The 49,274-nt window shown below is 66.7% G+C and carries 41 protein-coding genes and 3 tRNA genes (1 of these 44 running past the window's edge); 29 read left to right on the top strand and 15 right to left on the bottom strand.

Going from position 1 to position 49,274, the window contains the following annotated elements:
• The 3 genes from ACFTWF_RS32655 to ACFTWF_RS32665 all read left to right on the top strand — a co-directional run.
• A protein-coding gene (locus ACFTWF_RS32655) for a hypothetical protein (RefSeq protein ID WP_378465232.1) crosses the window boundary here: on the top strand, positions 1-1,623 show its 3' portion. 762 nt of this gene lie to the left of the window's left edge; the window shows 1,623 of its 2,385 coding nt (coding positions 763-2,385); its start codon lies beyond the left edge, outside the window; the stop codon is at positions 1,621-1,623.
• A 3-nt stretch (positions 1,624-1,626) separates the two neighbouring features.
• Positions 1,627-2,349, top strand: coding sequence for a hypothetical protein (locus ACFTWF_RS32660; RefSeq protein WP_378465233.1), 723 nt, complete (start codon positions 1,627-1,629; stop codon positions 2,347-2,349).
• A 148-nt stretch (positions 2,350-2,497) separates the two neighbouring features.
• The gene (locus ACFTWF_RS32665) at positions 2,498-2,815 is read left to right on the top strand and encodes a hypothetical protein (RefSeq protein ID WP_378465234.1); all 318 of its coding nucleotides are present in this window, start codon (positions 2,498-2,500) and stop codon (positions 2,813-2,815) included.
• Between the two features lie 603 nt (positions 2,816-3,418).
• Here the strand turns inward: ACFTWF_RS32665 and ACFTWF_RS32670 are convergent.
• Positions 3,419-4,384 carry a DUF2510 domain-containing protein gene (locus ACFTWF_RS32670; RefSeq protein WP_378465235.1) on the bottom strand — a complete coding sequence of 322 codons (966 nt, stop codon included), beginning with the start codon at positions 4,382-4,384 and terminating at the stop codon, positions 3,419-3,421.
• Positions 4,385-4,581: 197 nt separating this feature from the next.
• On the opposite strand from ACFTWF_RS32670, the gene ACFTWF_RS32675 reads away from it, so the two are divergent.
• Positions 4,582-5,841, top strand: coding sequence for a PIN domain-containing protein (locus ACFTWF_RS32675; RefSeq protein ID WP_378465236.1), 1,260 nt, complete (start codon positions 4,582-4,584; stop codon positions 5,839-5,841).
• Between the two features lie 207 nt (positions 5,842-6,048).
• Here ACFTWF_RS32675 and ACFTWF_RS32680 read toward each other — a convergent pair whose 3' ends face one another.
• From ACFTWF_RS32680 to ACFTWF_RS32690, 3 genes are all read right to left on the bottom strand, one after another.
• A complete protein-coding gene (locus ACFTWF_RS32680; RefSeq protein WP_378465237.1) occupies positions 6,049-6,693 on the bottom strand; it encodes a hypothetical protein in 645 nt (214 codons plus the stop codon).
• A 730-nt stretch (positions 6,694-7,423) separates the two neighbouring features.
• Positions 7,424-7,496 (bottom strand) — tRNA-Arg (locus ACFTWF_RS32685).
• Between the two features lie 59 nt (positions 7,497-7,555).
• The gene (locus tag ACFTWF_RS32690; RefSeq protein WP_378465238.1) at positions 7,556-7,933 is read right to left on the bottom strand and encodes a DUF4345 family protein; all 378 of its coding nucleotides are present in this window, start codon (positions 7,931-7,933) and stop codon (positions 7,556-7,558) included.
• 104 nt (positions 7,934-8,037) lie between these two features.
• On the opposite strand from ACFTWF_RS32690, the gene ACFTWF_RS32695 reads away from it, so the two are divergent.
• The 7 genes from ACFTWF_RS32695 (at position 8,038) to ACFTWF_RS32725 (ending at position 19,048) form a co-directional block, all read left to right on the top strand.
• Positions 8,038-10,068 (top strand): cytochrome c oxidase assembly protein, encoded by a 2,031-nt coding sequence (locus ACFTWF_RS32695; RefSeq protein ID WP_378465239.1) that lies wholly within the window; start codon positions 8,038-8,040, stop codon positions 10,066-10,068.
• Between the two features lie 169 nt (positions 10,069-10,237).
• A complete protein-coding gene (locus ACFTWF_RS32700) occupies positions 10,238-10,678 on the top strand; it encodes a single-stranded DNA-binding protein (RefSeq protein ID WP_378465240.1) in 441 nt (146 codons plus the stop codon).
• A gap of 132 nt (positions 10,679-10,810) precedes the next feature.
• A complete protein-coding gene (gene ettA / locus ACFTWF_RS32705; RefSeq protein ID WP_072947065.1) occupies positions 10,811-12,490 on the top strand; it encodes an energy-dependent translational throttle protein EttA in 1,680 nt (559 codons plus the stop codon).
• A gap of 3 nt (positions 12,491-12,493) precedes the next feature.
• Positions 12,494-12,916 (top strand): acyl-CoA thioesterase, encoded by a 423-nt coding sequence (locus ACFTWF_RS32710; RefSeq protein WP_378465241.1) that lies wholly within the window; start codon positions 12,494-12,496, stop codon positions 12,914-12,916.
• Between the two features lie 108 nt (positions 12,917-13,024).
• Positions 13,025-17,926 carry an NAD-glutamate dehydrogenase gene (locus ACFTWF_RS32715; RefSeq protein ID WP_378465242.1) on the top strand — a complete coding sequence of 1,634 codons (4,902 nt, stop codon included), beginning with the start codon at positions 13,025-13,027 and terminating at the stop codon, positions 17,924-17,926.
• Complete coding sequence (locus ACFTWF_RS32720; protein WP_378465243.1) at positions 17,923-18,348, top strand: acyl-CoA thioesterase; 426 nt, start codon at positions 17,923-17,925, stop codon at positions 18,346-18,348. Before ACFTWF_RS32715 ends, ACFTWF_RS32720 begins: the two co-directional genes overlap by 4 nt.
• Positions 18,341-19,048 carry a hypothetical protein gene (locus tag ACFTWF_RS32725; RefSeq protein WP_378465244.1) on the top strand — a complete coding sequence of 236 codons (708 nt, stop codon included), beginning with the start codon at positions 18,341-18,343 and terminating at the stop codon, positions 19,046-19,048. Before ACFTWF_RS32720 ends, ACFTWF_RS32725 begins: the two co-directional genes overlap by 8 nt.
• On the opposite strand, the gene ACFTWF_RS32730 is transcribed toward ACFTWF_RS32725, so the two are convergent.
• The 3 genes from ACFTWF_RS32730 to ACFTWF_RS32740 all read right to left on the bottom strand — a co-directional run bounded on the left by ACFTWF_RS32730 (position 19,034) and on the right by ACFTWF_RS32740 (position 21,990).
• Complete coding sequence (locus ACFTWF_RS32730) at positions 19,034-19,945, bottom strand: DMT family transporter (RefSeq protein ID WP_378465245.1); 912 nt, start codon at positions 19,943-19,945, stop codon at positions 19,034-19,036. The genes ACFTWF_RS32725 and ACFTWF_RS32730 overlap by 15 nt on opposite strands.
• Positions 19,933-21,528: a glycoside hydrolase family 13 protein gene (locus ACFTWF_RS32735; RefSeq protein WP_378465246.1), complete on the bottom strand. Its 1,596-nt coding sequence runs from the start codon at positions 21,526-21,528 to the stop codon at positions 19,933-19,935. The genes ACFTWF_RS32730 and ACFTWF_RS32735 overlap by 13 nt, the downstream gene beginning before the upstream one ends.
• Positions 21,529-21,594: 66 nt before the next feature.
• Positions 21,595-21,990, bottom strand: a complete 396-nt coding sequence (locus tag ACFTWF_RS32740) for a globin (RefSeq protein WP_378465247.1) — start codon at positions 21,988-21,990, stop codon at positions 21,595-21,597.
• A gap of 140 nt (positions 21,991-22,130) precedes the next feature.
• On the opposite strand from ACFTWF_RS32740, the gene ACFTWF_RS32745 reads away from it, so the two are divergent.
• The 4 genes from ACFTWF_RS32745 to dinB all read left to right on the top strand — a co-directional run bounded on the left by ACFTWF_RS32745 (position 22,131) and on the right by dinB (position 24,954).
• Positions 22,131-22,802, top strand: coding sequence for an HNH endonuclease (locus tag ACFTWF_RS32745; protein ID WP_378465248.1), 672 nt, complete (start codon positions 22,131-22,133; stop codon positions 22,800-22,802).
• 75 nt (positions 22,803-22,877) lie between these two features.
• The gene (locus tag ACFTWF_RS32750; protein ID WP_073360330.1) at positions 22,878-23,138 is read left to right on the top strand and encodes a hypothetical protein; all 261 of its coding nucleotides are present in this window, start codon (positions 22,878-22,880) and stop codon (positions 23,136-23,138) included.
• Positions 23,125-23,604, top strand: coding sequence for a DUF5130 domain-containing protein (locus ACFTWF_RS32755; RefSeq protein WP_378465249.1), 480 nt, complete (start codon positions 23,125-23,127; stop codon positions 23,602-23,604). The genes ACFTWF_RS32750 and ACFTWF_RS32755 overlap by 14 nt, the downstream gene beginning before the upstream one ends.
• A 123-nt stretch (positions 23,605-23,727) precedes the next feature.
• Positions 23,728-24,954, top strand: a complete 1,227-nt coding sequence (dinB, locus tag ACFTWF_RS32760; protein ID WP_378465250.1) for a DNA polymerase IV — start codon at positions 23,728-23,730, stop codon at positions 24,952-24,954.
• Positions 24,955-24,975: 21 nt separating this feature from the next.
• Here dinB and pepN read toward each other — a convergent pair whose 3' ends face one another.
• Entirely contained in the window at positions 24,976-27,555 is a 2,580-nt protein-coding gene (gene pepN / locus ACFTWF_RS32765; protein ID WP_378465251.1) for an aminopeptidase N, read from the bottom strand.
• Between the two features lie 72 nt (positions 27,556-27,627).
• Positions 27,628-28,863 (bottom strand): NAD(P)/FAD-dependent oxidoreductase, encoded by a 1,236-nt coding sequence (locus ACFTWF_RS32770; protein WP_378465252.1) that lies wholly within the window; start codon positions 28,861-28,863, stop codon positions 27,628-27,630.
• A gap of 126 nt (positions 28,864-28,989) precedes the next feature.
• Between ACFTWF_RS32770 and ACFTWF_RS32775 the strand changes: the two genes are divergently transcribed.
• The gene (locus tag ACFTWF_RS32775) at positions 28,990-29,619 is read left to right on the top strand and encodes a DsbA family protein (protein WP_378465253.1); all 630 of its coding nucleotides are present in this window, start codon (positions 28,990-28,992) and stop codon (positions 29,617-29,619) included.
• 18 nt (positions 29,620-29,637) lie between these two features.
• On the opposite strand, the gene ACFTWF_RS32780 is transcribed toward ACFTWF_RS32775, so the two are convergent.
• Positions 29,638-30,612, bottom strand: a complete 975-nt coding sequence (locus ACFTWF_RS32780) for a M48 family metallopeptidase (RefSeq protein WP_378465254.1) — start codon at positions 30,610-30,612, stop codon at positions 29,638-29,640.
• A 67-nt stretch (positions 30,613-30,679) separates the two neighbouring features.
• Between ACFTWF_RS32780 and ACFTWF_RS32785 the strand changes: the two genes are divergently transcribed.
• Together ACFTWF_RS32785 and ACFTWF_RS32790 are read left to right on the top strand one after the other, a co-directional pair.
• Positions 30,680-31,153 (top strand): ribose-5-phosphate isomerase, encoded by a 474-nt coding sequence (locus ACFTWF_RS32785; protein WP_378465255.1) that lies wholly within the window; start codon positions 30,680-30,682, stop codon positions 31,151-31,153.
• A gap of 6 nt (positions 31,154-31,159) precedes the next feature.
• Complete coding sequence (locus ACFTWF_RS32790) at positions 31,160-31,957, top strand: Fpg/Nei family DNA glycosylase (RefSeq protein WP_378465256.1); 798 nt, start codon at positions 31,160-31,162, stop codon at positions 31,955-31,957.
• Positions 31,958-31,964: 7 nt separating this feature from the next.
• On the opposite strand, the gene ACFTWF_RS32795 is transcribed toward ACFTWF_RS32790, so the two are convergent.
• Together ACFTWF_RS32795 and ACFTWF_RS32800 are read right to left on the bottom strand one after the other, a co-directional pair.
• Positions 31,965-32,789, bottom strand: coding sequence for a DUF1542 domain-containing protein (locus ACFTWF_RS32795; protein WP_378465257.1), 825 nt, complete (start codon positions 32,787-32,789; stop codon positions 31,965-31,967).
• A 230-nt stretch (positions 32,790-33,019) separates the two neighbouring features.
• Positions 33,020-33,093: transfer RNA gene (locus ACFTWF_RS32800), tRNA-Gly, on the bottom strand.
• Positions 33,094-33,232: 139 nt separating this feature from the next.
• Here ACFTWF_RS32800 and ACFTWF_RS32805 point away from each other — a divergent pair.
• From ACFTWF_RS32805 to ACFTWF_RS32840, 8 genes are all read left to right on the top strand, one after another.
• Positions 33,233-33,309 (top strand) — tRNA-Pro (locus ACFTWF_RS32805).
• Positions 33,310-33,371: 62 nt separating this feature from the next.
• Positions 33,372-34,766, top strand: coding sequence for a trigger factor (gene tig, locus ACFTWF_RS32810; protein WP_378465258.1), 1,395 nt, complete (start codon positions 33,372-33,374; stop codon positions 34,764-34,766).
• Positions 34,767-34,950: 184 nt separating this feature from the next.
• Positions 34,951-35,538, top strand: a complete 588-nt coding sequence (locus ACFTWF_RS32815; protein ID WP_185724667.1) for an ATP-dependent Clp protease proteolytic subunit — start codon at positions 34,951-34,953, stop codon at positions 35,536-35,538.
• A gap of 48 nt (positions 35,539-35,586) precedes the next feature.
• Positions 35,587-36,249, top strand: a complete 663-nt coding sequence (locus tag ACFTWF_RS32820; protein ID WP_378465259.1) for an ATP-dependent Clp protease proteolytic subunit — start codon at positions 35,587-35,589, stop codon at positions 36,247-36,249.
• Between the two features lie 240 nt (positions 36,250-36,489).
• Positions 36,490-37,770 (top strand): ATP-dependent Clp protease ATP-binding subunit ClpX, encoded by a 1,281-nt coding sequence (clpX, locus tag ACFTWF_RS32825; RefSeq protein WP_378465260.1) that lies wholly within the window; start codon positions 36,490-36,492, stop codon positions 37,768-37,770.
• A gap of 68 nt (positions 37,771-37,838) precedes the next feature.
• Positions 37,839-38,279 carry a type II 3-dehydroquinate dehydratase gene (gene aroQ, locus ACFTWF_RS32830; RefSeq protein ID WP_378465261.1) on the top strand — a complete coding sequence of 147 codons (441 nt, stop codon included), beginning with the start codon at positions 37,839-37,841 and terminating at the stop codon, positions 38,277-38,279.
• A 7-nt stretch (positions 38,280-38,286) separates the two neighbouring features.
• Positions 38,287-40,221, top strand: coding sequence for a bifunctional sugar phosphate isomerase/epimerase/4-hydroxyphenylpyruvate dioxygenase family protein (locus tag ACFTWF_RS32835; protein ID WP_378465262.1), 1,935 nt, complete (start codon positions 38,287-38,289; stop codon positions 40,219-40,221).
• 289 nt (positions 40,222-40,510) lie between these two features.
• Positions 40,511-41,290 (top strand): M23 family metallopeptidase, encoded by a 780-nt coding sequence (locus ACFTWF_RS32840; RefSeq protein WP_378465263.1) that lies wholly within the window; start codon positions 40,511-40,513, stop codon positions 41,288-41,290.
• A 29-nt stretch (positions 41,291-41,319) separates the two neighbouring features.
• Here ACFTWF_RS32840 and ACFTWF_RS32845 read toward each other — a convergent pair whose 3' ends face one another.
• The gene (locus ACFTWF_RS32845) at positions 41,320-42,333 is read right to left on the bottom strand and encodes a LacI family DNA-binding transcriptional regulator (RefSeq protein ID WP_378465264.1); all 1,014 of its coding nucleotides are present in this window, start codon (positions 42,331-42,333) and stop codon (positions 41,320-41,322) included.
• 72 nt (positions 42,334-42,405) lie between these two features.
• Here ACFTWF_RS32845 and ACFTWF_RS32850 point away from each other — a divergent pair, with 72 nt between their 5' ends.
• Both ACFTWF_RS32850 and ACFTWF_RS32855 read left to right on the top strand, forming a co-directional pair.
• A complete protein-coding gene (locus ACFTWF_RS32850) occupies positions 42,406-43,593 on the top strand; it encodes a phytanoyl-CoA dioxygenase family protein (protein WP_378465265.1) in 1,188 nt (395 codons plus the stop codon).
• Positions 43,594-43,681: 88 nt separating this feature from the next.
• Entirely contained in the window at positions 43,682-44,548 is an 867-nt protein-coding gene (locus tag ACFTWF_RS32855; protein ID WP_378465266.1) for a sugar phosphate isomerase/epimerase family protein, read from the top strand.
• Positions 44,549-44,650: 102 nt separating this feature from the next.
• Here ACFTWF_RS32855 and ACFTWF_RS32860 read toward each other — a convergent pair whose 3' ends face one another.
• Positions 44,651-45,703, bottom strand: coding sequence for a LacI family DNA-binding transcriptional regulator (locus ACFTWF_RS32860; RefSeq protein WP_378465267.1), 1,053 nt, complete (start codon positions 45,701-45,703; stop codon positions 44,651-44,653).
• A gap of 234 nt (positions 45,704-45,937) precedes the next feature.
• Between ACFTWF_RS32860 and ACFTWF_RS32865 the strand changes: the two genes are divergently transcribed.
• Positions 45,938-47,395 (top strand): sugar porter family MFS transporter, encoded by a 1,458-nt coding sequence (locus ACFTWF_RS32865; RefSeq protein ID WP_378465268.1) that lies wholly within the window; start codon positions 45,938-45,940, stop codon positions 47,393-47,395.
• A 12-nt stretch (positions 47,396-47,407) separates the two neighbouring features.
• Here ACFTWF_RS32865 and ACFTWF_RS32870 read toward each other — a convergent pair whose 3' ends face one another.
• A complete protein-coding gene (locus ACFTWF_RS32870; RefSeq protein ID WP_378465269.1) occupies positions 47,408-48,907 on the bottom strand; it encodes a DUF222 domain-containing protein in 1,500 nt (499 codons plus the stop codon).
• Positions 48,908-49,274 lie beyond the last annotated feature (367 nt).

Raw genomic sequence — 49,274 nt, forward strand, 5'->3', positions numbered from 1 at the left:
GTCGGCTTCGCATCGGAGACTCGGCAGGTCGGATTGCTCAAGCAATTCTCCTGGGGCCTGGTGGCTTTCACCCTCCGCAGTGCCATCACTCTCACTGCGCTCGATACGACCAAGGCGGCTGCAGATAGCGCTGTGGTCGCCGCGGCCGAAGCCACCGAGTCCTCGGTCGGCGTGGCGAACGCCCTCGCGGAGTACACATCCTCCGACGAGGGTGCGGGCAACGCGGGGCAGTCCTTCTTCGCGACCTTCCCCGGTCCGAGCATCTCGTCCGACTGGTCGCTGACCACGGCCGGCGCACTGGCCATTTCGAACCAGGTGCTCAACGTAGCCGCGTCGGCGGCCGAGTTGGTTTTTCACTCGATGCGGTACAACGTGGCCGGTACCGACACCGACGACATGTCGGTCAAGTGCGTCGTCGCCGACACCGGTAGCGCGTTCTCGCTCGGTTGCCCGACCGTGCTGTATGGCCGACTGGCCAGCGGCGGTGGCTCGTTCGTGTACTGCAAGATCTACAAGGACCGGATCACGATCGGCAAAGGCGGCGGGGCGTACGGTTCGTTCGACGCGCCGTGGGCTTCCACCTCCTCGGTCACTCTCAAGGCCGGGTACACCGTCGATTTCCGGATGCTCGGAAATGTGTACTCGGTGCGGGTCAACGGTGTCCAGGTGCTCACCTACACCGACGGCGGGAACACCGCGTCGGTCGGCTCGTCGAACCGCTTCGGCGGCATGGGCTTCTCGAAGGACGACATCCCGTTCGGATACATCAAGGGCCCTGGCGTCACCGCGTGGGCCATGAACGACATCCAGCCGCAGCAGTACAACGGCACCGGCTGGGGTCTGTACCGAGCGAACACCAGTGCGGTGAACCTTACGGCCACCGTGGGCAACGACTACCAGTTCGCCGGGATATTCGACAACACCCGCTGGTCACAAGGTGTCACCGTAGCGGACCAGGCGGACGGCGAGGTCATCATCCTTAAGTCGGGCCCGTACTCGATCACGGTCGGCTACGAGACTCCCGCCTTCACCGAAGACGAGAACGTCAAGCACGGTGCCCTGTTGTGGAAGTCGGTCGGCCTCGCGGGCTACAACGTCATCCGGCGCGGCGACCAGGCAGAAGACACCAGGCAGCACTCCGAGACGTTCAACGTCTACCTGGATGAGGGCGACATCGTGCGGGGAGGCTTCTACTGCTCCAGCACCGCGCGCGACGCGGTGAGCGGAGACACCTTCGGGACCAAGACCTACTTCGACGGCGCATTGCAGGCCAATCCCGTAGGCCGCAAGGGCGACAAGGGAGACAAGGGAGACGATTCGACAGTCGCTGGACCTCAGGGAATCCCCGGTCCAGGGCTTGACCTCGCCGGCACGGTGGCAACGTACGGGGCACTGCCCACTCTCACCAGTGGTGACGTCGGCAAGCAGTACCTCGTGTCGGGTGAGGACCGCGCCTACCTGTGGTTGGGGAGCGCGTGGCACGCCACCGCCGGCAACGGCATCAACCTCCGCGGCCCGCAAGGAAACCCGGGGACGAACGGAACCAACGTGACGATCAATCGGGTGACCTCGCTGCCCTCATCCGGCCAGGTGACCGGGCAGATCTACTGGATTCCGGTGTAGCCCATGAGCGGACATGTGTGGAACGGCAGTGCATGGGAGCGGGTCAAGACCATGCATGTGTGGAACGGAACCGCGTGGGAGCAGATCAAGGAGACGTGGCGGTGGACCGGATCGGGCTGGGAACTGCTCTACGCCCGGCCGGTCGCCATCGTCGACGACTTCAACCGGGCCAACTCGTCGTCGCTGGGATCGCTGTGGAACAAGGTCGGAACCAACACTGGTATCAGTTCAAACACGTTGGCGTTCACCGGGAGCAGTGATGGCTCGGGCGGAGCAGTCACGGTCGGACAGATCAACAATGACGACGGGTATGCCGAGGTCGTGATGGGTACCATGGGCTCGTCGACCAACACATCGGACACATCCCTGTTCGTCCGGTGCAACTCCGCAGGCACATCCGCTCTGTCCTTGAATATCTTCAACAACAAGATCTACCTGTCGAAGTTCTCACACGCGTCAGGGCTGGCGGCTGGCAACAATGGCCAAGGGATGACCGACATCGCCTCGAACACGAGTGCCACAATTGGCACGGGCGATACCGTCCGGCTGGAATTCGTGGGTGACAACTACACGGTCAAGAGGAATGGGACGACCATCCTCACCGCATCCGACTCGTCGGTGTCGCGGGGACCAGGTCAGCGGTACGGCGCCCTTCGATTGGAACGCAACCCATTCGCCAACTCAGCCGCGATCAACTCGTACAAGCTCGCCGACATCGGCGCTTGATGGACGAAACAAGGAGGCAGATTTGACCAACATCGTTAAGCAACTTTCCGCAGGTGGGACCCTCCCGACTGGTTGGACTGGAAACTGGCTGGCAGTTTGGGGGATCCCGTTCAGGCCGTTGTGCATCAAGAACGGCCAGATCCGTCTGATGACTGAGACCATTTGGGACGAGGACGGCGGATCCGGACAGGCCATGGCGGACAGAGTGGCGAAGAGTTCGCTTCTGCTCCCGACCAGGATCCTCCGCACTGACGGCGGGTTCGACATGTCGGATGACCTCAATCAGGACAATTGGGTGTTCCTACCTTCCGACGACGAGTACCTGTACTTCTGGTACAAGGGCGACCACCTGTACTTCATGGATGCAGATCAGACAGCCAACACAGATTACGATTCGGAGCGAATCGTCGGCGGGGTGTTCCACCCCGAGACGCCGCTTCCCGACGGCGACATCAACCACGTCTAGTCGCCCTTTGCTGAAACCCTCGCCCATCCTGGGCGGGGGTTTCGTCGTTCAGAGGCGTACGTAAGGATTCGGTGTCCTCGGCGCAGACGCCGCCGAGATCGAAGGCGCTCCCGCGTTCACCCTCGAATTCGAGTCGGCGACCCCCTCGGGCGTACTCCGGATTACCACCGACGACACGCGGATCCATTTCTCTCCGTCCGAGTGGGCGTCGGTTCACGAAGACATCTCTGATGAACAGGTTGGCGAGGTCGTCGTCCTGGGCTGATCACCCAGAGTCGCCTGACAGCGAAGATGCCCCCACCCTCAGCCAGAGGGTGGGGGCACTTCTTCGTTGTCGCAGCCTCCGGGGCGCGCCAGACGAAGCCTGACGCGTCCCGCCAGCTCCCAGTTGTGCCGGCGGGACGCGGTGCGTCGGCTCCAACGGTGGTACGCGAGCCGACGCCGGAAGACACAACACCATTTGACGTCTGGGCAGGCAAGAGTTTCGCTCGACAAACCGGTCACGAGAATCTCACACGCAGAAATTCGGCAGATTCGATGACAGAAGCGCCCCCACCTGATATGCGATGGGGGCGGGCGCTTTGTTCGTTCACGCCTATCCGGTCATTTCAGTAGCTGATCAAGAATGGCCTGGTACTGCGGGATGAGGACCGGGTCGGTGGGGTCACTCCCATCCTTATTGAACCGGAGGAAGATCACCCCGTTCCGATACCCCAAAGGGAAGAGGCTTGCCAACTTCGCTGCCTTCTGTGGATCCGCGAATTGGTAGACCGAGAACTCATCGGTTGTGACCAGTTGGACGCACCCCATGTCCACGCACGACACCGTGTTAACCCGAGGGTCGGAGGCTGGTAGTCCCGCCTTGCGGACAGCGTCAACGACAGCCTGCGCCGTCAACGCATCTGGCGCTGTCTGCGGAACGTCGAGCGGGCATGCCCTCCTATCGTCCAGTGGCTCAAACTCGTATTGCCCGACAGACAGTCCGGTTCGCGCCGCACCCAGCGAGTCGAGCGCGAACTTCCCGTTCGCCTGCCGCGCCCCACCTGTGGCCTGCATTCCCTCGCCGCAGTCAATGAAGACGTGCCACCCGCCACCCTTCTTCGTGGTGGTGTACATCCTCCGCACCTCAAGGAACGCCGACTCGAGTTGCGCGTCCGTGTAGGTGCCGTTCACATTGATCGTGAGGTATCCCTCGCGGTCGACGCGGAGCCAGAAATCCCGCATCACGTTGTCGGCCGGAGGGGTGTAGGTGGACGACGTTGGGGCCGCCGCCGACGACGCCACGTCTGTGGTCGGCTCGCGCGAGGTGGACACCGTCGAATCCTTCTCGTTCGATCCGAAGATTCCGAATCCGATCAGAATGGCAGCCGTGGTGGCTATGACTCCAACCGCAATCAGGTTGTTCCGCTTCCGGGCCTTCGGGTCGATCGGCGGCGGCGGGGATTTCGGGCCTTCCTGGATGGCGTTCGGCTTGGTTGCCGAGGTCCACTGGCGGCCATCCCACCAGCGAAGCTGGGGTCTCCCCTCCGGGTCGGGATGCCAGCCTGGCGGGGGAGTTGGTGTCGTCACGTGCGCATCTAATCAGACGAACTGGACATGCGGTATAGGTCGTTCGAATGGATCTGCGGGAAGAGCTCATGTTCGGTGTTGTGGGTGGCAGTGGAATCCCTAGTCACTCAACCCTTCGACGTGGATGTGTGGCAGGATCTTCGGCCGGGGTGTGCGTCCAAACTCTTTGCGACCGGAGAATTAGAGGAGAATCGCGCGTGCGTAAAGCGGTACTTGAGTATATTGATTACACCGAAAATGAGATTGCGGAATTTGCCACTGAAGCAATCGTTGTTGTGGATACCAATGTCTTGCTTGACCTTTATCGGGTAAGCGCAGATCAACGTGAGCAGATCTGCGGAGCGCTCGAACTTATCGGAGACCGGTTGTGGTTGCCATATCAGGTCGCGCTCGAATTCCACAGCAACAGGCTCGATGTCGTTGCTGCTGAACTCGCGAAATACCAAAAAGCAGCGCAAGGGTTCACGGAGTCCCTTCGTAAGGGAAACGGAATCGACGATTTCCGTGACCCCGAAATTAAGGAATCCATTCAAAAAGCGCTTTTGTCTGCCGAAAAGAAATTTCTTCGTGATTTTGCGAAACTCCGTGCGGAGCATGTGATCGACTGGGAAGTCGCCCGTTCGGATGACCCGGTTCTTAACCGGCTTGATAGCGTCTATTCTAATCCTAAACAGATTGCCGACAAGCCTGATTCCGGTGATACCGAAAAGCGAAAGGCTGAGGCGCTAAGGCGATTTAAAGCAGTTCCGCCAGTTCCTCCGGGTTACGAGGATTTCGGAAAAAAGGATGATCCGACCGGAGACTATCTTATCTGGGCTGAGATGATCGAGCACGCGAAAAAGGCGAAGCGGCCGCTGCTGTTTGTTACACGTGACACGAAGCCTGACTGGTTTCTTAGAATCGCAAAACAGCACACGATCGGCCCGCGTCCAGAACTTCGTGCTGAGTTTCTAAAATGCGCTGAACAAAGGTATCATCAGACTACGCTGAAGAGCTTTCTGTGGCTTGCAAACAAGCACCTTAATGCGAAGGTGTCCGAATCAACGCTTGACGTTGTGGCAGAAGAAGTCCGTTCATCCCCGCCCTTCATCACGATCGCAAATTTCCCAAGCGCTGATGTCGGGCTAGCCGACAGCAGGTGGCAGGATGTGCTTAGAGCTGCTACCCATGTCAATGACGATCGGTGGCGAAACATAATGCAGGCAGCGAGTGGCATGAACGATCCTAAGCTGCAGGAAATGTTCCGGGCCGCGGCTGGCTTTGATAGCGATCACTGGAAGGCTATCGCCGAGGCTGCCTCACCATTTAGCGATGACCAGTGGCAGCGTGTCATGCGCGCGGCAAGCGGATTCGACAACCTTCCGGGACGCCCAACCACGACCCCTCTGGCATCGGATTGGGATAACTCCGATGAGGACGATCGTGGTGAGGCTGAGGACTCGTCTTCGAGCGAGTGAGTTGCCGGGTAGGGGTCCATTGCGAGGTTGCCGCCTAAAGCCCCGGCCCGGCTTCCCTCCGCGCCGGGGCTCGCACAGGCTATCAACTATCGAACGTATGCCCCCTGGGCTCACGCCGTACTTCCGGGCCCAGAGAGGCGATCTGCGTCGCGGACGGCCGCCACATAGCCTTCTGGCATCACCACCAACTCCTGGGCTGGTGAAAGATTAGGGATAGTCGGCCTGAATCGCAGCGACGAGCGCTTCGAAACTATTTTGAGCAAAGTCGGTGAAATCAATGGCGAGCTGGAGGATTGGATACTCCTTCCCGTCCAGCATAAATTCAGTAGTATTTGCTGGTACCCATGAATGACTCCCAAAACTCCGGTGTATCAAGTTGTGGCGTGCGTCTTCCAGTACCGCTAATCTCGAATCGGTCAGGACTTGCTGAAGCCAGGCTGCCTGATGCTTCCGCAGCACAACCGGATCTCTTGGATGCCCCGTCCGTGTTTGGAGATTGCGGAGATCGGATTCCTGACCTGGCTTTACCGGCTTTCCACCGTTGCCCGAGTCCCTTAGTCGATAAGCCGCAGCGGCACAAAGATCCAAACAGGTCATCACCGTTTGTGAGGCATAATTGATGGGCGCGAGGTTGAGGATGTCGAATTGCTCATTAGCGAGTCGCGTCTGCATCTCACCATGACCATTGGGTTCGTTTGACCACCTTGCCATCCCCACGGCGATTCGAGCGAAACCGATCTGCATTGCCGCTGACGATACGAGCGGGCTTGCTTTTTCGAGCTCAGCACCCCTGCGTTTGCAACACTGGGACACCTTGCATGCCAACTCTAAATTTGTTGTGTCAGCACTCACTGTGTCATGCCCTCCTCGTAGAGTGGCAACGCTCAATGTCGAACTTGTTCGCTAGCGACATCCCGCCGGCCGATACTGCTGTTTCGACTGCAGTCTATTCCGATCGTAGCCCGGGGCTAGTGAGGACAGGGAGGCGGCGGCGATATGCCGGCATCACGTGAGCGCCTCTCAGCGAACTGGGTTGGGTCCTCCGAGCTGGCGGGGCGCAGTAATCCACTGCACTGGGGGGCGAAGTGAAGTGCATAATCCAGAGGGCCAGCTCAAGGACACCCAGATAACACCGGCCCCGCGACGGCTCTCGCCAAGAACAGATATGTCGCCTACATAAAGACGCCGCGTGAACAGCTCAGGGGAACGTGTGTGCGAAACTTTCGTCACGAAGTCCGTCGAGTCAGCGCCGCGTCGTTGTCCCAACAGGCACCCGCTTGGGCCGACCGCCTGCCTTGTGGCTGGGAGGTGTGCGCCTGCATCAGTTCGATTAAGGGTGGTCACCGAATGCACTACTGCCGCGAGTGTCGAGAGGCCGGTAAGGACGCCGCCGTGTGCTGGCGCCAGGCCGCAGAATGACCGCTGGGCGAAGTAGGGCCTGGAGCGTGGCTCTCCACTTACTCTCCACTTTGGTTGACACAAGCGGGAACAGATGGGAACAACAGTTCGATCGGAAGTCGCCACTTTCCGTGAAATAAGCTGGTCATCGACCTCGTTGACTTATTCCCACTTGTGTCATATGTGCCCCCGGCAGGATTCGAACCTGCGACCAAGAGATTAGAAGGCTCTTGCTCTATCCCCTGAGCTACGGAGGCGCGCCGCAAATATTACCTGCCGCCCGGAGTGCGCCGACCGGGGCTGTGGTCTGCCCGCGTCAGGACCCGACGGCCGCGGCGGCGAGCAGCAGTCCCGCCAGAACGACCTCGACTACGAAATAGAACCACACGGGGTAGAAGCGCGGCGGCCGGTCGGCGACGGCCGACACGATCCTGCCGAAGGCCATTCCCAGCAGGGCGACGGCCACCGTCAGCGCCGCGACGGACCGGATGCCGTAGGCGTCGAAGGCCGCGAAGAAGAGCAGGCCCGCCGTCGCGACCCCGAACCCGCCGTAGACGGCGCGCACCTCGGCGCGCGCCGTCGCCGAATCCGCGGCGAGACAGAACGGGGCGACCAGCAGGCCGGGCGCGGCGAGACCGTACACGCCCATCCCCGCGAAGAACAGTGCCACGACGATGATCAGAAACTCCGCCATCTCAGCCTCTCGTTCCCTCGGGACACGTCCCCGTCGACGGTAGCCGGAACGTGCGACCGACCCTCGCGTCTCCGACGGCCTGTCGTAGGTCCTACCCTTGATGTATGGCTACACCCCAGCTCGCGGCGTCCGACCCGGATTCGAAACCCCCGAATCGCGCCGATTCGACCGCCCTGTTCGTCGTCGGCGGTGTCCTCGCCGGTCTGGTTGCGGCAATCGTCGTCGGACTTTCCGCTGCTCAGGCGCTCGTGCTGCTGGGAATTCCGGATCCGGGTCCGATCACCACGTACGGACTGCCCGCCATGCGGGCCGTCTCGGAGGTCGCCGCCGTCGTCACCATCGGATCGTTGCTGCTCGCGGCGTTCCTCGTGCCGCCGCAGAAGTCCGGGGTTCTGGACGTGGACGGTTACCGCGCGGTGCGGACGGCGTCGTACGCCGCCATCGTGTGGGCCGCGACGGCCCTTCTCCTGGTCCCGCTGACGCTGTCGGACACGTCGGGGCAACCCTTCGCCGAGGCGGTCAAGCCGGCCAACATCTTCAACTCGATCGATCAGGTCGAACTGGCCGGAGCCTGGCGCTGGACCGCGATCATCGCCATCGTCCTCGCGATCGCCGCCCGTCTGGTGCTGCGCTGGTGGTGGACGCCGATCCTCCTGGTCGTCGGCATCCTCGGTTTGATGCCGCTCGCGTTGACCGGCCATTCGTCCTCGGGTGGTTCGCACGACATGGCGACCAACAGCCTGATCCTGCACCTCGTCGCGGCCTCGCTGTGGGCCGGCGGACTGTTCGCTCTCCTCGCCCATGCGCGGCGCCGAGGCGCCTACACCGATGTCGCGGCGCGGAGGTTCTCCACGATCGCGACCATCTGCTTCGCGGTCATGGCCGTCAGCGGTGTGGTGAACGCACTCGTTCGTGTCCCGATCGACGACCTCTTCGACACGACGTACGGGCGGCTGGTGGTCGCGAAGACCGTGGCCCTGGTGATCCTGGGCGTCTTCGGCTGGGCGCAGCGTCGACGCGCGCTGCCCGCGTTGCGGAAGGACGCGACGAGTCGTGGCAACCTGATCCGATTCGCCGGCGCGGAAGCCATGGTCTTCGCCGCGACGATCGGTCTCGCCGTCGGACTGGGCCGCACGCCGCCGCCCGCTCCGACCGCCGCACCCACCCTCACGGAGGTGGAACTCGGCTACAACCTGGCCGGACCGCCGACGTTCGCACGGTTGATGCTGGACTGGCGTTTCGACCTCCTCTACGGCACCGCTGCGATCGTGCTGGCCGTCGTGTACGCGCTCGGCCTGCGCAAACTCCGACGCCGCGGTGACGGCTGGCCGGTCGGCCGGACCGTCGCCTGGATGTGCGGATGCGTGGTGCTGCTGATCGCGACGTCCTCGGGTGTCGGCCGCTACTCGCCGGCCGTGTTCAGCGTGCACATGGGCGCTCACATGGCGCTGTCGATGCTCACGCCGGTTCTCCTGGTACTGGGTGCCCCGATCACACTCGCCCTGCGTGCGCTCGACCCCGCGGGCAGAAACGGCGTGCCGGGATTACGGGAATGGATCCTGACCGCGCTGCACAGCCCGTTCTCCCGGTTCATCACCCACCCGGTGGTCGCGGCGGTGCTGTTCGTGGGCGGCTTCTACGCCCTGTATCTCGGGGGGATCTTCGCGGCGACGGTCGATTCCCACTCCGCGCACGTCCTGATGAATCTGCACTTCCTGCTCAGCGGCTACCTGTTCTACTGGGTCGCGATCGGCATCGACCCGTCGCCGCGCAAGCTGCAACCGGTGACGAAGCTCGCAATGGTGTTCGGCTCCCTGCCGTTCCACGCCTTCTTCGGTGTCGCGCTGATGAGCATGGGCGCCGTGATGGGCGAGTGGTACTACCGATCGCTCGGACTCGGCTGGAACGCCGACCTGGTGGGAGACCAGCAGCTCGGCGGCAGCATCGCCTGGGCCACCGGTGAGATCCCGCTGGTTCTGGTGATGATGGCCCTGCTCATCCAGTGGTCCCGCAGCGACGGCCGCACGGCGCGGCGAGTCGACCGGGCCGCCGACCGCGACGACGACGCGGATCTGGCAGCGCACAACGCGATGTTCGCGGAGCTGGCGCGACGGGACCGTGAAGCGGGACGCTGACCCCTAGCACGACGCCCCGACAGGTTCGGGGCGGCCGCGACCGTTTCCGGGGTGTCATCCACAGCCCTCCAGTTTGTCCACAGATGTCGGATTCCGGCCGACGACGGCGCGCGTGGACGGCACGCTGTGAGTGACGGCACCGCGCCGCACTCACAGGGGGTAGAGCGACATGTACGAAACACACGGCACCGTGGTCGGAACGGTGATCACCAGCCCGGTCACCCGGTCGAATGCCGCCGGCGACGAGTTCCTCAGCTTCCGGATGGCGAGCACCGTCCGGCGCCGCGACCATACGACGGGGGAGTGGCGCGACGGGAGCACGCTCTACCTGACGGTGACCTGCCGGCGCAGGCTCATGGCCGGCGTCGCCGGGGCGATCGCGAAGGGGGATCCCGTCCTCGTGACCGGTGACCTGCGCACCACCGAATACACCACGCGGGACGGCATCGCCCGCTCCGACCTGGAGTTGAGCGCGACGGCGATCGGACCGGATCTGGCCCGGTGCACGGTCGTCCTCGAGCGCACACCGAGAGGCGCGGACGTCGGCGCGGAGGAAGCCACGGGGTCGCCGATGACGGAAGAGGTCGCCACCCGGTCCCTCGTCGCGTAACGCGCCGGCGGGCACCGGCGCCGACCTCGCGATCCCGGCGCCGGTGCCCGCGGATTCGTCCTCCACGCCCCTCGGCACGTCCCCGACCCTCCGCGATGTGGGTTCATCGCGCTCCACCATTAGGCTGGCCCCATGGCTGAGTTCATTTACACGATGAAGAAGGTGCGCAAGGCGCACGGTGACAAGGTCATCCTCGATGACGTCACGATGAGCTTCTACCCCGGCGCCAAGATCGGTGTGGTCGGCCCGAACGGCGCGGGTAAATCCAGCATCCTCAAGATCATGGCGGGGCTGGATCAGCCGGGCAACGGTGAAGCGTTCATCGCTCCCGGTGCCACCGTCGGGATCCTCATGCAGGAACCGCACCTCGACGAGACCAAGACCGTTCGCGAGAACGTCGAAGAGGGCATGGGTGAAACCATGGTTCAGCTCAAGCGGTACAACGAGATCGCCGAGCTGATGGCCACCGACTACTCCGACGAGCTGATGGAGGAGATGGGCGAGCTCCAGGAGAAGCTCGACCACGCCGACGCGTGGGAGATCGACTCCCAGCTCGAGCAGGCGATGGACGCACTGCGCTGTCCGCCGCCGGAGGACATGGTCACCCACCTCTCCGGTGGTGAGAAGCGCCGAGTCGCCCTCTGCAAACTCCTGCTCAGCAAGCCCGACCTGCTGCTGCTCGACGAACCGACCAACCACCTCGACGCGGAGAGCGTCCTGTGGCTGGAGCAGCACCTCGCCGCCTACCCCGGGGCCATCCTGGCCGTCACGCACGACCGGTACTTCCTCGACCACGTCGCGCAGTGGATCTGTGAGGTCGACCGCGGTCGCCTGTACCCGTACGAGGGCAACTACTCCACGTACCTGGAGCAGAAGGCCGCGCGACTCGAGGTCCAGGGCAAGAAGGACCAGAAGCTGCAGAAGCGCCTCAAGGAGGAGCTGGCCTGGGTTCGCTCGGGTGCGAAGGCCCGTCAGGCCAAGAACAAGGCCCGCCTCGACCGCTACGAGGAAATGGCCAACGAGGCCGAGAAGACCCGCAAGCTCGACTTCGACGAGATCCAGATTCCGGCACCGCCGCGCCTCGGCGACGTCGTCGTCGAGGTGTCGAACCTCGACAAGGGCTTCGACGGCCGGGTTCTGATCAAGGACCTGTCGTTCACGCTGCCGCGAAACGGCATCGTCGGTGTGATCGGCCCCAACGGTGTCGGTAAGACGACGCTGTTCAAGACCGTCGTCGGGCTCGAGGAGCCGGACGCGGGCGAGGTGAAGATCGGCCAGACGGTCAAGCTCAGCTACGTCGACCAGAACCGCACCGGCATCGACCCCGACAAGACGGTGTGGGAGGTCGTGTCCGACGGTCTCGATCACATCGTGGTCGGCCAGACGGAGATGCCGTCGCGCGCCTACATCAGCTCGTTCGGGTTCAAGGGCCACGACCAGCAGAAGCCGGCCGGCGTCCTGTCCGGTGGTGAGCGCAACCGCCTGAACCTCGCGATGACGCTCAAGCAGGGCGGCAACCTGATCCTGCTCGACGAACCGACCAACGACCTCGACGTCGAAACCCTCGGTTCGCTGGAGAACGCGCTCGAACAGTTCCCCGGCTGCGCCGTCGTGATCTCCCACGACCGCTGGTTCCTCGACCGCACCTGCACGCACATCCTCGCGTGGGAGGGTGGCTTCGGCGACAACGAAGCCGCCTGGTATTGGTACGAGGGCAACTTCGAGGGCTACGAGGCCAACAAGGTCGAGCGGCTCGGACCCGATGCGGCACGTCCGCACCGTGTGACGCACCGCAAGCTCACGAGGGACTGACCTGTGGGGCAGGAGGCTTTCACGTACGAGATCCAGGTGCGGTGGGGTGACTCCGACCGGCTGGGTCACGTCAACAACACTCGCTTCGTCGAGTACATGCAGGAAGCGCGTATCCATTTCCTGACCAGCGAGCTGCGCGCGAACGGTGAGCGGCCCGGTGCGATGGTGGTGCGCAAGATGGACGTCGAATTCCTGCGCCCCGTCACCGACGACTCGGGTCCGTTGCAGATCGACGTGTCGGTGCTGCACGTCGGTACGTCGTCGTACACGATCCGGCACGTCGTCACCAACCGTGACGGGGTCCACTGCGCGACGGGCGACGCGCTGCTGGTGGCGTTCGACGTGAAGACCGAATCCTCACGACCGCTGTCCGAGGCGGAGCGACGCGGGCTCGAGCGGTACCTCACGCCGGCAACCGCCGGCTGAACGATTCGGCACACGGGGTGCCCGAAGTTCACCCTCTGTTCCCATCGCCGCGGGCTAGTCTCGAGAGAGTTGCCCGCGGCGATCGGAACGAAGAGGAAGTGAGCCCCGATGACGGAATCGGCAGAACTGAAAGATGCGGAGTGGGCGCGGAATCTGCCCGAAGGACTCCGGTCTCAGGTGCCGACTCTCGCTGCCGTGTACTTCCGGCACGTCGACCGCGGTGACAGCGAGAGCGCCGTCAACGGGGCCTCGGGCGCCGTGCTCGGTGCGCACCTGACGCTGGCCTTGCACCGCCCACCCGAGCGGGCCGTCACCCGGGTCTACCGTCCCGGTGACGGGCACGAACTCGGTGCGTCCCTGCAGATCGTCAACGACGACATGCCGCTGCTCGTCGAATCGATCACCGCGTTGCTGAATCGCCTCGGCATCGGAATCAGCGAATTCGTCCATCCGATCATCTCGGTCCGGCGCGATCCGATCGGCGCACTGCGCGGAATCCTCATGGGGGACAAGGCCAAGGATGCTGCCGGGGACGGCATCTCCGAATCGTGGATCCACGTCCAACTCGACCCGCGTGCCGACTCCTCGGTTCTCGACACACTCGAGAAGGAAGTCGGCACCGTCCTAGCCGACGTGCGGCAGGTGGTCCGGGACACCGACATCATGCGCAAGCTGGAGCGGACGCTCGCGGACGAACTCGAGGTGTCCGCGCCCTGTCCCGGTGTGTCCAAGGACGACCTGGAGGACTGCGCCGATCTGCTGCGGTGGATGTCGCAGGGCAACTATGCGGCCCTCGGGTACCGGCGCTTCCAGCTGGGGGAGCCGGACGGTTCCGGGGCGCGGAGTCTGCAGGTGGTCCCGGGCAGCGGTCTCGGACTGCTGCGCTCCGACACCGTGACCGAGGGCCCGCTGAGTCTGCCCCCGGCCGCCGAGATCCCCGACCGGCCCCTGCTCGTGCTGACGCAGGGCTCGTTCCCCGCGACCGTGCACCGGGCCGTCTACCCGTTCTTCGTCGGGGTCAGCATCCTCGACGAGGACGGCAACATCACCGGTGAGCACCGCTTCCTCGGCGTCTTCACCGTCACGGCGCTGCACGAGAACGTCCTCGACATTCCCGTGATCGCCCGGCGGGTGCGCAAGGTGATCGAACGGGCCGGGTTCCAGCTGAACTCGTATTCGGGCCAGGCGATGCTGGAGGTCATCCAGTCGTTCCCCCGCACCGAACTGTTCTCGAGCGACGCGGACACGCTGTACGACACGGTGACCGCCGTGCACAGCATCGGGCTCCGGCGCCAGGTGCGCCTGTTCGTGCGCGAAGACTTCCTCGGTCGTTTCGTCTCCTGCCTGATCTACCTTCCCCGCGATCGGTACACCACCCGGGTTCGGCTCGCCATGCAGGACATCCTTCTGCGGGAATTCGGCGGCGGCACATTGGAATACACGGCGCGCGTCACCGAGTCCGACCTCGCTCTGCTGCACGTGACGATCCGCAAGAACGCCGGACAGGCGGGGTCGAAACTCGACCTGTCGGACGCCGATCGCGAGCGGGTGCAGGCGATGCTGGCCGAGGCGAGCCGCAGCTGGGACGACCACCTCGGCGACCTCCTCCCGGTCACCACCGGTGTGGATCCCGTTTTGGCGCAGCGTTATGCCACCGTTCTACCCGAGGGGTACAAGGAGGATTTCGACGCCGCGCGCGCGTTGTCCGACCTCGCGAGGCTGGAGGCCCTCGCGGAGGGGTCGATCGACCTGCTGCTCTACCGCGACCGCGGGGCGGAGGTCGGGCGCTGGCGGTTCACCCTCTACGTCGGGGGTGACGGCATCTCCCTCAGCCAGGTGCTCCCGGTGCTGCAGAGTCTGGGTGTGGAGGTTCTCGACGAGCGGCCCTACCTCATTCCGCGTCCCGACGGGTTGACCTGCTGGATCTACGATTTCGGATTGTCGGTGCCCGCGGAGTTGCTCCGCTCCTCGGTGGAGGACGACCTGGACGCGGAACTCGCCGCGGAGGAGGCGTCCGCCGCCGAGCCGAAGCTGCAGGAACGGTTCACGGAAGCGTTCACGGCGGTCTGGTTCGGGCGGGCGGAGGCCGACCGTTTCAACGAACTGATCCTGCGGGCGGGCATGTCGTGGCGTCAGGCGGTGATTCTGCGGGCGTACACGAAGTACCTGCGCCAGGCGGGATTTCCCTACAGCCAGTTCCATATCGAGGGGGTCGCGCTGGCCAATCCGCGTTCGGCGTGCACCCTGGTCGAGTTGTTCGAGGCGATGTTCGACCCGGAGACGCCGTCGCCCGACCGGGTGTCCGAACTCGAAGCCCGCCTGAAGGAGTACATCGACTCCGTGGTCAGCCTCGATGCGGACCGCATCCTGCGTGGCCTGTTCGGGCTGATCAAATCGACGCTGCGGACCAACTACTTCGTCGTGGGCGCGACCGGGGAACCACAGACCTACCTGTCGATCAAGCTCGATCCCCAAACGATCCAGGAATTGCCGAAGCCGCGGCCGAAGTACGAGATTTTCGTCTACTCGCCCGACGTCGAGGGTGTGCACCTGCGGTTCGGGACCGTCGCGCGCGGCGGACTGCGCTGGTCGGACCGGCGCGAGGATTTCCGCACCGAGATCCTGGGGCTGGCGAAGGCCCAGGCTGTGAAGAACGCGGTGATCGTCCCGGTGGGGGCGAAGGGCGGTTTCGTCGTCAAGAATCCGCCGACACCGTCGGGGGACGCGGCAGCGGATCGCGCGGCCGCGCTCGAGGCCGGGCAGGACTGCTACCGCACGTTCATCTCCGGGCTCCTCGATCTCACCGACAACGTCGATCAGGCATCGGGGGAGATCGTGCCGCCGGACCGGGTGGTGCGGTTGGACGGCGACGACCGGTATCTGGTCGTGGCCGCGGACAAGGGCACCGCGAAATTCTCCGATCTCGCCAATTCGGTTGCGGAACAGTACAAGTTCTGGCTCGGTGACGCGTTCGCCTCGGGCGGCTCGGCCGGATACGACCACAAGGAGATGGGCATCACCGCCCGCGGTGCCTGGGAAAGCGTGAAGCGGCATTTCCGCGAAATGGGGATCGACACCCAGGCCGAGGACTTCACCGTGGTCGGTGTCGGCGACATGAGCGGCGACGTCTTCGGCAACGGCATGCTCCTGAGCCGGCACATCCGGCTGGTCGCCGCGTTCGATCACCGGCACATCTTCCTCGACCCGGACCCCGACGCGGCGCGGTCCTTCGAGGAACGCTCGCGGATGTTCGCCCTGCCGCGGTCGTCGTGGGCAGACTACGACACCGCCCTCATCAGCGAGGGCGGGGGAGTGTGGGACCGCACCCGCAAATCGGTCCCGATCAGCGCCGCCGCACGCTCGGCGCTCGGGCTCGACGACGCAGTCACCGAGTTGTCGCCGCCGGAGTTGGTCCGGGCGATCCTGCGCGCCCCGGTGGATCTGCTGTGGAACGGCGGGATCGGTACCTACGTCAAGGCGACCACCGAGACCAATGCGATGGTGGGCGACAAGAGCAACGACGCGGTGCGCGTCGACGGCAACGACGTGCGGGCCCGGGTGGTCGGCGAAGGCGGCAACCTCGGGGTCACCGCACTCGGCCGCATCGAGTACAGCCAGAACGGTGGCCGGATCAACACCGATGCGATCGACAACTCGGCGGGCGTCGACTGCTCCGATCACGAGGTGAACATCAAGATCCTGCTGGATTCGCTGGTGAGCAGCGGCGGGTTGCCGGGGGAGGAGCGTAATCCGCTGCTGGCGTCGATGACGGACGAGGTGGCGCACCTGGTGCTGGCGAACAACATCGCGCAGAACGATCTGCTTGGCGTCTCCCGTACCAGCGCGGTGCCGATGCTGACCGTGCACCGCCGCCAGATCGAGCACCTGGTGTCTCACCGCGGCCTCGACCGCAAGCTGGAGGCGCTGCCCACCGAGGACGAGATCGCGCGCCGCAGGCAGGCGGGTCAGGGATTGACGTCTCCGGAACTCGCCACGCTCACCGCGCACGTGAAACTCGCGCTCAAGGACGACCTCCTCGCGACGGATCTCCCGGACAGCGAGACGTTCGCGCCGCGGCTGCCGCGATACTTCCCGACGGGGTTGCGCAAGCGGTTCCGCACGGCGATCAAGGCGCATCCCCTGCGCAGGCAGATCGTGGCGACCATGCTCGCGAACGAGACCATCGACAACGGCGGCATCACCTTCGCCTATCGATTGGCGGACGAGGCGGGCGCGAGCAGCACCGACGCGATCCGCGCGTACGCCGCCGTCACCGAGATCTTCGCCCTGCCCGACCTGTGGTCGAGGATCCGGTCGGCGAACATCGCGGCAGACCTCGAGGACGAGCTGATCCTCGAATCCGGCCGGGTCCTGGACCGTGCGTCCCGGTGGTTGCTGACCAACCGGCCGCAGCCCCTCGCGGTGGGCGCGGAGATCGCCCGGTACTCGGCGGATTTCCGGGCGCTCTCGCCGCGGGTGCCCCAGCTGGTCAGGGGGCATCAGCTCGCCGACGTGGAGACCCGGGCGCGGCCCCTCGTGACCCGCGGGGCTCCCGAGGACCTCACCTTCGAGGTCTTCCGGCTGCTGGACAAGTTCTGCCTGCTCGACATCATCGACGTCGCCGACATCGCCGAGCGTGACATCGACGAAGTGGCGGAGCTGTACTACGAACTCGACGCGCACCTCGGGGTCGACTGGTTGCTGAGCGCGGTGTCGACCCTGGCGCGGGGCGACCGCTGGCACTCGCTGGCCCGCCTCGCGTTGCGCGACGACCTCTACAGTTCGCTGCGTCAGCTCACGATGGAAGTGCTGATGGGCGGTGAACCGCACGAGACCCCGCAGGAGAAGATCGACGACTGGGAATCGACGAACGCGTCCCGGCTGGCCAGGGCGAGGTCCGCTCTCACCGAAATTTTCGAGTCTGGGACCCTTGACCTCGCGACGCTCTCGGTGGCGGCGCGTCAGGTACGCAGCATGGTGCGAGGTGTGGGCACCCGATCGGAGGTATGACGTTGAGCGAGGGCTATCACGCGGAGGTCGAAGTTCGCTGGTCGGACATGGACGTCTTCCAGCACATCAACCACGCTCGGATGGTGACGTTGCTGGAAGAGGCGCGGATTCCCTGGCTGTTCGAGGACGATCGGCCCACCGTCACCCTGCGTGACGGCGCGGTCGTCGCCGATCTCCACGTGCGCTACCGCGGTCAGCTCCGGCACAGCGATTCACCGCTCGACGTCCTGATGTGGGTGGAGAAGGTCCGGGCCGTCGATTTCACGATCGGCTACGAGGTCCGCCCCAAGGGTGTCGACGTCTCGGTCGCGCCGTCCATCGTCGCGTCGACACAGATCGCGGCGTTCGACATCGACACCCAGAGACTGCGCAGGATCACCGACGTCGAGCGTGCATATCTGGAGAGCTGGCAGCGTGCATGAGCGCGTCCTGTCGATCCCGGACGCGACGGACCGCGGTGATCTCGCCACGTTCCTCACCCGCGTGGTGCGGTTGGACGAGTCCGCGGTGGTCCGTTTCCGGCAGCGGGGCGCCGGACGCCTGACCGTCTGGGCGGCAACGGGTTTCGACGCACTGGCGGTGCGCACGGTCGCGGGGACGATCACCCCGGACGACACATCGGCCGCCGGCGACCAGCTGCTCGCCGCGCTCGACGCGGCGACGACCGCCGACATCGACCCCGGGTTCTCGATGGATTCGGCGTGGCGGGGCGCGCTTCCTCCGACGGAGGGTTTCGTCCACGTCGACGACGTCCCCGCGCGCGTGCTCGTCGACCTCGCCCAGCGCGGCGCGGCACTGGCGCAGGAGCACGGCAGCAGCCACGGCCCGCCCGCCTCACTCCTCGACCAGGAAGTGCTGCAGGTGCACGGCGCGGAGCAGTCGGTCGGCATTCCGATGCGGGTGGTGTTCGCGCTCACCGCGATGGGGTTCGTTCCGCAGGCGGGTTCGGATCGGCTGACCGCCGACGTCGACCCCGAGCGCATCGACGCCTCCGAACTGGTCCGGGTCCGGGCGACTGGGTCGTGGTTGCGGGTCGATGCCCGATTCGGGTCGATCTACCGGCACCGCGGCGGCGGGATCCCGCTGTCGGTGGCCCGTAGCGGGTCGTCAGCCGGCCCGTAGGGTGCTGGTGGCCAGAACGGCAAGTGACGCGACGACGGCCGCCATGCCCAGCCCCGCGACCATGGTCAGCTGCTCACCGAGCACCACCGTGCCGAGGAGCGCCGCGACCACCGGCTCGGTGAGCGTGAGGGTCGCGACCGTCGCGGGTGGCAGCCGCCGCAGTCCGGCGGCGAACAGCAGATACGCCAGCACCGTCGGGACGATCGCCAGGTACACCGCGGCGGCCGCGCCCGCTCCGGTGTCGAGCCCGCCGGGCCAGGTGGCGACGAGGACGGGGATCAGGAACAGACCCCCGAGACCGAACATCTGCCCCATCGCCGCCTCGGGGCTCGCGCCCGCCGTCAGCAGCGACGACCCTGCCACCGTGTAGGCGGCGTACCCGAGACCGGCGATCAGCGCGGGCAGTGCGCCCGCCAGAATTCCGGACGAGTCGGAGTCGCCGGTGGTGCCCGCCACGATCAACCCCATCCCGGCGACCGCGATGACGGTCGACACGGCCCACACCGGACCGGGCCGCCGGCGATGCACCACCCACTGCAGGGCGCCGGTGAACGCGGGGCCCGAGCCCAGCGCGATCATCGTGCCCGCCGCCACCCCGGCGCTCTGCACACCGGTGAAGAATCCGAGCTGGTAGGCCGCGACCCCGATCCCGCCCCACACGGCGGGTGCATACCCACGGAGCCCGGAGCGGCCACCGAATCCGAGACCCCCGCGCAGCGCCGCGAACGCGGCGAGAAGCGCACCCGCCGCCACGACCCGCACCGAACCGACGGCCAGCGGGTCGAGATCGTATCCGAGGGAGCGGGACGCGAGCGCCTGCGCGGTTCCCGTCGTGGCGAACAGGATCGAGGCCGCGACGACCGCCGCGACCGCGGGAGTGCGGGTCAGATGAGCCACGCAGCGGCGTTCGGCGGAAGCTGGCCCTCGATCAGCGGGGCGCTGCTCAGCAGCACCTCACCCGGTGGCAGCGAGATAGGCGTCTCGGTGGCGTTGAGGGCGCAGATCAGACCGCCGCGTCTGCGGAAGGCGAAGCACCCGGCGGGGCTGCCGTACCAGTCGACGCCGGGACCGGAGAACTCCGGCCGGAACGAGCGCAGTTCGAGCGCGGCCCGGTACAGCGAGAGCGTCGACGTGACGTCCTCGAGCTGCGCCTCGACCGTGAGTCGCGACCACTCCGGTGGCATCGGCAACCACGGCTCGCCCGTGCTGAATCCGAACGGGGGTGCGGCGCCCTCCCACGGCAGGGGGACCCGGCATCCGTCGCGGCCGCGTTCGGTGTGACCGGACCGTTCCCACACCGGATCCTGCAACGCCGAATCGGGCAGGTCGACGTTGGGCAGGCCGAGTTCGGCGCCGTTGTACAGGAACGCGGCTCCGGGCAGTGCCAGTTCGACCAGTGCCATCGCCCGGGCGCGCGCCGTGCCGATCGCGCCGCCGCCGTACCGGGTGACTTCCCGTTCCACGTCGTGGTTGGACAGGGTCCAGGTGGGGGTGCCGCCCACCTGGTCGACGGCGGTGAGCGAATTCTCGATGGCCTCCCGCACGGACTCCGCCGAGAACTCGGCCTCGGCCAGCCGGAAGTTGAACCCGAGGTGCAGTTCGTCGGGCCGGATGTACTCGCCGAAGCGTTCGTTGTCGCGAACCCAGATCTCCCCGACGGCCATCGTGCCCGGATACTCGTCGAGGACCTTGCGGATGCTGCGATGGATGTCGTGGACCGCGGGATTGTCGAACCGCGGATCGTCGTCCGAGTTCTGCAGCAGTTCGTTGGCGGACCAGTCGTGGTCCGGCAGACCCTCCGGCTTGGCCATGCCGTGCGCGACGTCGATGCGGAATCCGTCGACACCCCGGTCCAGCCAGAACCGGAGCGTCTTCGTGAGATCTTCGACGACATCCGCGTTGTCCCAGTTCAGGTCGGGTTGCTCCGTCGCGAAGATGTGCAGGTACCACTGGCCGGGCGTGCCGTCGGCCTCGGTGATCCGCGTCCACGCCGGACCGCCGAAGATGCTCGGCCAGTTGTTGGGCGGCTCCGCGGCGTCCGTGCCGCGGCCGTCGCGGAAGATGTACCGGTCCCGTTCCGGGCTGCCGGGCGGCGATGCGAGTGCGGCCCTGAACCATTCGTGCTCGACGCTGGTGTGGTTGGGCACCAGGTCCATCGTCACCTTGATCTGGCGTGCGTGCGCGGCCTCGATCAGTGCGTCCATCACCTCGAGGTCGCCGAACAGCGGATCGATGTCGCGCGGATCGGACACGTCGTAACCGTGATCGGCCATCGGTGAACGCATGACCGGGCTCAGCCACAGGGCGTCGACGCCGAGGAGTTCGAGGTAGCCCAATTTGTCCCGCACGCCGTGGAGGTCGCCGACACCGTCACCGTTCGCGTCGGCGAACGAGCGGGGATAGATCTGGTAGAAGACGGCGTCGGACCACCAGGGTGCCGGCGAGGTGTCGCCTGCGGGCGTTTCGGCGGGAGTGCTCACAAACGCCCATCGTGCCAAACGATCGTCCGCATCACGACTCGACCGGCGGAATCGGCGTGGGGCAGTTCAGAACGCCGAGTTCACCATCGACGCCGCCGCCATGTCCATGTACTCGGTGAGGGCCTTGCGGTGAGCGTCGTCGAGGGTGCCGGAGTCGATCGACGCGATGGCCGTGTGCATGCACCGCAGCCAGGCGTCCCGCTCGATCGGGCCGATCGTGAACGGCTGGTGACGCAGGCGGAGCCGGGGGTGGCCGCGCTCGTCCGAATAGGTGTGGGGTCCACCCCAGTACTGTTCGAGGAACATCCGCATCCGGCGCTCGGCCGGACCCAGATCCTCTTCCGGATAGAGGGGCCGCACGATGTCGTCCTTGGCGACTTCCTCGTAGAAGCGCGCGGTGAGTTTGCGGAACGTCTCCGCTCCGCCCACCGCCTCATAGAAGGTCTGCTGCACGTCAGTCATGGCGCCTTCCATTGTGCACGTGCGGGCGCGAACGGTCTCAGTCACCGTCTGTTCACCGAATGGCCTGCATTTTTGTCGGAAATGGACGTGCACGAGCAGGCGATTCATGGTCCACTTGGTGGCAATCTCCCGGAGGTCGCATGAAGAATCGACACAGCGCCCGCGCGCACCGACAACTCGTGCCCACTGATGCCCGGAGTGCCGGGGTTTCAGGGGCGTTTGCTTTACAAGTGATCTCCGAAGGCTCCGCGCACAGCGCAGAGCCTTCTTTCCCGGGCGAGAATGCGGTTCCGCTCTGGATCAAGCGCCGGGTGCTTCTCCTGAATGTCACCTACGAGCCGCTCACCGCCCTTCCTGCCCGCCGCGCCGTGGTGTTGATGACCTGCGGCAAGGCCGATACCGTTCACGAGGATCCGCAGGCCCCCGTGGTCCACTCCGAGCAGTGGTCCGTGCAGGTGCCGTCCGTGATCCGCCTCCGGAACTACGTCCGCGTCCCGTATCGCGCACGCGTTCCGATGACGCGCGCAGCCCTCATGCATCGCGACCGGTTCCGCTGCGCCTACTGCGGTTCCAAGGCGGAGACCGTCGACCACGTCGTTCCGCGCAGCCGCGGCGGCGAACACTCGTGGGAGAACTGCGTGGCCTGCTGCGCACCCTGCAACCATCGCAAGGCGGACAAGTTGCTGAGCGAACTGGGCTGGACGCTCCGGGCCTCGCTGGTGCCCCCGTCGGGTCCGCACTGGCGACTGCTCGCGTCCACGAAGGACCTCCACCCGTCGTGGATGCCCTACCTCGGTGAAGGCGCCGCCTGAGCGTTCCGCGCGTCCGCTTCGCGAAGTTCGGCCCTGACGCTTCCCTTCGCACGGTTCTGGGCTACCGTTTGCGTTGTGAGCATTCTCGAGACAGTGCTGATATTCGTAGGAATTCCGGCGTTGATCACCGCCTTCTTCGCGGGGATGTCGTTCGTCGGTAAGAAGACGCCGGGCCCCGTGCCGCCCGCGTTCCACCTCGGCGAGGAATGGACGCACGCGCCGGTGCTGTGGAGCGCCGTCGACGAGGTGACCACGCACGGTCACCACGGCGGCCATCACGACGCGCATGCCGGTTCGGCAGACCTGATTGGAGGCTCGGCAAGTGGCAAGTGGTGACCTGATCCCCGCCTCCGCGGTATCCGCGGAAAACCTGCCCGTGGGCAGTGTCGTGACGGCGAGCGGCCGCGTCTCGGGCGTGCACCGTGTCGGTGAGCCGTTCGTCGACGATCTGCCGTTCACGACGGACGAGCTCGTTCGCCTCGACGACGCGCTCACCGAAGGCACCCGCGCGACGAAGGTGCGTTTCAACGCGTACGTCGGCGACCTCGGCGTCGACACCGCGGCCGGCGCCGACGCGCTGTTCCCGACAACTCCCGAGGCGGAGCGTTCCGTCCTCATCGCGGTGTCGCCCAACCAGCGGACGGTCGAGATCCGCAGCGGCAGGGCCGTGGCCCACCGGGTCACCGACCGGGTCGTCCAGCTCGGTGCCACGGCGGCTGTCTCGTCGTTCGGTGACGGAGACCTGATCGACGGTCTCGTGAGCGCCATCCGCGTGATGAGCGCGGCGATCGCCTCGCCGTAACAAACCTGCACAGATCAGCACCCGCGCGGCCCGATCCGGTTCAGTCCTCCTGAACCGGATCGGGCCGCCGGTCGTTTTCGGTGTACACCGTGCTCGACTTCTGTCGGTGGTCGATGCGAACATATGTTCGTGTCCGATTCCGCGCGCCCGCGCATCTCGAGTGGCGCCGACGCGACCATCCTGCACGCCGACCTCGACGCCTTCTATGCGTCGGTGGAGCAGCGGGACGATCCCAGCTTGCGCGGGGTGCCGGTGATCGTCGGCGGTGGTGTCGTGCTGGCGGCGAGCTACGAAGCCACGGCCTACGGGGTGCGCACGGCGAGCAGCGGTGCGCAGGCCTTGCGCCTGTGCCCGCACGCGGTCGTGGTGCGTCCGCGAATGTCTGCGTACGCGGCCGCCAGCAAGGCGGTGTTCGAGGTCTTCGGCCGGACGACGCCCCTGGTCGAGGGACTGTCGATCGACGAAGCGTTCCTCGACGTGGCGGGTCTGCGCAAGATCGCGGGCGCCCCGGTCGACATCGCGGCCCGCCTGCGCCGCGACGTGCGCGAGCAGGTGGGGCTACCGATCACGGTCGGCGTCGCGCGAACCAAGTTCCTCGCCAAGGTGGCGAGCGCGGTGGGCAAACCCGACGGACTGCTGCACGTACCGCCGGACCGCGAGATCGAGTTCCTCCACCCGCTGCCGGTCGAACGGCTGTGGGGAGTCGGAGCCGTGACGTCGGTCAAGCTGCGCGACGCCGGGATCGCCACGGTCGGTCAGCTCGCCCACTATCCGGAAGAGCTGCTCGTCTCCGTAGTCGGGCCGGCCGCGGGTCATCATCTCCACGCGCTCGCCTGGGCACGCGACCCGCGGCCGGTGCAGGTGGGACGCAGGCGACGATCCGTCGGCGCGCAGCACGCCCTGGGGCGGAGACCGAAATCTCGGGAGGACGTGGACGCCGCCCTGGTGACGTTGGTCGACCGGGTGGCCGGCCGGCTGCGCCGCGGCGCGCGGGTGGGACGCACGGTGGTGCTCCGGCTGCGTTTCGACGACTTCACCCGGGTCACGCGGTCGCACACCCTCGCGCAGCCGTCGGCGCAGACGCAGACGATACTCACGACGGCCCGGGGCCTGCTGGGCACCGCGTGGCCGATGATCGAATCCAAGGGCATCACCCTGGTGGGGATCGCGGTGGCGAACCTCGAGGACGACTGCCCGCAACAGCTGGCGCTGCCGTTCGATCCGTACACGAGCAGCACGCTCGACACCACGCTCGACAGCCTCCGCGACCGCTTCGGCTCGTCGGCCGTCACCCGCGCTGTGCTGCTGGGCCGGGACCCGGGCGTGACCGTGCCGATCCTGCCGGACTAGCCCGGCAGGATCGGCCACCGATCAGCTCGCGTCGAACTTCCGGGCCGCGAGCGAGCGGACGATTCCGGCGCGCCCCTCCACCACCAGGCGGCGCAGGGCCGGCGGGTGGTCACCGGCCAGGAAGTCGTCTGCCGCCGTGACGGACTGCTCACTGATCGACCACGACGGGTACAGCCCCACCACGACGGTCTGCGCGACCTCGCTCGAACGCCGCTCCCACACCGCGGGAATGTCCGCGAAGTAGCGGGCCACGTACGGTTCGAGGATCTCGGACTGGCCGTGGCCGGCGAAAGCGCCGATGATCGAGCGGGCCGTGATGTTCGGCACCGAATCGTCGCCGACCACCCGGTTCCACGCCTGTTCCTTCACCGCGGCCTGCGGGCGGACGGTGGCCGCCGCAGCGGCATTGCGGGCGCCGGCTGCGGTGGGGTCACGTTCGGCTTCGGCGTCGATGAACGGCGTCTCGATGCCGTCGGCGTCGATCTCGCCGGCGCCGGCCAGGGCGGTGACGAGACGCCAGCGCAGGTCCGTGTCGACGACGAGGCCCGGCAGCCCGACCGTGTCCGGCGCGGCGTCCAGCAGTTCCTGCAGCACCTCCGTGTGCCACGGCGACAGCTGGGCGCCGGCGAGCGCGTTGACGAACGCCAACTGGTGGTCCGAACCCGCGTCGGCTTCCCTGGCCAATTCGAGGAGCCGGTTCGCGAAGTCGGGCCAGCCGTGCTCCTTGGCCCACTCCGGTTCGGCGTAGCTGTGCAGTGCGGTCTGGGCCTGCATGAGCAGGCGCTGGACCACACCCACCTCGGTCTCGGCACCGACACCGCGCTGCACGAGCGCGACGAAATCGCGCGCCTTGAGTTCCGCCTGCCGCGTCATCTCCCAGGCCGCCGACCACACCAGGGTGCGGGGCAGCGGTTCGTCGATGTCGCCGATGCGGTCGATGGCGGTGGCGAGCGAATCGGAATCGAGTCGCAGCGAGCAGTACGTGAGGTCGTCGTCGTTGACGAGGATCAGCTGACCGCGTTCGACACCGACGAGTTCGGCGACGTCGGTGCGTTCGGTGGCGTCGAGGTCGAGTTCGACCCGCTTGGTGCGGACCAGCTTGCCGTCCCGGTCGTCGTACACACCGACCGCGATGCGGTGCACCCGTCGCTCACCGGCACCCGGCGCGGCGCCGTCCTGCAGCACCGTGAACCGGGTGAACGCGCCGTCCGCGTCGACGTCGAAGTCGGGGCGCAGGATGTTGAGCCCGGTGGTCTTGAGCCACTGCGCACCCCAGTCGGACAGGTCGCGCCCCGACGACTTCTCGAGTGCCCCGAGAAGGTCGTCGAACGTGGCGTTGTCGAAGGCATGGTCGCGGAAGTAGTCCCGCAGACCGGACAGGAACGGTTCCAGCCCGACGTAGGCGACGAGCTGCTTGAGGACGGAAGCGCCCTTCGCGTACGTGATGCCGTCGAAGTTCACCTCGACCGCGGCGAGGTCGGGAATGTCGGCGGCGATGGGGTGCGTCGACGGCAACTGATCCTGCCGGTACGCCCACGACTTCTCGACGTTCGCGAACGTGGTCCAGGCGTTGGTGTACTCGGTGGCCTCGCTCTGGCAGAGCACGGAGGCGAACGTCGCGAACGACTCGTTGAGCCACAGGTCGTCCCACCAGCGCATGGTGACCAGGTCGCCGAACCACATGTGCGCCATCTCGTGCAGCACGGTCTCGGCGCGCCGCTCGTACGACGCCCGCGTCACCTTGGACCGGAAGACGTAGTCCTCGAGGAATGTGACGGCGCCGGCGTTCTCCATTGCGCCCGCATTGAATTCGGGGACGAACAGCTGGTCGTACTTCCCGAACGCGTAGGGGGTGCCGAAATTGCGGTGGTAGAACTCGAAGCCCTGCTTGGTCTCCGTGAACAGTCGCTCGGAGTCCATGTGCTGCCCGAGGGAGGCGCGGCAGTAGATCGCGAGGGGGATGTCGCCGTGCTCGTCGGAGTAGTTGTCGGTCCACTCCGCGTACGGGCCCGCGATGAGCGCGACGAGGTAGGTGCTCATCTTCGGTGTGGTGCGGAAGATGTGCCTGCCGGGTTCGGCCTTGATCGTCTCGACGGTTGCGGAGTTCGAGATCACCTTCCAGGCGGCGGGGGACGTGACGTGCACGTCGAACGTCGCCTTCAGGTCGGGCTGGTCGAAGCACGCGAACATGCGTTTGGCGTCGGCGGTCTCGAACTGCGAATAGAGGTAGACCGCGTCGTCGGTGGGGTCGACGAAGCGATGCAGTCCCTCACCCGTGTGCGAGTACGCGCAGTCGGCCTCGACGACCAGTTCGTTGCGTTCCGCGAGATCGGTGAGTGTGATGCCGGTGGACTCGTCGTAACCCGAGACGTCGACGGGGGAGCCGTTGAGCGTGGCCGAATGCACACGGGCGGCGACGATGTCGACGAAGGTCGACGCGCCGGGGGTGGCCCCGAACGTGACGGTGGTGCGAGACGAGAACGTCTCGACCCCGGGCTGACCCGTCCCGTCGGTGAGGTCGAGTTCGATCAGATAGTTGTCGACGGTCAGCAGCCGGGCTCGTTCGGCTGCCTGTTCGCGGGTCAGGTTCGGTGGGGCCACAGAGGTCTCCTCGTGATCGGCGGCGATGCTCGTACTCGATGCTGCCATCCCATCACGAGTGGGACGAGGGTGTTAACCGGAGAGGTCGGTCAACGGCACCCCGGAATCGGCCAGCCGGTCGGGATCGACAGGCGCAGACGACGACACCAGTTGCTTGATCTGATCGGTGGCGTCCCAGATGTTGACGTTCATGCCGGCGAGGACGTGGTTTTCGGCGTCGAGCCAGAACGCGAGGAACTCGCGTCCGGGAACGTTGCCGCGCACCACCACCCGGTCGTAGCCCTCGGACGGGGCATAGCCCGAGTACTCCATGCCCAGATCGAACTGGTCGGTGAAGAAGTACGGCAGCCTCGTGTACTCGGCGGCGCGGCCCAGCATGGTGGCGGCAGCGACCGCCGGTTGATTGAGGGCGTTCGCCCAGTGCTCGACCCGGATCCGGGTGCCGAGTTCCGGATGCAGTTGCGCGGCGATGTCGCCCACCGCGACGACGTCGGGGTCGCTGGTCTGCAGTCCGGCGTCGACGAGGACTCCGCCGTCGACGTCGAGACCGGCCCGCTCCGCGATCTCGATGTTGGGTGCCGCACCGACTGCGACGAGGACGGCGTCGGCGGGCAGGACCGTCCCGTCGCCGAGCCGGACACCGGTGGCCCTGCCGTCCTCGACGACGATCTCCTCGACGGTGACGCCGAAATGCAGCTGAACGCCGTGTTCGCGGTGCAGTTCCGCGAACACCGTGCCCATCTCGGGGCCGAGCGAGCCGAGAAGTGGAAGCTCGGCGGCCTCCACGATCGTCACGTCGGCGCCCTTCTGCCGTGCGGAGGCGCCCACCTCGAGGCCGATCCAGCCCGCGCCGATCACCGCGAGCCGCCCGCCGCCCGAGACCGCGTCGATCAGCCGGTCCGATTCGTCGACGGTGCGGAGGTAGTGGACGCCCTCGGCATCGGATCCGGTGATCGGTGGACGGCGTGAGCGCGAACCCGTGGCGAGCGCGAGCTTGTCATACCCCAGAGTGGAACCGTCCGGCAGCGTCACGGTATGGGCGGCGAGGTCGAGGGCGGTGGCGGTGGTCCCGAGTCGCAGGTCCACGTGATGGTCGCGGTACCAGTCGCCGTGGTGAACGGTGAAGTCGCCGAGAGCCTTCTTGCCCGCGAAGTGCTCCTTCGAGAGCGGAGGTCGCTCGTAGGGGAGATGCTCCTCCTCCGACAGGAGAATGATCGATCCGTCGAAATCCTTGTCACGCAATGCTTCTGCGGTCTTCGCGCCGGCGAGGCCGCCGCCGACGACGACGAATGTGCGAGTGGAGGACATGTGAGGATGCTCCCTTCCGGTCGACCACTCCGACCCTACTGCCGTGCGCGGGGTCTCCGGGAAGGATTCCCGGCGGAGAGGTGTTGACTGAACGGGATTGTGTAATCACCGACAAGGAGCGATGAAGTGACTGCTGGGACGAAGCCTGGGACCGCCAAGGACACCGCCGACTTCTGGTTCGACCCGCTGTGCCCGTGGTGCTGGATCACGTCGCGGTGGATTCTCGAGGCCACTCAGGTGCGGGACCTCGACGCGAACTTCCACGTGATGAGCCTGGCCGTCCTCAACGAGGGCCGGGATCTGCCGGACGAGTACCGCGACCTCATGTCCAAGGCCTGGGGGCCGGTGCGGGTGCTGATCGCGGCCGCGCAGAAGCACGGCGACGAGATCCTGTCGCCGCTCTACACCGCGATGGGCACGCTCATCCACAACGAGGGCAACAAGGACTTCGCCGACGTGATCGTCAAGGCGCTCGCGGAGGTCGGCCTGCCGGCGGAACTGGCCGACGCCGCCGACTCGGAGGACTACGACGCCGCGCTGCGGGAGAGCCACGCCGCGGGGATGGACGCCGTCGGACCGGACGTCGGGACCCCGACGATCCACGTCAACGGTGTCGCGTTCTTCGGGCCTGTCCTGTCGCGGATTCCGCGGGGTGAGGACGCAGGCAAGGTGTGGGACGGCGCCGTCGCGCTGGCCGGCTACCCACACTTCTTCGAGCTCAAGCGCACCCGGACCGAGGATCCCCAGTTCGACTGAGCCCCGACCCCTCCCGGGTCATCGGACGACGGGCCCGGCCGGGTCGGCCGCGTACTGCACCAGCTGCGGATCGCGGTAGATCTGGCCGGGCTTGACGAACAGATGACCGTGCCGGGTCCGGTTGCGCAGGGCGGCGGCGCGCCACGTGAGCACCGGATGTCCCGACAGCAGATTGACGAACCAGGGGAAGAAGCCCCGTTCGGTGGTGGCCCGGTCGGCGAGTTCGTCGAATCCGACGATGCTCACGAGGTACTTGCCGGCGCCGAGGACGCCCATCGCCCCACGCGCGCCCTGTGGCCGCACGCAGAAGCCGTGATTGTCGGCGGTGTATTCCATGGAACGGAACAGGGCCGACCCGATCACCGGAATGTAGTTGGCGGCGAACTGCCCGAGTTGCCGCCAGTAGGAGGCGTGACCGGCCGCGATGTGACCGACTTCGTGGCCGATGATGAAAGCGAGCGCGTCGGGTTCGCGCGCGTCGCCGCCGATCTCGAACAGGTCGCTGTACACGACGACGAAGCGGCGGAATCCGTGTCCGGACGCGAACGCGTTGATCCGGCCGTTGCCGAGCACGACGTAGGCGTCGGGCGGTTCGGGCATCCCGAACCGCGTGGCCGCGTCGGCCACCATCCGGTACCCGTCGGGGAACTGGGTGGGCGTCATCTTGATCCCGTTCACCTGCTGCGAGCCGTAGAGCTGGCCGCGGCCGATGGCGATCAGGATCGGCGCGACCAGGACGACGAGCACCCAGGTGGACACGACGCCGAGGAACAGAGCCGTGATCGCCGCAACGTAGGCGACGACGGTGAGAACGATCGCGGCCACGAGCAGCGGGATCTCCCACGTGTGCCGGGCGGGCCGGTCGTGCGGCAGGAGGCCCGGAAGCGGGGCCGGCGGATTCCACCCCGTCCCGCCGCCCCACGGCGGGGTCGCGGGAGCCGGCCGATGTCCCGGATACGCCTGTCCCCAGTTCTGTCCGTTGGCGGGATACATGCTGATCACGATAGGCGTCCCGGGCCCCTGACACGATTCGCGACGACGCCTGACAGAATCACCAGTCATGCGCGTATACCTGGGTGCCGACCATGCCGGATTCGAACGTAAGAACGAGATCATCGAACACCTGAAGGCCGCAGGCCACGAGACCGTCGACTGCGGTGCTCATGTCTACGACGCCCTCGACGACTACCCCGCCTTCTGCATCGAGACGGCACGCCGTGTCGTCGCCGACGAGGGCAGCCTCGGCATCGTCCTCGGCGGCAGCGGTAACGGCGAGCAGATCGCAGCGAACAAGGTGAAGGGCGCGCGATGTGCCCTGGCGTGGAGCGTCGAGACGGCGCAGCTCGCCCGCCAGCACAACAACGCTCAGCTCATCGGGCTCGGCGGTCGCATGCACTCCCTCGAGGAGTCCCTCGCGATCGTCGACGCCTTCCTCGCTGCCGAGTGGTCGAACGAGGAGCGTCACCAGCGTCGCATCGACATCCTGTCCGAGTTCGAGAAGACCGGCGTCGCACCGGTCCTGCCCGAGGCCTGATCGCCGTTGCCCGAAGGTCACACCCTGCACCGGCTGGCCCGGCTGCATCAACGCCGGTTCGCCGGTGCGCCGGTGCGGGTGCTGAGTCCGCAGGGCAGATTCGCCGAGGACGCGGCGCTCGTCGACGGCCGCGTCCTGATCAGGTCCGAGGCCTGGGGTAAGCACCTGTGGCACCACTACGAATCCGGGCTCGTGGTGCACGTCCATCTCGGCCTGTACGGAGCGTTCACGGAATCGGCGGTCCCGATGGAACCGCCGGTCGGGCAGGTCCGGATGCGGATGGTCGGCGCAGAATTCGGCACCGACCTCCGCGGCCCCACCGCTTGCGAGGTTCTCCATCCGCCGCAGGTCGCGGCTATCGAGGCGCGCCTCGGACCGGACCCGCTGCGGAAAGACGCCGACCCCGAGAAGGCGTGGACACGCATCTCGGCGTCGAAGACCCCGATCGGGGCACTGCTGATGGATCAGGCCGTGATCGCGGGCATCGGCAACGTGTACCGGGCGGAGGTCCTGTTCAGGCACCGGATCAACCCCGACCGGCCCGGTCGGTCGGTGTCGCGCGCCGAGTGGGACGCGCTGTGGGCCGACCTCGTCGCGCTGATGAAGGTCGGGGTACGCCGCGGCAAGATGCACGTAGTCCGTCCCGAGGACGACCACGGCGATCCCCCGTACGCGAAGGACCGTCCCCGGACCTACGTCTATCGGCGGGCCGGGTCACCCTGCCGGGTGTGCGGCACCCCGATCGCTCATTCGGTCATGAAGGGCCGCAACCTGTTCTGGTGCCCGGGCTGCCAGCCCGCCTGACGGTCCGCTAGAAGTCGAAGCCGCCGCCGAAGTCGAATCCGCCGCCGTCACCGCCGCCGAAGTCGAATCCGCCACCGTCGCCGCCTGCGTCCCCGCCCATGTCGCTGCCGGCATCTCCACCGGTATCGCCACCGTCTCCGCCGTCCCCACCGGCGTCGCCGCCCGCGTCACCGGAGTCCTGTGCCGCGTCACCCGCACCGCTCTCGAAGCCCTGTGCGTCGTACGGCACACCTGCCATCCCGGAGAACATCGCCGAGAACAGGAACATCGAACCGAGGCCCCACGCGCCGGCCACGAGAGCGGGCTTCCACCACGGTTCGGAGTACCAGCCGGCGGGAACCGGGCGTCCCGCGACGCGGCCACCCGGGTAGTAGTTGGGCGTCCTCGACGACGGGCTCGGCGAGGCCGCGACCTGCCGCCCCTCGAACTCGACCTCGCGGTCCTCGGTGACCTCGCCCGCGGACTTCTGGCCGTCGATCGTCGGAATCTCCGGGCCGGGGTCCATGCCCATCGCCGTCCGGGCGGCGCGAATGTAGTAGAGACCCTCGAGCGCCGTCTGCTTGGCGAGCCGCGCCTGGACCGGGGTCGCCGCCTGATCGATCTGGGAGCCGGCGGCGGTGTAGCGCTCGGACGCGTCGGCGAGGGCCTGCTGGGACGCGGTGTCGGACCCGGTGAGGCTGTACACCTGCCCGCCGAGCCGTTCGATCGCCTGTCGCGCGTCCGCCTTCGCGTCCTCGAGTTGGTTCGCGGTGTGCCCGGCCCGGTTGCTGCGGCTCTTCACCACCAGGAAGGCGACCGCCGCCACGATCACGAGAATGAGTAGCAGTTCCACGGTGGCCTCCAGTGACTGCGCGACAGCCACGAGTAGGGGACAAATCGGACATCTCCCAGAGTACTGATCGAAATCCGGGTTACGCGCTCGGCGAACGGGGGAGGGGCCGGGCCGGGAGCGGTGCGAGGGAAGTCTGCCACGGCTGTGATGCATGTCATAGCACCCGGGTGCGCGACGTCGGCGTGACGCGACAAAAAAGGAGCGTTCCCCGGGGTGGGAACGCTCCTGTGTGGAGGGGATGACGGGAATCGAACCCGCGTAATCAGTTTGGAAGACTGAGGCTCTACCATTGAGCTACATCCCCGTGCATACGACTACCTGGGATCGCCATGCATGTCGTCTGCGATGTCAGACTGTACCCAACCTCGCTTTGGATTTCATAATCGGGGGGCCGTAGGATTCTTCCTCGGGTCCTCGCGAGGTTGGCGAGAGCCGGCTTCGACCGGGGTGTAGCGCAGCTTGGTAGCGCATCCGCTTTGGGAGCGGAGGGTCGCAGGTTCAAATCCTGTCACCCCGACCAGAACCACAGGGCAGGCAACTGCCGCACAGTAAAAGAGCACGACCACACGAAGGAGCCAGTCCGTGAAGAGCACCGTCGAGCAGCTCAGCCCGACGCGAGTCCGTATCAACGTTGAGGTGCCCTTCGAGGAGCTCAAGCCTGATTTCGACAAGGCCTACAAGGCCCTCGCGCAACAGATCCGTCTCCCCGGCTTCCGTCCGGGCAAGGCACCGGCCAAGTTGCTCGAAGCTCGTGTCGGTCGTGGCGCCGTCCTGGAGCAGGTCGTCAACGACGCACTCCCGTCCCGCTACTCCGAGGCCGTCACCAGCGCCTCGGTGAAGGCGATCGGACAGCCCGAGATCGAGATCACGAAGATCGAGGACGGCGAACTCCTGGAGTTCACCGCCGAGGTCGACGTCCGCCCCGAGATCACGCTGCCCGACTACAGCGAACTGAGCGTCACGGTCGATCCGATCGAGATCACCGACGAAGCCGTCGAGGAGCAGCTCCTGTCGCTGCGTCAGCGGTTCGGCACCCTCACCGGTGTCGAGCGTGCGGTCGAGGACGGAGACTTCATCTCCATCGATCTGTCGGCCACCGTCGACGGTGAGGCAGTTCCCGAGGCCACCGCGAGCGGTCTGTCGCACGAGGTCGGTTCGGGCCAGCTCATCGAGGGTCTCGACGAGGCCGTCGTCGGCGTCAAGGCCGGCGAGTCCAAGGAGTTCACCTCGACGCTCGTCGCCGGTGACCACGCGGGCAAGGAAGCTGTCGTCACCGTCACCGTCGGCACCGTCAAGGAGCGTGAGCTGCCTGCCGAGGACGACGAGTTCGCACAGCTGGCCAGTGAGTTCGACACCCTGGACGAGCTGAAGGCCGACCTGCGTGAGCGCGTCGGACGCGTCCGCAAGGTCGAGCAGGCCGGTCAGATCCGCGACAAGGTCCTCGAGACCCTGCTCGAGACCGTCGAGGTCCCGCTGCCCGAGGCCGTCGTCAAGGCCGAGGTCGACGCTGCCCTGCACGACGCCGTGCACGGCCTCGACCACGACGAGGAAGCGCTGAACAAGCTCCTCGAGGAGCAGGGCACGAGCCGTGACGAGTTCGACAAGGACGCCAAGGAGAGCGCCGAGCGCTCGGTGAAGACCCAGCTGCTGCTGGACGCCATCGCCGACGCCTCCGACGTCACCGTCGGCCAGGACGAGCTCACCGAGCGCATCCTGTTCCAGGCGCAGCGCTACGGCATGGCACCGGAGCAGTTCATCCAGCAGATCCAGCAGGCCGGTCAGCTCGGCGCCGTCTTCGCGGACGTGCGTCGCGGCAAGGCTCTCGCCGGTGTCGTGGAGCAGGCCACCGTCACCGACACCTCGGGTGCCTCCGTCGACACCGCCGAGCTGTTCGGCAACGGCGAGGCCGAGACCGGCGAGGCCGCGTCCACGGACGAGGTCACGCCGGATTCCGCCGAGGGCGAAGACCAGAAGTAATGCTGGTCGCGGGGTGTTTTCCTCGCGTTCTGCTGTGAGATGTTTTCCGCTTTGAGCGAAGTAGGGCGGCACCGGGACTCCGGTGCCGCCCTACTTCGTTAGTGTCTGTGTCAGCAATCAACGATTTACGGAGAAGGCAGGTACCGTGACTTCCAATCACCTGGAGACTTTGCAGAGTCCCGCCATGACTTCAGCCACCGCTGGGTTGAACCTCAGCGACTCGGTGTACGAGCGCCTGCTGCGCGAGCGCATCATCTTCCTCGGTACCCAGGTCGACGACGACATCGCGAACAAGCTGTGCGCTCAGATCCTGCTGCTGTCGGCAGAGGATCCCAGCCGGGACATCTCCCTCTACATCAACTCGCCCGGCGGTTCGGTCAGCGCCGGTATGGCGATTTTCGACACGATGCAGTTCGCCGAGTGCGACGTCGCGACGTTCGGAATGGGCCTGGCCGCGTCGATGGGCCAGTTCCTGCTCTCCGCCGGGACCAAGGGCAAGCGGTACGCGCTGCCGCACGCGCGGATCATGATGCACCAGCCGTCCGCCGGAATCGGTGGTACCGCAAGTGACATCGCGATCATGGCCGAGCAGTTCGCGCACACCAAGCGCGAAATGGCCGAGCTGATCGCCGAGCACACCGGTCAGACGGTCGAGCAGATCACCGCCGACTCCGACCGCGACCGCTGGTTCACCGCACAGCAGGCTCTCGAATACGGTTTCGTCGACCACGTCGTCTCCCGCGCGGCGCAGGCGGGCGGGACCGGGCAGTAGCAGCCCGGCTTCCTCACTGACCGCTCCCACTCATCCTTTGGAGAACTGATGACCAACCTGTTCGATCCCCGCAGCCTGGGAGGCCAGGCGCCTGCAGGCCCCCAGTCGCGCTACATCCTGCCGTCGTTCATCGAGCACTCGAGCTACGGCGTCAAGGAGTCCAACCCGTACAACAAGCTGTTCGAGGAGCGCATCATCTTCCTCGGCGTGCAGGTGGACGACGCGTCGGCCAACGACGTGATGGCTCAGCTGCTCGTCCTCGAGTCGCTGGACCCCGACCGCGACATCACCATGTACATCAACTCGCCGGGTGGTTCCTTCACCTCCCTGATGGCGATCTACGACACCATGCAGTACGTGCGCGCCGACATCACGACGGTGTGCCTCGGCCAGGCGGCCTCGGCCGCCGCGGTGCTGCTCGCGGCCGGTACCCCCGGCAAGCGTCTCGCCCTGCCGAACGCTCGTGTCCTCATCCACCAGCCGGCCACCGGCGGCATCCAGGGTCAGGTCTCCGACCTCGAGATCCAGGCCGCCGAGATCGAGCGAATGCGTCGCCTGATGGAGACGACCCTCGCGAAGCACACCGGCAGGGACGCCGACGTGATCCGCAAGGACACCGATCGCGACAAGATCCTCACAGCCGCAGAGGCCAAGGATTACGGAATCATCGACGACGTGCTCGAGTACCGCAAACTCAGCGCCCAGAAGTGATTTCCTGCCGCCCCGGCTCGGGCGACACGCCGTGACGGCGCAGTTGCCGCGAGCCGGGTGCGGGATCGGCAAGGCTGGCCTTCCCGAATTTCGGTGAGCGAATCACCGACAACCAGTCGACCTCGCTCGCGATCTGCGGGTACGGTCACATAACGGGCTTTCGTTTTCGGTCGGTGCGCGCTGGGCGTGGGATCGGTTTCGATGGTTGCACGTAGACGAAGGAAGTAGGGACCTGACGAGATGGCACGCATCGGTGACGGCGGGGATCTGCTCAAGTGCTCTTTCTGCGGTAAGAGCCAGAAGCAGGTCAAGAAGCTCATTGCTGGGCCTGGGGTGTACATCTGCGACGAGTGCATCGACCTGTGCAACGAGATCATCGAAGAGGAGCTGGCCGAGTCCAGCGAGGTGAAGCTCGACGAGCTGCCGAAGCCGGCCGAGATCCGGGATTTCCTCGAGAACTACGTGATCGGCCAGGACGCCGCCAAGCGAACTCTCGCCGTTGCGGTCTACAACCATTACAAGCGCATCCAGGCCGGTGACAAGGGCCGTGACGCGCGGGGCGAAACGGTCGAGCTGGCCAAGTCGAACATCCTGATGCTCGGTCCCACGGGCTGCGGCAAGACCTACCTTGCCCAGACGCTCGCGAAGATGCTCAACGTTCCGTTCGCGATCGCCGACGCGACGGCGCTCACCGAGGCCGGTTACGTCGGTGAGGACGTCGAGAACATTCTCCTCAAGCTCATCCAGGCCGCGGACTACGACGTCAAGCGCGCCGAGACCGGCATCATCTACATCGACGAGGTCGACAAGATCGCTCGCAAGAGCGAGAACCCGTCGATCACGCGTGACGTGTCCGGTGAGGGTGTGCAGCAGGCGCTGCTCAAGATCCTCGAGGGCACCCAGGCCAGCGTGCCGCCGCAGGGTGGCCGCAAGCACCCGCACCAGGAGTTCATCCAGATCGACACCACGAACGTCCTGTTCATCGTGGCGGGCGCGTTCGCCGGTCTCGAGCGGATCGTGTCCGATCGGGTGGGCAAGCGCGGCATCGGTTTCGGTGCCGAGGTGCGGTCCAAGGCGGAGATCGACACGCAGGACCACTTCGCTGAGGTCATGCCGGAAGACCTGATCAAGTTCGGGCTCATTCCCGAGTTCATCGGTCGTCTGCCCGTCGTGGCGTCGGTGACCACCCTCGACAAGGAGTCGCTGGTCCAGATCCTGTCCGAGCCGAAGAACGCGCTGGTCAAGCAATACAACCGGTTGTTCGACATGGACGGCGTGGAGTTGGAGTTCACCACGGACGCGCTCGAGGCCATCGCCGATCAGGCGATCCTCCGCGGCACCGGTGCTCGTGGACTGCGCGCGATCATGGAAGAAGTCCTCCTGCCGGTCATGTACGACATCCCGAGCCGTGACGACGTCGAGAAGGTCGTGGTCAGCGCCGAAACGGTCAACGACAACGTGCTCCCGACCATCGTTCCGCGGAAGCCGGAGCGGGGAGAACGCCGGGACAAGTCCGCCTAGCCGGGGGCGCGCTGTATCCTGGGTGCGAACTAACTCACTAGTTCGTACAAATGGAGGTAATGCGCGCGATGACCGCTCCCGGACCGATCTTTGTTCTCAACGGCCCCAACCTGAATCTGCTGGGTCAACGGCAGCCCGAGGTGTACGGGCGGGAGACGCTCGACGACGTCGTGGAGCTGTGCCGTGCCTCCGCCGCGAAGGCGGGCCGTGAGATCGTCGCGCGGCAGTCCAATCACGAGGGCCATCTGATCGACTGGGTGCACGAGGCCCGGACCACGGCGTCGGGCGTCGTGATCAACCCCGGCGGCTTCACGCACACGTCGGTGGCGTTGCGCGACGCCCTCGTCACGCTCGAGGTGCCCCTCGTCGAGGTGCACATCAGCAACGTGCACGCCCGTGAGGAGTTCCGGCACCACTCCTACGTGTCCGGAGTCGCGACCGGTGTGATCGCCGGGCTCGGCATCCTCGGCTATGCGCTGGCCGTCGACTTCATCTGCACCAAGGGCTGACGCCGCCATGGGACGACAGGTTCGTACGAGCGTTGCCACGGTGTCCTTGAGCGGATCGCTGGAGGAGAAGGTCACCGCGATCGCGGCGGCCGGGTTCGACGGATTCGAGGTGTTCGAACCCGATTTCGTGAGCTCGCCGTGGTCGCCGCGTGAGCTGGCCTCCCGCGCAGCGGATCTCGGCCTCACCCTCGATCTGTATCAGCCGTTCCGCGATCTGGATTCCGCGGACGACGCGACGTTCGCGCGCAACCTGATCCGTGCCGAGCGCAAGTTCGACATCATGGAGCAGCTCGGCTGCGACACGCTGCTGGTGTGCTCCTCGCCGCTGCCCGAGGCGGTGCGGGACGACGCCCGGCTCACCGAGCAGCTCTACACTCTCGCCGAGCGCGCACACAGCCGGGGGCTCCGCATCGCGTACGAGGCGCTGGCCTGGGGCACGCACGTCAACACGTACCGCCACGCGTGGAAGATCGTGCAGGACGCCGATCATCCCGCCCTCGGCACCTGCCTCGACAGCTTCCACATCCTGTCCCGCGGCGACGACCCGTCCGGGATCCGCGACATCCCGGGGGAGAAGATCTTCTTCCTCCAGCTCGCCGACGCGCCCCGGATGTCGATGGACATCCTGCAGTGGAGCAGGCATCACCGGAACTTCCCGGGGCAGGGCAACTTCGATCTCGCAACGTTCGGCGCCCACGTGCAGGCGGCCGGATACACGGGACCGTGGTCGCTGGAGATCTTCAACGACACGTTCCGGCAGTCGTCCACCGGACGCACGGCCGCCGACGCGCACCGGTCGCTGCTGTACCTCCAGGAGGAGGTGGCGCGGGTTCAGGCCGAGCACGGTGAGGACACCGGTCGCGGTCTGGCGCTGTTCGAGCCGCCACCGCGCGCGCCGCTCGAGGGCATCGTGTCGCTGCGGCTCGCGGCCGGTCCCGGAAAGGATTCCGACCTCCGGCAAGCGTTGCAGCACATCGGATTCCGTCTGGTGGGCCGCCACCGCAGCCACGACCTCCAGTTGTGGCGGCACGGCCGGATGACCATCGTCGTCGACGCCACTGCCGGCACGGTGTGGACTGCTCCGGGTCTGCCTGCGCACCTCCCGGTGCTCACCCAGATCGGTATCCGCTCGAGCGATCCCGACGCGTGGGGGGAGCGCGCCGCTGCGCTCGAGGTCCCGGTGCACGAGGTCCTGTTGCCCGGTGTGGACACCGCCCCCGAATCCGATGTGGTGCGTCTGAAGATCACCGATGCAACGTCGCTGGATCTGCGCGGTCCGGGCAGCGCGGCGTCGTGGCAGTCGGCGTTCGAGCTGTATCCGACGGAATCGCGCTGGCAGGACGAGGTTCCCGTGTTCACCGGGGTCGACCACGTGGCGCTCGCCGTGCCGTCCGACACCTGGGACGGCATCATGCTGCTGCTCCGTTCGGTGTTCGCGATGGCGCCACACGAGGGACTCGACGTCACCGACGCGGTCGGAATGATGCGCAGTCAGGCGCTGACGATGGATCAGACCGGCGCCGACGGCGTCGACCGTCCGCTGCGGATCTCCCTCAACATGGTGCCGGGGGCGGTGTCGGGGAACTCCCACATCGCCGCGGCGCGCCGGGGCGGCATCAGTCACGTCGCGTTCTCGTGCACGGACATCTTCACCGCGGCGGCGACCATGCAGTCCAACGGGTTCGAGCCCCTGGTGATCTCGCCGAACTATTACGACGACCTCGAGGCCCGCTTCGGTCTCTCCCGCGAACTCCTGGACCGGATGAGCGGTTCCGGAATCATGTACGACGCCGACGCCCACGGCGAGTTCTTCCACCTGTTCACCCAGACGGTGGGCGCCGACCTGTTCTTCGAGGTGGTGCAGCGCGTCGGCGGCTACGAGGGCTACGGGGACGCGAACTCCGCGATGCGCCTGGCTGCCCAACTGCGGGCGGCCGGCTGAGCAGTCGACCCGAACGGCAACGGCGCCCGTGGTCACGGACCACGGGCGCCCTCGTCTTTCCATCGAGCGCGGAGAAAGTGACTTCGGACACGTCCGAGGCGTGACTGCTGACGTCGATGCGCCCTCCCGGGGTGCATGTGACTGATGGGGTCGAAGAATCCGGCCTTCTACCGCATCCGACTGCCTCGGCATCAATGCGACACGTCGGTTTCTCGCCAATACGTACTAATCTGTGTCGAAACCGTGACCGTTTCGTTATCAGTCTCGAACTCGACAGAGGAATGTGGTTTTGGCTCTACACGCGAACACCGTCCCGCAGGCCCGGCACGCCCGGCGTTCCCGTTCTGCGAAGTCCGACCGCCGGCACGTCGTGGTGACCACGCTGGCGGCTGCCGCGCTGCTAGTGTCCGGCGCCATCGCCTCCGCTGCCACCGGAGAGGTTGCGCACGCATCCACCGAGACCGGTGTGTCGCTCACGCCGCCGCCGCAGTTCCTGCAGGTTGCCCGCCCCGAACTGACCGACCACACCGACCAACTCCAGCGCGCCGCCGAGCGTGAGGTCGAGCGGCTCGCGGCGCAGAAGGCCGAGGTCGAGCGCCTGGCCCGGGAGGCGGCCGAACAGGCTGCACGTGTTCAAGCCGCCGCCGAGGAAGCGGCGCGTCGACCTGCGGTGCTGTTCCCGACCGATGGCACCTTCACATCGGGCTTCGGTGCCCGCTGGGGCACGAGCCACAACGGCATCGACATCGCCAACTCCATCGGCACCCCGATCAGGGCCGTCACCAACGGTATCGTGATCGAGACCGGTCCGGCCTCGGGATTCGGGCTCTGGGTCCGCCTGCAGCAGGACGACGGCACCATCGGCGTGTTCGGTCACATCGACCAATCGCTGGTGTCGGTCGGGCAGCAGGTCCGGGCGGGCGACCAGATCGCCACCATGGGCAACCGCGGTCAGTCGACCGGGCCCCACCTGCATTACGAGGTGTGGACGGCGAACGGAACCAAGATCGATCCGGCGGGCTGGCTCCAGTCGCGTGGGGTGCCCGTCCCGCAGGGGCAGGGCGGCTAGGCGCCTACCGCGCCGCTGACCTCGCGCCGTCAGGGTTGGTTGTACGGGGTGACCACCCGGATCGGGGAGGCCGCGGTCGCGACCTCCCCGAGCGCGCCCCGTGCCTGCAGGAGCATGCGGCAGGCCAGGTGGGCGTCGGCCCGCAGGTCGTGGTGCAGCACGGCGGACAGTGTGCCGGACCGCAGCAGTCGCGTGTTGTCCTCGTCGAGGTCGTGGGCGATGAACACGCGGCACGTGCGCCCGGTGCGCTCGAACGCGCGGGCCGTGGCCACGTTCCCGCCGCCGATCGAGTAGACGGCGGCGATGTCGGGGTGCCGGTCGAGCGCCGCCAGCACGAGGCTCTCGATGGTCGCGTCGAGTCCGTCGCTCTCCGCGATGTCGATCACCGGTCGGTCGGTTCCGAAGGTCCGCAGCGCGGCGCGGAACCCCATCTCTCGTTCCTCCTCGCCCCGGAAGGCGTTGCTGCTGAGGGTGATCAGCACGGCCGACGGGGTGTCGCCGAGCCATTGGTCGACGAGGTACGCGGCCGTTGCGCCCGCGGCCCTGTTGTCGATGCCGACGTAGCCGGCGCGGGTGCTCCCCGGTACGTCGGTGGCATAGGTGACCACCGGGATCCCGGCCGCGGTGAGCCGGTCGATGGCCTCGACGACCTCGACGGAATCGGGGGCCTTCACGATCACGCCCTGCGACCCGCGGACGGAGATCCGGTCGAGGGTCTCCACCATCGCGGGGATGGACCCGGTCTGCCGGAAATGGAACCGCGAGCGCACGACGGCGGGGGCGAGTGCCGGCAGTTCCGCCTCGATGGCCGCGCGGAACGCGGTGGAGAAGCGAGCGGGCGTCTGCATGACGACGTCGACGAGGAATTTCCGTCCGCTCAGCTTCAACTGTGTGCGCTGCTTGTCGAGGTCGAGAATCGCCTGATGGACTTCGGCTTTCGTCGACTCGCGCACGCCCGGTCGCTCGTGGAGCACGCGGTCGACGGTTGCCTCGCTGAGTCCGGACTGCTGGGCGATCTCGCGCACTTTGTAGCGGTGCTTCACGGCCGACTCCTGAGGTGAAAATGATGGGTTTCTGGTGTTGTCTGCGGCTCAGATCACCGTAAGACTATCTCCATGCCCATGACGACTTCTTCGCCGACCGGACGGCGTGAGTGGATCCGCGACTCGGACTGCGAACTCGACGCCTTCCGGGTGTCCGTCGACCGCGCGACGGATCTCGCCGACTACCCCTTCGCGCATTCCGTGGAGCAGAATGTCCTGCTCTACAGCAGCGACGCGCTGATTCCGCACCTCGCCGACGAGGATTCACGCCGCACCGTGCAGACCGAACTCGTGCGCGCGCTCACCGGCGGACCCGGGATCGTGGTGTTCCGCAACGCTTTCGGAGACGTGTCCGTCCTGGATCGCGCCACCGAACAGTTCGACCACCTCATCGCCCGGCAGCGCGAGTCCGGAGGGGTGGCGGGCGACCACTTCGGCAAGCCGGGCGCGAACGACCGCATCTGGAACGCTGCCCAGAAGCTGGCGCTGAGCGCCCCCGACGTATTCGCCGACTACTACGCGAACGACATTCTCGCGCTGATCTGCCAGAGCTGGCTGGGGCCGCTGTATCAGGTGACGTCCCAGGTCAACGTCGTCAATCCCGGCGGCACCGCGCAGGTGCCGCATCGCGACTACCACCTCGGCATCGTTCCCCCGCACGAGCTGACCGCGTACCCGGCGCACCTGCACCGGATGTCGGCGGCCCTGACGCTGCAGGGTGCGGTGGCGCATCGCGACATGCCCGTCGAGAGCGGACCCACTCTGTACCTGCCGTACTCGCACCAGTTCGAGCCGGGGTACGTGGCGTTCTCCCGCCCGGAGTTCGTCGAGTACTTCCGGGACAGCCATGTGCAGCTGCCGCTCCGGAAGGGTGACGCGGTGTTCTTCAACCCGGCGCTCTACCACGGGGCAGGCCACAACCGCTCGGAGCAGATCAGGCGGATGGCCAATCTGCTGCAGGTCTCGTCGCCGTTCGGCAGGGCGATGGAGGTGCTCGATCGGGAGGCCATGTCGAATGCCGTGTATCCGACGTTGCTGGCCCGGCAGAGCGCCGGGGCGAGCGCGCGCACTCTTCGCAACGCCGTCGTCGCGACGGCCGAGTGCTACCCGTTCCCCACCAACCTCGACCACGACCAGCCCGTGCACAGTCTGGCGCCGGCCACCCAGGTCGACACAGTGTGGGAAGCGTTGCAGGAGAACGCCGACCCCGCCGTGCTCGCCGAACGTCTGAGTGCACAGACGGCACGGCGGCAGCCGTGAGTGGGCTCCTCGCGGGCTCTCGAGGTCGCCGAGGCGGCCACACGGTCACTACAACGGCACCGTCCGGTGCGATTGGATGCAAAACACGATGACGATTCGACTTGCAGGTGCGCCCATTTCGTGGGGAGTGTGTGAGGTGGAGGGCTGGGGTCACCAGCTCGATCCCCACCGGGTCCTCACCGAGATGCGCGATGCCGGTCTCGCCGCCACCGAACTCGGCCCCGACGGGTTCCTCCCGTCGGATCCGCACGAGCTGACGGACACCCTCGCCCGCTACGACCTGACGGCCGTCGGCGGGTTCGTGCCCGTACTGCTGCACGATCCGGATCACGACGTGGTCGCCGCCGCCGGCGGGGCGCTCGACGCGCTCGTCGCGTCGAAGTCGGACGTGATCGTCCTGGCGGCGGTGACGGGAGCCGTCGGCTACGATTCGCGACCGGAGCTCGACGATGCGGGGTGGAAGACGTTGCTGCACAACCTCGACCGTCTGTCGTCCGCCGCCGCCGACCGGGGCCTCCGCGCGGTGATCCACCCCCACGTGGGGACGATGATCGAGAACCGCGCCGAGGTGGACCGCATTCTCGACGGATCGTCGATCCCGCTGTGCCTGGACACCGGGCACCTGCTGATCGGTGGCACCGACCCGCTCGACCTCGTCTCGTCGGCCCCCGAGCGGATCGCCCACGCACATCTCAAGGACGTCGACGCGGCGCTCCTCGGGCGGGTCCGGGCCGGTGAACTCACCTACACGGAAGCCGTCGCGCAGGGAATGTACACGCCCCTCGGCACCGGGGACGTCGACATCGCCGGGGTGGTCGCGCGGTTGCAGAAGCAGGGCTACGACGGCTGGTACGTCCTCGAACAGGACACGATCCTCGAATCCGCGCCCGCGGACGAGGGCCCCGTCCGCGACGTCGTCCGGAGCGTCGAATACCTGAAGAGCATCGCGCAGTGACACCGTTGCCGACGACTCGCTCGCGAACATGACGATGATCGACGACGTGTACGGGGCGGCCGGGTTGCCGATGCGCTGATCCCGGAGCCGGCCCGCGTGCGGCTACGCGCGGGCCGGACCGGTGGTGCCGCGCACCACCAGACGGGGCTCGATCACGAAGTCCAGGGGGTCGAGGTCGTCGTCCTCGAGTCGGCCGACGGCGAACTGCACGGCGTGCCGCGCCAACCCGGCGGTGTCCTGCCGCACCGTGGTGAGGTCGATCCGCGACAACTGGGCCAGGTGGCTGTCGTCGTACCCGACGATCGAGATGTCGCCCGGCACGTCGACGTGGGCACGGGTGAACACGTCCAGGAGTCCGATGGCGCACCGGTCGTTGCCCGCGAGCACGGCAGTGGGCAGGTGGTCCTCGGACAACAGGGTGTTCGCGGCGGCGATACCGGCCTCCTCGGTGTGCCGACCGGGGACGACGCGGATGTGGTCGGCGAGATCGTGCTTGCGCATCGCCGCGAGGTACGCGCGACGACGCTCGGGTGATCCCGGGTCGGCGCCGCCGTCGACGTGGACGATCTCGCGGTGCCCCAGGCCGACCAGGTGGTCCACGGACTTCCGGATGCCCTTGGCGTCCGCGGTCCGGACGGTGTCGACCGCGGTGTAGGGGAGCGCGCGACCGACGACGGTGACGACGGCGCGGTCCGCGAGCGTGCGCAGATACTCCGCGCCGGAGTGCGGTCCGAGCAGGATCAGGCCCTCGCACCGGTGACTGAGCAGCGCTTCGATCGCCTTGTGCTCGTCCCGGGTAGGCGCGCTCGCGGAGAGCAGCACCTCGTATCCGGTGGCCTCCGCCTCGGCGTAGATCGTGCCGATCAAGTCGGCCTGGAACGTCTGGTGGACGTCGATGAGCACGCCGAGGGTGCGACTGCGGCCGCGGGCGAGCATGCGGGCCGCCCGGTCGAGTCGGTAGCCGAGTTCGTCCGCGGCGCGGAGGACGCGGTCGCGGGTCTCGTCGGAGGCCCCCGGTTTGTCGCTGAAGATCAGGGACACCAGGGTGCGCGACACACCGGCCCGGGTCGCGACGTCGGCCATCGTGGGCCGCCGATGCAGTCCTGCCGGCAGCCGCTCCGCACCCTCGTGCGCCGCGAGTCGCTCGTCGAGCATCTCGATCTCCCTCGCTCGTGTCCTCGGGGAGTGCTCTGCACTGTCGCGACCTCGCCCTTGACACTTTCTGTGATTCACCTCATAGTAGACAACTGAAGCGCGTTAGTGAAGCGCTTTAGTCCAGGAGAGAACGCCTCGTCGGCTGCATCGAGCCGAGCGCATTCGGGCGAGAGCGATACGTGAACCGATCGTCCGTGTCGCGATGCGTGAGCATTCCCAGAAAGGCCACACCTGATGTCGACAACCAGTACACGCGGAAGCGGCGGCGCCGCGCGGAACGAGCGCAGTCACAAACGTTTCCTGACGAAGCTCACCGTCATCTCCACGCTCGGAGGTCTGCTGTTCGGCTACGACACCGGGGTGATCTCCGGGGCGCTGCTCTACATGAAGGACGAGCTGAACCTCAGCGCGGTCGGCGAGGCCACCGTCGTGAGTTCGCTGCTCTTCCCCGGCGCCGCCGTCGGCGCGCTGCTGGGTGGTCGGTTGTCCGACGCACTCGGCCGCAAGCGCACGTTGCTCGTCTGCGCGGGCCTGTTCCTCGTCGGCGCCCTCGGGTGTGCGATGGCCCCCGACGTCGAGGTCATGGTGCTGGCCAGAATCATTCTGGGTCTCGGTGTGGGTGCCGCCGCCGTCACCTGCCCGCTCTACCTGGCGGAGATGGCCCCGGTGGAGAGGCGCGGCCGGATGGTGACCATCAACGAACTGATGATCGTCACCGGTCAGATGCTCGCCTTCTCGATCAACGCGCTGCTCGATCACCTCATCGAAGACCCGACCGTGTGGCGGTACATGCTGGCCATCGCCTCGGTCCCCGCGGTTCTGCTGCTGCTCGGCATGCTCGCGCTTCCGGATTCGCCGCGCTGGTACGCGTCGAGGGGCCGCCTCGCCGACACCCGCCGCACCCTCGAGATGAGCCGCAGCGAGTCGGAGGCCGCCGACGAGTACGCCAGCATCAGTTTCCACGCCGCCCGCGACCGGAACTCGAAGGTCAGCGGCGCCGTCCACTACCTGCGCGACTACCCCTGGATGCGCCGGATCCTCTGGATCGGCTGCGGTCTGGCCATCGTGCAGCAGGCGACGGGCATCAACACGGTCAACTACTACGCACCGACGATCCTCGAGCAGAGCGGGCTGGGCGTCAGTGCGTCACTCGTGGCCACCATCGCGGTCGGTGTCACCTCGGTGGTCATGACGATTCTCGGAATCATCCTGCTGGGCTTCGTGAATCGTCGCAAGATGCTGCTCACCGGCTTTATCGGCGTGGCGTCCTCGCAGGCCGCACTGTCGCTCGTGTTCCTGCTGCCCTCCTCCACGGGCCGCAGCTACATCATCCTGGCCGCGATGATGGTGTTCGTCGCCTTCGTCCAGTGCTTCATCGGAACGTGCGTGTGGCTGCTGCTCTCGGAGATCTTCCCGATGGCCATCCGCGGGTTCGCCATGGGCATCGCCGTATTCGTGCTCTGGACGACCAACGCATTCATCTCCTTCGTCTTCCCGATCCTGAACTCAGTCCTCGGATCCACCGGAACATTCGGCCTGTTCGTTCTCGTCAACCTGATTTCCGTGTACTTCGTGTACCGATTCGTCCCGGAAACCAAGGGGCGCAGCCTCGAAGAGCTGGAAGACCGCCTCGGTGCAGGCGCGCCCGCCACCTCCGCCGCGGGGAGCACCGCCGCCGTCGCCACCCACTGAGTGCACGTTCTCTCACGCACCGGTACCGCCACCTTCGGGTGGTGGTACCGGTGTGTGGTGCTGTGTGGCTCGCTTCCCGTGCAATTCACTCAGGTACACCGCGTCCTGCAGGTTGTGGGAGCGCTCGGTGAGCAGTTGGAGGGCACGCGAGTGCCCCGCCCCTCGGATGTGGTTGCGGGTGAGTTCGATTGCTGCCCCTTCGGGCTCGGTCCGGATGGTTTCGCCGCGGGGTGTGGTCCACTCGAGTTGCCCCGCGCCGGTCTGGCGGACAGTCCACGTACCGTCGGTTTTCAGTCGGTGGTGCCGCCGGCACAGGCACGCGAGGTTCGACTCGACGGTGAGACCACCGTTCTCGGGATGGACGCGGTCGAATGGGGTGGTGTGGTCGATGTCGCAGAGTCGCGCCGGAACCTGGCAGTAGGGGAAGCGGCAGTTGCCGTCGCGGGCTCTGATCCGGCGGCCGAGTTCCGTCCCCGGTGCGTACGTGAGTTCGGATCTGCTCGCGGCATTCCGGACGAAGGCCGCGGGGATGCCGTGAGTTGTCTGAACAGGGCCGATCCCGAGGATGTGCCCACCTGCGTCGCCCTCGGTCGCCAGCGTGTCGATGCGCTGGAAGACGCCGTCGGCGGCCAATGTTCGCGCGGAATCGGCATCAATCGGCCCGTATCCCTCGAGGTGCGCGGGAAGGTCGTCGAGGCCGAGTAGCGTCGAGGCGTTGACCACGACCTGAATGAGAGGTGCACGCCGCGTGCCCGCCGCGGGGACGCGGGCCGGGCACTGTTCCCGGCCGCAGTGGCACGTGAGGTGCCCGGTGCCATCGGCCAGTGCGGTGAGAGCGTCGGCTCGTCGCTGGGGGAGAGTGCGGGGGTCGTCGGCACACACGTCGTGGATCGACATCTCCCGCAACCGCATCGCGAGGGTGTGGGCGTCGGCGGCGGGAAGGTGTCCGTCGAGGTACGACATTCCATTCTCCGCGGCGCGGATCCACACGTCGCGATCGGAGACTGCGAGTCTGGTGCGGTGGCCGGTGCTGTCGGGGTCGTGGCGGGCGACGAGCCGACGAGCGCGTGCTCGCAGTTTGGATGGCGGTAGAGAGCGTCCGTCGAGGATCGCGGTTTCGAGTTGCGCCAACTTCGAGGCGCTGACGCCGGCGAGCATGGACGCGATGACCCGTGCCTGATCCAGGTCGATCTGCCCGGCCGCGAATGCGTCTCGGGTGCCGTGCAATCGGTGGCGCAGATCGAGTCCGAGGTCGATCCAGGCGGTCACCGCCGGTTCGTTCATTCCCAGTGCGACCGAGACCTCCACCGATGCGTGGGAGCCGGAGTGGGCCGGGTTGATGCCGCGGCGTTCGTCCTCGTTGCAGCAGAGATCGTAGAACTCGGTCACCGCCACGACTTGCCGGTACTGAGCTTGCGCCAGCACCGCTTTGCCTGTTCGCAGCCCCTCGATCGCCGCGATCCCCGGCGGCGTCGCATCGAGTACCGCCACGCTGGAAACGTTGTCCCCCATTGTCTTCAACCCCCCGGTATCGAACGTATCTTCGACCCTATCGGAGGCCACCGACAAGTTTCAGCAAAGATTGCGGATAACTAACGTGAAAGTGGGATGCGCACGAGATGGAGCCGTGGGGAGGGGCGGCCACCGGCGCGGCGCTGACCGTGCGTGCTCCACGAGTCCAGGGACTCCTGTGTGCGCTCAGGCCATCACGAACACGTCGTCGCACTCGGCCAACGCCACGGCATCCCATCGACGACAGAAAGAAGAGCGTGACCCGGTTCGTCGCCTAGTACTACAGTCGCGTTTATTTTGATCTTGTCGGTGTGTCGGCGCAGGTTCCGAGAGTCGCAGGATGCATGGTCCGTGTGTGGGCGATGAT

The sequence above is a fragment of the Rhodococcus sp. NPDC056960 genome (genome assembly GCF_042674125.1).
Lineage (GTDB): Bacteria > Actinomycetota > Actinomycetes > Mycobacteriales > Mycobacteriaceae > Rhodococcus_F.

Bases quoted from the DNA above. Each gene is read 5' to 3' on its own strand.
- ACFTWF_RS32660 (WP_378465233.1), top strand. From the start codon at position 1,627: ATGAGCGGACATGTGTGGAACGGCAGTGCATGGGAGCGGGTCAAGACC.
- ACFTWF_RS32665 (WP_378465234.1), top strand. From the start codon at position 2,498: ATGACTGAGACCATTTGGGACGAGGACGGCGGATCCGGACAGGCCATG.
- ACFTWF_RS32690 (WP_378465238.1), bottom strand. From the start codon at position 7,933: ATGGCGGAGTTTCTGATCATCGTCGTGGCACTGTTCTTCGCGGGGATG.
- ACFTWF_RS32695 (WP_378465239.1), top strand. From the start codon at position 8,038: ATGGCTACACCCCAGCTCGCGGCGTCCGACCCGGATTCGAAACCCCCG.
- ACFTWF_RS32700 (WP_378465240.1), top strand. From the start codon at position 10,238: ATGTACGAAACACACGGCACCGTGGTCGGAACGGTGATCACCAGCCCG.
- ettA (WP_072947065.1), top strand. From the start codon at position 10,811: ATGGCTGAGTTCATTTACACGATGAAGAAGGTGCGCAAGGCGCACGGT.
- ACFTWF_RS32715 (WP_378465242.1), top strand. From the start codon at position 13,025: ATGACGGAATCGGCAGAACTGAAAGATGCGGAGTGGGCGCGGAATCTG.
- ACFTWF_RS32720 (WP_378465243.1), top strand. From the start codon at position 17,923: ATGACGTTGAGCGAGGGCTATCACGCGGAGGTCGAAGTTCGCTGGTCG.
- ACFTWF_RS32740 (WP_378465247.1), bottom strand. From the start codon at position 21,990: ATGACTGACGTGCAGCAGACCTTCTATGAGGCGGTGGGCGGAGCGGAG.
- ACFTWF_RS32745 (WP_378465248.1), top strand. From the start codon at position 22,131: ATGAAGAATCGACACAGCGCCCGCGCGCACCGACAACTCGTGCCCACT.
- dinB (WP_378465250.1), top strand. From the start codon at position 23,728: ATGTTCGTGTCCGATTCCGCGCGCCCGCGCATCTCGAGTGGCGCCGAC.
- ACFTWF_RS32770 (WP_378465252.1), bottom strand. From the start codon at position 28,863: ATGTCCTCCACTCGCACATTCGTCGTCGTCGGCGGCGGCCTCGCCGGC.
- ACFTWF_RS32780 (WP_378465254.1), bottom strand. From the start codon at position 30,612: ATGTATCCCGCCAACGGACAGAACTGGGGACAGGCGTATCCGGGACAT.
- ACFTWF_RS32785 (WP_378465255.1), top strand. From the start codon at position 30,680: ATGCGCGTATACCTGGGTGCCGACCATGCCGGATTCGAACGTAAGAAC.
- ACFTWF_RS32815 (WP_185724667.1), top strand. From the start codon at position 34,951: ATGACTTCAGCCACCGCTGGGTTGAACCTCAGCGACTCGGTGTACGAG.
- ACFTWF_RS32820 (WP_378465259.1), top strand. From the start codon at position 35,587: ATGACCAACCTGTTCGATCCCCGCAGCCTGGGAGGCCAGGCGCCTGCA.
- clpX (WP_378465260.1), top strand. From the start codon at position 36,490: ATGGCACGCATCGGTGACGGCGGGGATCTGCTCAAGTGCTCTTTCTGC.
- aroQ (WP_378465261.1), top strand. From the start codon at position 37,839: ATGACCGCTCCCGGACCGATCTTTGTTCTCAACGGCCCCAACCTGAAT.
- ACFTWF_RS32835 (WP_378465262.1), top strand. From the start codon at position 38,287: ATGGGACGACAGGTTCGTACGAGCGTTGCCACGGTGTCCTTGAGCGGA.
- ACFTWF_RS32850 (WP_378465265.1), top strand. From the start codon at position 42,406: ATGCCCATGACGACTTCTTCGCCGACCGGACGGCGTGAGTGGATCCGC.
- ACFTWF_RS32855 (WP_378465266.1), top strand. From the start codon at position 43,682: ATGACGATTCGACTTGCAGGTGCGCCCATTTCGTGGGGAGTGTGTGAG.
- ACFTWF_RS32860 (WP_378465267.1), bottom strand. From the start codon at position 45,703: ATGCTCGACGAGCGACTCGCGGCGCACGAGGGTGCGGAGCGGCTGCCG.
- ACFTWF_RS32865 (WP_378465268.1), top strand. From the start codon at position 45,938: ATGTCGACAACCAGTACACGCGGAAGCGGCGGCGCCGCGCGGAACGAG.
- ACFTWF_RS32870 (WP_378465269.1), bottom strand. From the start codon at position 48,907: ATGGGGGACAACGTTTCCAGCGTGGCGGTACTCGATGCGACGCCGCCG.